Raw genomic sequence first — 53929 nt, 5'->3', positions numbered from 1 at the left:
GTCATGAACTTGCCGAACGCAAAAGCCCAAGTCTGGCGATAGGTCAGTAACTTGAACCAGGAGACTTTCTTGGCCACTTCGCCCGCTACCGGCGTAGCGATCACTTGCACCGGTTCATCGCTGCGGATGTAAGCCAGTTCCGCTGCCGACAGACGCTTCTGCTGCTCCGGCTTCTGGTACAGCGTGATCCACACGGCCACCCAGACGAAGCCCAACATGCCGATCACGATAAACGCCGCTTCCCAACCCCACAGGCCTGCAATCAACGGCACGCAGATCGGCGCCAGGATTGCGCCCACGTTGGCGCCAGAGTTGAAGATGCCGGTGGCGAACGAGCGTTCTTTCTTCGGAAAATATTCCGCAGTGGCTTTGATCGCAATCGGGAAGTTACCCGCCTCACCGATCGCCAGCACCGCGCGGGACAACATGAAACCGGCAATCGACACCGGAATCACCGCCAGGCCGAACGCGCTGCACACTGCGGCGATCCCCTCGCCCATCGGCACCGCAAACGCATGCATTATCGCGCCGGTCGACCAGATGCAGATCGCCACCACAAACGCGGTCTTGGTGCCGATCTTGTCGACCACACGACCCGCGAACAACATGGAAATGGCGTAGACAAACTGGAACACCGAAGCAATGTTGGCGTAATCGGTGTTACTCCAACCAAACTCCGTGGACAGCCCCGGCGCCAACAGACTGAGCACCTGGCGGTCGAGGTAGTTGACGGTGGTAGCAAAAAACAACAGCGCGCAGATCGTCCAACGGTATTTGCCTACGGCTTGGCCGACACGTTGCGCATTGATGGGCTCATTCAGATTCATAGCATCACTTTATTATTGGATTAGGGTGATGAACTCTCGACAACCGGACGAGAGCACAGGTGCACGTTCTCCATGCCCGGCGGCTGGAGTCAGACCTGTAGCAACTGCTATGGGGTGTTTGTTGAAACCGTTGCCTGCAACGGGCCGGACTGTGCATCAAGGCAAGCAGTCAGGAGCGAACCACGGGGAGCGGCATTCGGGGAGACGAGTACGCAGGTTGGATTCATGATGGGGCCGACACTCTTTTTTATTTTTAGGGTTCAACAGTCGATCTATCGTCTGTCGTCGTACAACTGTGCCTTTTATATCGAGGCTCATACCTGGCTGTCAATCTGAAAGATGGCCGTTCGTCATGACACGACCTCTCGATCCAGATCCAGCTCTGTAGGGAATACGACGGGTACAGGCAGGTTCAGTGCTGTGAGTTGCCACGCGAATAGCAGATAGGATGGAAAAAGCCGTTGTACGACAACGAAAGGTCTAACTGGCGCGGGATATCATTCATCAACGCTGCAATCGACATCGCCTGCGCCCATATGATCGAAGCCAGTCAGCATGACCGAAGTAACTCCTGAAGACGGATCGCTTGGGCGTTTGCCCCTCGAATCATCAGTCGATTCATATTGAACGCTGGTGTCCATGATATTTTCCGGCACTGTCCCCTGCTCTGCTTCTGACAACAAATAGGCTTCGGCACGCGGCAATTTAAAGGCGCTGCGGACCTCGGCCTCGTTGTATGTTCCCTTGAGCAAGAGCGTCACCTGCTGCAACTCCCCATGCTCCCAGCTCAGTTGCACCTGCGTCGCGAGCGGATGAATCCTGGCAGCCAGGTTTGCGGGCAATTCCGGGCCTTCGGTGTAGGCATCGCCATTGCTGCAGGGGTCGCCTTGATTTTCGTAGCCCTTCAAGCTGCAGTTGAAGCGCTTGTCGCGATGCCCCAGCGACTGCTCCATATAGCAACCAAACTCGCTCGAAGACATGCGCGGCCATGCCAGCACATCGACGGTGGGCGGCGGCAGCCCCGCCCCCAAGGTCGGCCCTGCACAAGCGAGCAACGCGATGAACATCGCCATTTCGGTATTGATCTTGAGCATCTTTCTTTGCACCAGAGGGCCAGGGTCGATCATTCCACCAACGATACCAGACGCGGCTCCATCGACGCCGTCAGCACCTCAACCAGCGCCAACGTCACCGGCAACCTGAAGCGCCGCCGCCCTGCACTGCCGGGGTTGAGAAAAAGCCGTTCACCGCGCCATTCAATCAGTGGCTTATGCGAATGGCCGGTGATCACCAGCCTCACGTCCGCATCGAGTGCAACGGGGACATCGGCAATGTCATGCACCAACAGCGTCCTCCATCCATTGAGGTCGAAATACAGAAGATCGGGAATCTGTTTTGCCCACGGCGCATCCAGGTCGTTGTTGCCACGCACGACGTATAGCGGAGCGATGGCCGCCAGTTGCTCAAGGATTTGCGCGCTGCCAATGTCGCCCGCATGAACGATCCGTTCACAGCCCTGCAACGCCGCAATTGCTTCGGCACGGAGCAAACCATGGGTGTCAGAAATCACACCAATTTTCATGTACCGCTCCAGATAAATGAGTGACCTCGCCACCGGTCATTGCCATTGAACTCTCGCCTCACAGCACCGTCCAGCAGCGCCTGCAAACCCGCAATCTTCCCTTCAGAAATCAATCAGTAACAACAACCGAAAACGCTTTGAATTTTTTTCTGACGCCACCACTCCTTTATCTATGAGCAAATGGAGGGGGCCTCATGAAGACCGATCTTTACATCATTGAATACCAGCTTCACGGGCAGACAAAATCATTCATCATCCGCGCGCAAAGCATGACCAATGCCCAGGCCTGGCACTGGGCGAGTTGTGATGCGGGGATAGCGCCGATACCAAAACCTGGCAGGCCACCACTCAAAGTCGTGTCCAAACCCCAGGCGGAAAAGTATGGGCTGACCGAAGTCAAATGGCGCGAGTCAGCGACGTTGAACTGGACGGAGGTTTCGACATCATGACCTGTGGCCGGCAGCATCCCCGCATAAGTTTGCTGTTGAATATGTCGGCGTTGGATTGAAGCAAAGCCTCCCCAATCATAAATCAACCAGTCGTGGGAAAAATTCTCGCATTCGGGGCATTTGTGAGTTGGTGGAGGACTGCTTGCGATGTAACCACAGCGGGTCAATACCCGAGACCAGTGAGCGGCCTCTATCCTGCTAGTACCAGAGACATGTCCGGATACTTCGCGCATATGAAATCGACGAATGCTCGAACTTTTGGAGTAATCAGGCGCCTGGAGGTATGCAAGACCCAAAGCTCGGGTTCTACACCCGATACCGTGCCCCACTGGACCAACTCGCCACGGGCGAGCTGGTTCCATGCGATGGACTGTGGAATCAGGGCAACACCACCACCGGCGACAGCCGCATCGCGGACCATCAGTAACGAGGAGAATCGCAGCTTTGGAATAGGCTCCAGCACCAAACGCCCTCCGTCGAGACTCCAGTGGGTCGGCTGGAAGCTCGACGTTACAATGCCAGGAATGGGTCTGACTTCCCCGGGATCGGGCTTGATCACTTCTGGCGCCGCCACTACTACCAGCCGGTCTTTGGCGAAGCATCGGCCGACCAAATTGCTGTCTGGGCTCGGGTTGATCCGGATAGCGACGTCGAATTGTTCCTCCACAAGGTCAACCAGGCGATCCTCCGCCACGACTTCGATTTCGACCTCCGGGTAGGCGGCGCAGAATTCTGCTCCGATGCGGCCCATTGCAAGCTGGGAGAACAGGACTGGGGAGGCGACACGCAAGCGTCCGCGAGGCGTCGACACGCCCTCACGAGCCGTTGTCATGGCATCGGCCACCTCGCTCAACGGTCCTTCTGTTCGAGCCATCAACAGTTCGCCAGCTTCGGTCAGCTTCAGGCCGCGAGCGCTGCGCTCGATGAGCCTCACCCCGAGTTGCTCCTCAAGGTCGGAGATCCGACGCGACAAGGTGGCTTTGGATATGCCGCTAGCACGGCTCGCCTTTCCAAGCCCCTCATTCGTTGCGACGAGTATGAAATCGATCAGAGCGTTCAGATTCATGGTGCTCCACTTTTGAAACGAAGTGTCTGCATTTTGGTGTCTGCGCATTATCCGTGCAACAGCCTATCTTCTCGTCATCGGAACTCGATACGAGGAACTGCAAATGAGCGCCCTGCAACGAGCTGTACTGATCCGGGCATACGGCGGCGCTGGCGCCGTGGAAGTGGCCAAAATCAAAAAACCGGAACCTGAACAAGACGAGGTCCTCGTCCGGGTTCGTGCCGCCGGCGTAAACGGCATTGACTGGAAAGTCCGCGAAGGTCATGTCCGAAACGCGTTTACGCTTCCATTACCAATAGTGCTGGGCGCCGAGATGGCGGGGGTTGTCGAGGCTGTCGGCCCCGGTGTCTCTCGCTTTCGCATCGGCGACCGTGTCATGGGCGCGATTGGGAAACTGGGCGCCTACGCCGAATTCGTGAGCGTCAGTGAATCGAGCCTCTCCCTTACGCCTGAGAATCTTGATGATGTGCATGCGGCTGCGGTTCCTGTCGCAGCCGTGGCAGCCTGGAAGAGCCTCCATCATGCGGGGCCGATCCATCCAGGCCAGCGAATCCTTATTCATGGTGCTGCCGGTGGGCTGGGCGCCTATGCCGTGCAGTTTGCCAAGCGGGCAGCTGCCGAGGTCTTCGCAACGGCGGCCACGGCTGACCTGGACTATGTGCGCAGCCTCGGCGCCGATCATGTCATCGACTATCAAGCCCAACGTTTCGAGGAAGTCGTCCGGGACATTGACCTGGTGCTCGACTACGTCGGGGGCGAAGTACTGGATCGCTCCTGGCAGGTGCTGGCTGAGAACGGCGCCATTGTCGGCACGTCATCACCCGACATTCTGGCGCGTACACCGGCGAATCGCCGCGGCCTGTGGTTCATGAACAAACCTGATCCCGAACTTCTGGCTTCGCTGGCAAACGAAATCGCCAGCGGCACGTTGCGGTCCAGGATCGGAGAGGTCATTGGCTTCGCAGACATACCCACGGCGATTGAACGCAATCGCACCGTTTCCGGAACTGGAAAAGTCGTTGCGGACTTCTCTCGCTGATCCACTCCCTCTAATCACTGCAGGAGATTCAAAATGAGCATTCTCGTTATTGGTGCCACGGGCACCATTGGTTCACTCGTCACTCAGGGCCTTGCCGACGCGGGCGCCGAAGTCAAAGCGCTCGTGCGCCAAGCGGGTAAGCGGGACTTCCCGGCAGGCGTCACTGAAGTTGTCGCAGACCTCACCGATGTACCTTCGATGCGCACTGCGCTGTCTTCGGTACGGACGCTGTTTTTGCTCAACGCCGTTACACCCGACGAGGTCACGCAAGCCCTTATTACGTTGAACCTCGCTCACGAGGCCGGCATTGAGCGCATCGTTTACCTCTCAGTGATTCATGCCGACAAGTTCACCAATGTTCCGCACTTCACTGGCAAGCATACCGTTGAGCGCATGCTCGAAAGCCTCGACATCCCCGCGACTATTCTGCGTCCGGCTTACTTTATGCAAAACGACCTGATGGTCCAACAGACGATCCAGAACTACTCGGTGTACCCGATGCCGATCGGCTCGGCGGGCGTCTCGATGATTGATGCGCGCGACATTGCCGATGTCGCCGTGGCAGAACTGCTGCGACGCGACAAGGCATCTTCGGCTCTCGATCGTGTAACGCTGGAGTTGGTTGGGCCACAAGCACTGACGGGTGCATCCGTGGCCAAGACCTGGAGTTCAGCCCTGGGTCACGAGATCGCTTACGGCGGTGACGATGTAGCGGCCTTCGAAGGGCAACTGGCTTCGTACGGCCCCGGCTGGTTGGCATACGACATGCGCCTGATGATGGCGGGTATCCAGACGTTCGGCATGCAAGCCGCTGAAGGAACCGTGGACCGACTGGAAGCCATCATTGGGCACCCGCTGCGTTCTTACGAAGACTTCGTCCGCGAAGCGACTGCCGGCGTTTAAAACAGGGCGGGGGGGCATTATTTTCAACCAATGCATTGTCCCCTGTTAACCCATCTTCGTTCGGCTCCGCGCCGTCTAAAGTGGACACTGACATGAGTAATAAAGCGTTCAATCAATCCGCCAGCACGAGCACGGCGTTCAAGTACACGTCCCTTGGATTACGTCTTATAGCGGCCTTGGCGTTTCTGGCAGCTGGCGGTGCCAAGCTCGCTGGCGTGCCAATGATGGTCGAGATCTTCGAACATATTGGCTTGGGTCAGTGGTTTCGTATCACGACGGGGCTGATCGAAATCAGCGCTGCAGTCGCTTTGTTCATACCCGTCACCATAGGACTTGGAGGGCTGCTGCTGGCGATCACTATGTGCGTTGCGATTTTCACCCACCTCTTCGTTATCGGGGGCAGCCCTGTACCGGCCGTCTTGTTGCTACTCATCACAGCCAGTATTGCCTGGCTCCATCGCGACAGCATTTTGAGTCTGATCCGTCCAGTGTAAGCCTCACCTTGCAGGAATCAACGCGATGACTACTTCCTCAACCGCTCCTGACACCCGAGTCTCCCGGCCTATTACTCATCGCACTCGAGGAGCGGCAGGCCATGGGCCTATAACCCGCCTGATGAGTCCTTCTGACCTGGGTCGGTTCCTCAAGCCCTTCGTGTTCCTTGATATCTTTGACGTCAGGGGCAATGTCATGCGCGAGTCTTGCCCATAAATTCGGCCTGGACTAGTCAGTCGTCAAGACTCCAAAAGTCAGTCTGCCCTTTACGCCCTTGTTGAATTCGCGATTGCTTGCCGTACCTCGCGCACGTCGCGTGCAGGCGATACGCCGAATTGCCTTAGGTACTCGCGGCTAAACTGTGATGCGCTCTCATAGCCGACAGCGAACGCCACGTCAGACGCACGATGCTCGCCAGCAAGCAAAAGCTGGCGAGCTTCCTGCAATCTGAGCTGTTTCTGATATCGGAGGGGACTGAGGCCGGTCATCGACAGAAAATGGCGATGCAGACTTGCCCGGCTCATGCCGCTTGCATCGCACAACGCATCGATGCGAAGTCGGACATTGTAATTGTCTCGGATCCACGCAACGGCCCGTCGGATGCTACCCAGTGCGCCTTCGGGTTGGGCAATTTGACGCAGTAGCCGCCCCTGAGGGCCTAGTAGAAGACGATAGAGCAACTCCCGTTCAACCATGGGGCCGAGAACCGGGATATCGGCAGGCGTGTCAAGCAATGACAATAAGCGCAGCAACGTGTCACGCAGCGAAGCGGTCATCGGGTTAATCGTGATGCCTATCCCCTTTTGTTCGCTCTCGCGAACCGGGGGCATAGTCGTCGCCAGTTCCGCCAGTATGGCCGGATCCAGAACGAGCGATACCGCAACGTAGGGCTGCCCTCCTTCAGCATCTAGAATCTGCCCGATCAACGGCAGGTCCAGGGCGCTGATGAGATATTGCTCACTGTCGTAGCTTAGAAGATTGTCGTTAATCGCAACGCGCTTCGAACCTTGAAGAATGAAGCAGATCATCGAGCGATAAAGGCATGGCGCCTTGTCTGTAGAGCCTTGTCCGACGCAGATGTCTACACGCGGAATCGGTGTAAAAGTCAAACCCGGTGGCGCATGGCGCAGGGCTATATCAAGATGCGGAGCAAGGTCATTGTTCATGAGCCGATTATTCCTACGCCCCGCGACCGCGCAATGTGATTGATACAATCAGGCAATAAACTGAGCTTATTGGGTGTGGGTTACAAACCTGTCATTGCCTATCTTGAGCGGGTCAAAAACGCGCAGAAACGCGCGTTTACCTAGCAGAGACAATCCATGACCAATCAGATCGCACTCATCACTGGCGCCAGCCGTGGCCTTGGCCGCAACATGGCGCTTCACCTTGCCAAGCGCGGCGTCCACATCATCGGCACCTATCGCAGCGGCGAGGCAGAAGCCGAATCGCTGATGCGAGAAATCGAGGCACAGGGCGGCAAGGCCGCGATGCTGCCGCTAGACATCACCGATACTGCCAGCTATCAAGATTTTTCTAACGCACTGACTGATACGCTGAAGACAGACTTCGGCCGCGAGCGCTTCGACTTCCTCATCAACAATGCCGGCAATGGCCTCTTTGCGAACTTTGTTGACGCGACCGAGGACCAGTTCGGCTCACTGGTCGCCACACACCTTCGCGGGCCGATTTTCCTGACACAGAAGCTGTTACCGCTCGTGGAAGACGGCGGTCGTATCCTGAACGTTTCCTCCGGCTTCGTGCGCTTTACTCTGCCGGGCTACAGCATTTATGCGGCGGTGAAAGCTGCAGTCGAGGTGCTGACCCGTTTCATGGCCGTAGAACTCGGTTCGCGCCGAATTCGAGTGAATGCAATTGCCCCAGGCGCCATCGCAACCGATTTTGGCGGTGGTGCGGTGCGCGACAACAAGGATGTGAACGCCTATGTGGCACAGGGCATCGCGCTGGGCCGTGTCGGTCTGCCGGATGATATAGGCGGTGCGGTTGCCGCCATCCTGTCCGATGACATGGCCTGGGCTAACGGGACGACTTTTGACATCTCGGGCGGGCAGTTGCTGTAGCCACCGCTGCCTTCACTCCATCCTGTCGCCGCCCTATCGAGAGACAACCCGATGGGAAAGGTGCCGTTGCCCAAGGTGGAACTGCCGGATAGGACGCAGGCAATACAATAGCGGTAGGCTCCCCAACCTCCCCTACCGCTGCTGAAAAGCCACCTTCACCCCAAGCCCGACAAACATCGTCCCGATGATTTTCCCTTCCCACCGACGAAGCCCCGACAGACCTTTGATCAACCGGCTCAAGGGACGAATGCTGAGTGCAAGAACGCTGGTATAGGTCGCGCTGAGCGCCGAGAAGATCAAGCCAAGCACCGCGAATTGAATCAGGGATGAGCCCGACTCCGGGTGAATGAATTGAGGCAGGAAGGCCAGGAAGAAAATCGCGGTTTTCGGGTTCAGCACTTCTGCGCCGACCGCTTGAAAAAAGGCCTGGGTCGAGGTCACGTCAGCCAACGGTGTTCGTGCAGTGGTGCCTGGCTTGGCCAGAAAGGCGCGCACGCCCAGGTAGATCAGATAGCACGCACCCACCGTCTTCACGACGTTGAACGCGAGCGCCGAGGTCATCAAAATCGCCGATAGCCCCAGCGCAGCACTCAGCGTATGAATTAGGTCACCGGATGCAACGCCCAGCCCCGTAGCAATCCCGACTTTGCGTCCACCCTGCAGGGTGCGTGTGATGACCAGCAGCACCGCAGGGCCGGGGATTAGAAACAGACCGATCACGACGGCTACGTACGTCACGATAGAGGGCAGATCAAACATCGCGAGTCACCTCGAGGCAGGACAGAGCCACAGTTATCCTGATACGAGGTTCGAAAGCAACAGGTGCTTACGGATCAACCTGCCCCATCATTTCGGCGACCGTTTCCGTGCGATTGGCGTAGCGCTGCGCCAACACCGCACACACCATCAATTGAATTTGATGGAACAACATCAAAGGCAGAATCAGCACGCCCAAGGTGCTGCCGGCAAACAGCACCTGGGCCATCGGCACGCCGGTGGCCAGGCTTTTCTTCGAGCCGCAGAAGAGGATGGTGATGCGGTCTTCCTGACTGAAACCGAAGGCTTTACCGAGTACCGTGGAAGCCAGCAACACCAGCCCGAGGACGATGCAGCACACCACCACCAGGCCGCCCAGTTCCCAGAGCGGAATCTGGTGCCAGATGCCTTCGTTCACCGCCTCGCTGAAAGCACCGTAGACCACCAACAGGATCGAGCCCTGATCGACGAATTTCAGCCAGCTCTTGTTGCGCGCCACCCAGTTGCCGACCCAGCGCCGTGCGATTTGCCCGGCCACGAATGGCAGCAGCAGTTGCACGCTGATCTTCAGGATTGCATCGATGGTCGAGCCGCCATCGCCGTGCACATCCAGCAGCAAGGTGACCAGCAACGGTGTGAGGAAAATCCCGAACAGACTGGACGCCGCCGCACTGCAAATCGCCGCCGGGACGTTGCCCCGCGCCAGCGAGGTGAAGGCAATCGCCGACTGAACGGTGGCGGGCAGCGCACAGAGGTAGAGCATGCCCATGTACAGATCGTTGCCGATCAGCGGCGACAGCAATGGTTTGAGCGCCAGCCCGATGATAGGGAACAGGATGAAGGTCAGGCTGAATACCAGCAGGTGCAGGCGCCAGTGGCCGGCCCCGGCAATGATCGATTCGCGGGAGAGTTTGGCGCCATGCAGGAAAAACAGCAGGGCAATCGCGATGTTGGTCAACCAGCCAAAACCGACCGCAACCTGACCGCTGGCGGGCAAGAGACTGGCGAGAATCACCACGCAGATCAGGGTAAGGGTGAAGTTGTCGGGCAAGAAACGGGGGCGGGTCATCAGTAGGGTCATCCGGGCGCCTGGAACATAGCGACCACTCTATCCCGATGTCCAGTGACCGACTAACGCCAACGGGCCAGCAGATAGCGCCAAAAGGACAGAAAACCTACCGACTGACCACTGTGTGGTAATCCCCTCCCGCCACCGCGCGCGAATAAGCCGCATCCGCCTCCAGCCGCAAATCTCGCCACTCCTCCCAATTCACAATGCCCTGGCGATCCATTTCATCCGCTTGCCGAAGCAACTCCTCATGATAGGCATCCGGGCAATCCATCCGCAGCGCGCAGTTCTCGAGCGCACAGTGCCAGGCATCCAGGGCACAGAGCCGCTGTTCTTGAGCAGGAGTCAGCTGGTTTTGGAATGATTTCATGACGGTATCCTGAAGAAGGAACTACACCGGTAGACGTCGCGTGACGATCAATTCCACGGCCGCGATGCGATCAACCTGTTCATAGCCGGCCTCCAGCAATTCCTCGCCGAAGACGTCCGGGTCAAGCTCACGGTAACGCCAGTCCAGCGCCGGTTGATCCAAAGCCTCTTTGACTGAGGCGAGAAACGGATCCTGGCCATCCACAATGGCAACGCCGGTATACAACAGCAATGACCCGCCCACGGCCAAGCGCTCAAGCGATTCGTGAACGATCCGCACCGACAGGTCCGCGCCCAGCGCATCACCGCCATGGCGATAGGCCCGTTGCCTGGAATCCTTCATGTACGGCGGATTGGCAACGATCAAGTCGAAGCGCCCTTCTACATCATTCAGCACATTGCTGGCGTGGCAGGCCACGTTGTTCAGGCCTGCGAGTTTGGCGTTGATCGCGGTGAATTCGAGCGCCTTGGGGTTGATGTCCACTGCGAAGACTTCAGCCTGGGGCTTCGCCTGGGCGATAAGCATCGCGCCGGCGCCTGTGCCGCAACCGATGTCGACGGCGCGCTTGATGTCGCAACCGGTGGTTTGCACATGGCGGTTTATGGTTTGAGCAAAACGGTAGGTATCCGGGCCGAAGAACACCGAGTCTTCCTGGGTGGTCGGGAAGGCAGAATGAACCAGCAACAGGTTATCCAGCGATGACCATCTGACCGTACTTTTGAGCTGTTCATGATCACGTTCCAAAACGCCGCTTTCGATCAGTTCGCTCTCTTCTTGGCGTGGCAGCAAGCCGTGCTCGAATGGCCGATTCCAGCCAAACGCATCGCGCAGTGTGCTGCCGATGGCATTGCCAGCCCTGTCGTTGACCCGTTGGTGAGTGATGGGCGTTGGCGTCACGAACGTATATCCGCCAGTTCGGAGCAGCTTGCCCAGTTGCAACAGCGCGGTTTGTCCGCTCATACCGCTTGCCCCTTTACGTTCTCGCTCATCACCTTGACGAACTCCCGTGTGGCGTAAAGCCCGGCCGGGGTCGCATGCATGGCCGGGCACATGAACGCGCCAAGCACAGCCATTTTTTCACTGGCCGCGCAGTGTTCGAGATCGCTGAGTAGCCCTTGCAGGTCCGGGTCGGTTGGAATAGCCGGCGACGCTACATCCGCATCTGCAGAGGTCTTGCTCCTGAACTGAAATCGAAAGGCGTTGGCAGCGCTTTCTTCCACGATCCGCTCACCTGCAATCCAGTCCCACAGCAGCTGTTTTTCGTAACCCGAGAAGACGCCAAACATCGGCGCGCCCGCCCCGTCGATCAACTTCCAGAACCGACTGTTGGCCGGGTCTTCGTCGCGCTTGATCCAGCCTTTGTTCAGCAAGACGTCGAGGAATGCCGGGATCTGATCGGGTTCCGCCAGCCACTCATTCACGGTCTTGCCTTCCAGACGGCAATAGTCGGAATGCATGTGCTGCCCGAACGAACGTTTGCGTTCGAGCATGGCGATAACTTGCTGCTCGAGGTCGAAGGACTTGATGATCGCCGTCGAGCCAATTCCGAGTTCATTGAGCTTGTAGCCTTGCACGACACGCCGATAAAACTCATCGCGCTCCGCCCCCATCGGCATCAGCGACAGCACACTCTGAGCTGCCTTGCGCGCATGGCCGGTGCTGGCGTTGTCGATGGTGACGTGCAGCGAAAAGTAGTACGGATCGATGCCGAGTTCATTCAATTCGAACGAGGTGATCAGCAAGTGCAACGGCAGCTGTTCATAGCCCAGGTTGTAGCCAATGACTTCGGGCAGAAACGCCGCGCCGTGCTGCCCCAGCGCCAGCTGGATCGCGCCCTGCTCGTAATAGATATCCGCCAGCGTATAGCCGGGGTCGCAGTCCAGATCGGCGATGAGTTTTTTATACAACGCCACATGATTGAGCGCCGGTTCGCCGTCGCCCAATTCCTCCAGATACGTACGAATCAGCCCATGAAACCGATAATCCGCCCACTGCGGCAGCAGGCCGTAGAGCCACGCGCCATCGACTAACTTGGTCGGCGCGACATGCTGCAAGAAGTACAGCGCATGACTGCGCCCCGTGAAAAATCGTCGAGGACCGCCGGCATGCCGCTCTTGCAGATACGCCGAGTATTGCTCGGCGACGTTCGCCACACCCTGGCCGATCCAGTCTTCAAGCACCTGCGGGTTGCTCGGCACTTCGCAATCCGCGTGCTCGGCGCGCGCCAGTTCGTGATGCAGAAAATCGACAACATCGACATCGCGCAATGCTTCGCTCGGCTGCATCAAGGCGTCATAAACAGTCTTGGCCTGATTGCTGTCGGTGGCTACCGGGCTACCTATTGGCGTGCCTGTAAGGGTCTGAAGGTGTGTCATGGGGGTGTACCTGGCAGTCATCTCAAAAGAATCCCGGCTTTGTACCTGATGCCGACCAGTTAACTACTGAACGCGGAAATCCATGTGGGAGCGAGCTTGCTCGCGATAGCGGTATCACGTTCAACATTGATGCTGACTGTTACGCCGCTATCGCGAGCAAGCTCGCTCCCACAGGTTCTACGCCTTACTTAACTGACCGGCATCAGGCTTTGCGCCGCTCTAATTCTTACGATTCACCCCTATTCAGAAGATTCATTGAATTTCACGACTGTCCGTTGGACGGCAATTTGCACAACCCCAGCTACCCTTCCATGGGCTCGCCCGCCCCTTTGGAGAACGCTGATGATCCGCCCCCTGCTGACCGCGTCCCTGCTGCTAGTCCTGAGCCTTCCGGCACTGGCTGATGTAACGCCATTCCCCTCTGCTTTCCTGACCAAGGACATTCCCGTGGAAGGCGTAACGATGCATGTGCGCGTCGGTGGCAAAGGCCCGGCGGTGGTGTTGTTGCATGGTTTCGGTGATACCGGCGACATGTGGGCGCCGCTCGCTGCGGACCTCGCCAAGGATCACACCGTGGTAGTGCCCGACCTGCGTGGCATGGGGTTGTCGTCGATCCCGGACAGCGGTTTCGACAAGAAGACCCAGGCCGGCGATATTCGTGGGGTGTTGGCGGCGTTGGGCATCGAACATTCGGTGGTCATCGGCCATGACATCGGCACCATGGTCGCCTTCGCCTACGCCGCGCGTTACCCGCAATTGACTGATCGCCTGGTGGTGATGGATGCGCCGGTGCCGGGCATTACGCCCTGGAACGAGATCGTCCGTTCACCGATGCTGTGGCACTTCGACTTTGGCGGCCCGGATGCCGAGCGTTTGGTTGCCGGTCGCGAGCGCATTTACCTGGACCGCTTCTGGAACGAGTTCGCCGGCGATCCCACCAAAGTCGACGAAGCCACCCGTCAGCATTACGCCAAGCTCTACGCCCGCCCCGGCGCCATGCACGCGGCTTTTGCGCAGTTTCGCAGCATTCGCCAGGACGCCGTGGACAACGAAACAACGATGAAGAACCGGCTGAAGATGCCGGTGCTGGCCATCGGCGGTGAAAAATCCTTCGGCAACAACGAAGCGATCGTGATGCGCAATGCCGCGGACAAAGTCACGGAAGTGGTAATCCCGGGGGCCGGCCACTGGCTGATGGAAGAAGCACCGACCGCGACCATTCGGGCGATTCGCGACTTTATTGCCCAGTGACCGGGCCGCTCATTTGGCAGCTTTTGAAGTGTTGAGCTTCACCGCCGCACGAATCAGCGCCTTCAACGCGGCCTCATCAATCTTCTCGTCCTGATGAATATCAATCGCCCGCCGGGTGTTGCCTTCGAGGCTTGAATTGAACAGGCCTGAAGGGTCCTCCAGCGAGGCGCCCTTGGCGAAGGTCATTTTTACCACGGCTTTGTAGGTCTCGCCGGTGCAGAGGATGCCGGCGTGGGACCACACCGGCACGCCGCGCCACTTCACTTCCTCGACCACGTCGGGGTCGGCCTTGTGGATCAGCGCGCGGATGTGCGCCAGGGTTTCGCCTCGCCAATCGTTCAGTTCGTGGATTTTTGCGTCGATCTGCGCAGAAGCGCTAGCGCCCTCTTCTGCTTCCATTGCCTTTTTCATGCTGATCGCCTCGCGGAGTGGTTGCCGACCCTTGAGTATTGCCGACGACGGATTTTTCTCCAGGCGCCGCGACCGCTGGGTAGGCTCGCCTCGCGCATCTCTGAACCTCGGTCGATACTGCAACGTTGTGGGCTGCACACGTTCATCGAGGACTGAAAGATGCCGCTGACTCTTTACTACCATCCGCTCTCGTCGTACTGCCACAAAGTGCTGATTGCGCTGTACGAAAATGGCCATGAATTCGAAAAGAGGATTGTCGATCTGGCGAGCGAGACCGACCGCGCCGAGCTTCAGGCACGCTGGCCGATCGGCAAGTTTCCGGTGGTCCACGATCAAGCGCGCGAGCGCGACGTGCCGGAGTCCACGATCATCATCGAATACCTGGATCGCTTTTATCCTGGCCCGCAGCCCTTGGTTCCCGAAGATTGGGAGGCTGCGCTGGAGGTGCGTTTGTGGGATCGTTTTTTCGATCTGTACGTTCAGGGACCGATGCAGCGGATTGTGGCGGATCGCCTGTTCTCCCTGCATGGCGACTTGACCAAGGAGGGTGCGCTGCTGACGACGGCGTATTACATGCTGGAGCGGCGGATGGCGTCGAGGATCTGGGTAGCCAGCGAGGCCTTCAGCCTGGCCGACTGCGCGGCGGTCCCGGCGTTGTTCTATGCCAGCACGCTGCTACCGTTTCCCAACGACTGCGGGCATCTGAGTGCCTACTTTGAACGGTTGATCCAGCGCCCGTCCGTGCAGCGGGTCATCGACGAAGCCAAGCCGTACTTTCAGTTTTATCCGTTTGCGGAGGCGATTCCGTTGCGGTTTCGCTGACGTACCCGTACCGCAAAACGATTGTAGGAGCGAGGCTTGCCCGCGAAGGCTTTCCGGCGTGATCTGGACCCGCGAAACCCTGGCCAAGTACATCGAAGACCCCAAAAGCGTGGTGGCCGGCACGCGCATGATCTTCTGGGGCATCAGCGATCCCGAAAAGATCGAAAACCTGCTGGCCTACCTGCAAACCTTTCCCTAGCCCCCCAAAATAACGGTAGGAGCGAGCGGTGCGGCGGTCCGACTTGCCCGCGAAAGCGCTATAACATTCAACCTCTGTGGTGGCTGAGATTTCATCGCCTCGGAGTACTGGTAACCGGTGGTGCTGCCGGCCGTGCGGCCGATCACGCCATTGAGTTCTGGACCAAAGCCCGGGCGCGCCGATTCGCCGACTTGATGACAACCGCCGCAGGTTCGGCTGAACAGCTTGCCGCCCGCCTCGGCATCGCCGGCCGCGAAAGCCTGGGTGCCGAGCAATCCGGTGGTGAGCATTAGGGCGAAGGTCAGGATGGCAGCGCGGTTCATGTAACGGCTCTCGAAAAAACGAGCGGCTATTTCATCACGACCCGCGTCGATACCGAAGCCTTCAATTTAATCGTGCAGCAAACCCGAGCTGTACTCGCTGAAGTTGCTACCGATAGCGCTCCCGCCGAAATTCAGCTTGTTCGAGGCGCGGCCATCAAACTGCTGGCACCCATCGGAAAAACAACTGCTGGTGGTCACGCCGGAACCGGAACATGCGCTCAGGAGCAAAGCACCGGCGATCAACACGACTTTAAAGAGATTCGATTTCATTGTTCTGTCCCCTTTGGCTGCAAGCATGGCCACGCACCACCCGAAGCCATCATCCTAAGCCGCTCGCACCTGAACAATCATGAAACTTCAAAGCTCGACAGCATCGGTTCAGCAATCCAGGCGACGGCTCATTTACGCGCCAATTTGTAGCGCACGCAGTCCTCATAAAAGCTCTTGCGGATCGCTTCGGGCTTGAACCGCGATTTGCTGTCGTAAGTTTGCTCGGTAATCCCCATGGCCATCATGCGCATCCATGATTTATCAAACTTGTAACCCTGGATCTTCTGGCGCGCGGCATACAGCGAAACGCCTTGCAGTTTCAGTTCCTGAGCCCTCGCCGCTGTCCCTGCGCCCCAGCTGCACATGTACCGATCATTGGGTTTCAGCTCCTTGGCTTCCACCGGGATGGCAACGCTCGCCAGAGCCAGCGAGATCACTAGATTGCGCAATTGAATTCACCTAACCATCTGAAAGTGCGGCGATTCTGGCGATTAGTCGAAGGTTTGGGGGCCAGCAAAATGCCTTACTTGAGGAAGCCAAATCCGCACATTCGCCTACACTTGCTTCCCGTGCATGGATTATTCAAATAACAGTCGGCAATTGAGGCCCTGATGATAAAAATAAAAAGACTGATCGGCTTGATGGCCTTATTGCCCGCGATCACCGTACAAGCGGACGACGGCGGCATCAGTTTCTGGCTGCCCGGCCAGTTCGGTGCGCTGGCAGCGGCGCCGACCGAGCCGGGCTGGAGCCTGCCGCTGGTTTATTACCATGTCAGTGCCAGTGAAGGTGGGAGCAAGCCGTTTCCACGGGGCGGCCGGACCACCGTCGGGCTGGATGCAAAGGCGGATTTACTGTTCGCCAGCCCCACCTACACCTTCGCCGAACCGCTGCTGGGGGCTCAAGCGGCGGTCTCGGTGGTTGCCGCCGTCGGCCGGTCCGAGGCCAGTGTCGATGCCACGTTGACCGGCCCGCGCGGCCGGAGCTTTTCCGGCGGGGTGGACGATAGCCTCAAGGGCGCGAGTGACGTTTATCTGCTCGGCACAATGAAGTGGAACCATGGCGTGCATAACTTCATGGCGTACACCATGGGCAACGTGCCCGTCGGCGCCTACGACCCGGATCGCCTGGTCAACACCGGGCTTGGCCATGCCTCGATGGACGCGGGCGGCGGCTACACCTACTTCGACAAGACCAACGAGTTTTCCGCCGTGGCGGGCATGACCTACAACTGGGAAAACACCGATATTGATTATAAAAACGGTATCGACGCCCACCTCGACTTGAGCGCCTCGCACTTCGTCACCAGCCAGACGCACCTGGGCGTGGTCGGCTACGTTTACCATCAAGTCACGGGGGACAGCGGCAGCGGCGCGACCCAAGGCGATTTCAAATCCAAAGTCAGTGCGGTCGGCCCTCAGGCCGGGCACTTCTTCAAAGTCGGCAAAGAACTCTGGTACGCCAACCTCAAGGGCTACTACGAGTTTGATGCCGAGAATCGCGCCGAGGGCTGGAACAGCTGGCTGACGCTGGTTGTGCCGCTATAAGCCTGCTCAAGGCGCAGCAAAATGCAGCAGTGCCGCATCGATAAATCGTCGGAGTTTGGCGGTTCTCTGACGATTGGCCGTGTAGAGCAAATGCATCTGCCGGCTCGGTGCTTCGTAGTCCGCTAACAGTCGCACCAACTCACCGCTGCGCAAGGCAGGCTCAAGAAAGTCCTTGGGCCCAAGGACAATCCCGAATCCGTCCAGCGCGGCCGACAGCAGTGCCTTGCTTTCATTGACGTGCAATCGACTGGCGACTTGCACGCGCTCAACCGTCGAGCCCTTGCAGAACACCCATTCGCGATCTGCCGGCCGGGCCCAATAGGCATAACCCAGACACTCGTGGTGCTTGAGATCATCCGGAGTTTGCGGCGTTCCGCGTTCAGCCAGATAACCCGGCGCGGCACAGGTGATCAATCGATAAGGCGCCAGCGGCCTGGCGGTCAAACTCGACGTGGCCAGCGGGCCGATCCTGAACGCGACCTCGTAGCCCTCCTCCACCAGATCGACGAAGCGATCGGTCAAATGCAGATCGATTTCCACCTCGGGATGCTGGCGCAAAAACTCCGTGACAAACGGCATCAGGCTATAGGAGCCGAAGGTCACCGGTGCGCTGACTTTCAGCTTGCCCCGGGGGGTGTCGTTCATGATCTGCGCCAGGGAGTCGGCAGCCCGGGTCTCGCTCAGGATGTGTTTGCAGCGTTCGTAATAAGCGCTGCCCAGTTCCGTCAGGCTTTGGCGTCGGGTCGTACGGTTCAGCAGTCGTGCGCCCAGCCGCTGCTCCAGCGCGGCGACATGCTTGGCGACCATCTGCGGCGACATGTCGAGGCGCTCGGCGGCGCTGGCATAGGAGCCGGATTCGGCCGCCATCACAAAGGCGCCCATGCTCGTCAGGCGATCCATCATTCGACACTCCTGGTAACGAGACTAAGTAGCCGATGATTATTTATCTGCGCCTGGTTGGCAATCATCATGGTTTCTCCTTACCAACCCATGGAGTACGGACATGCGAATCGGGATTATTGGAGCAGGCTTTATCGGACGCGCAGTGGCGCAATTGGTCATCGCGGCGGGACATGAAGCGATGCTCAGCAATTCACGCGGCCCGCAAACCCTGAGCAGCGTGCTCAGCGGCATTCGCGGCAGTCAGGTCGGCACTGTCGAAGAGGCTGCACAGTTTGGCGAGGTGGTGTTGGTGGCCATTCCACTGGAGCATTACCGCAGCTTGCCGGCCCGGTTACTGGAGGGCAAAACCGTGCTGGATGCCAACAACTATTACCCGGCACGCGACGGCCACATCGACGCGCTGGATCGCTTCGAAACCACCACCAGCCGCCTGCTCGCCGAGCACCTGCCCCACTCCAGTGTGGTCAAGGTGTTCAATGCCATCCTCGCCCAGGATTTGTTGCAAGACGGCCGCGCCAAAGCTGCACCGGACCGACGCGCACTCCCCGTTGCGGCGGATGATCCGGTGGCGAAAGCGTTGGTGATCCAGCTGCTGGACGAGATTGGCTTCGACGCGGTGGATGCCGGTGGCCTCGATGAGAGCTGGCGGTTTGAACGGGCGAAACCTGCTTACTGCATTGCGTTGGATAAAACAGGGCTGAAGGCTGCGTTGGCGGCTGCCGAGCGGCAGGTCGAAATGCCCGAGGGGTCGTGGCGCTATTGAGCGGATTAACGGGACCGGTCTGTTGAATTGCAGGGGATGCATTTATTGACCGAATTGCGCACACGGGGGATCGGTGGTGAACACAGAATTTGTGTTCGAGTGCGATCCCCTGTGGGAGCGAGCTTGCTCGCGATGGCGGCTGATCAGACAATAATGATGTTGCCTGACCCACCGCTTTCGCGAGCAAGCTTCGCTCCTACAGGGGGATCTGTGGTGTGCACGAAATGTGTATTCGGCGACGATCCAGTGTGGGAGCGAGCCTGCTCGCGAATGCGGTTTCAGGTGTTGGTCTTCAGCTTGTTCCACAGACGGGTGGTCAGACGGGCGATGGCAGGCGGCAGGTCTTCCACGGTGAACAGTTTTTCCAGCACGCTTTTCGGTGGGTAAATCGCCGGGTCTTGCTTCACCTCCGGCACAACATCGGCGTCCGCCGCCAGGTTGGCGTTGGCGTAGTGCACGCTGCTGCTGATGTTGGCAATCACCTTGGGCTCAAGCAGGTAGTTCATGTAGGTGTAGCCATTTTTCTCGTGGGGCGCGCTCTTGGGCATGACCACCATGTCCATCCAAAGAGTCGAGCCTTCGTCCGGGATCGAATAGGCGATGTCGATGCCATTCTTGGCTTCCTTGGCGCTGGCAGCGGCTTGCACGATATCGCCGTTGAAACCGATCACCGCGCAGATGTTGCCGTTAGCCAGATCGCTGACGTATTTGGAGGTGTGGAAGTACTGAACGTACGGCCGGATCTTCAGCAGCGCCTGCTCGGCCTTGGCGTAATCCGCCGGCTCGTGACTATGGTGCGGCAGCCCCAGATAGTTAAGGGTGATCGGCAGGATCTGCGTCGGGTTATCGATAATCGCCACGCCGCACTGGCTGAGTTTCTTGATGTTGTTCTCATCAAAAAACAGGCTCCAGGAATGGGTGACATCGGTGTTGCCTAAGATCGCCTTGATTTTCTCGACGTTATAGCCGATGCCCGCCGTGCCCCACATGTAGGGATAGCCGTACTGGTTGCCGGGGTCGTTGACCTCGAGCTTTTTCATCAGCGCCGGGTCGAGGTTTTTCCAGTTCGGTAGCTGGCTTTTGTCGAGCTTCTGGATCGCCCCGGCCTTGATCAACCGCGACATGAAATGGTTCGACGGACTGACCACGTCATACCCGGTATTGCCCGTCATCAACTTCGATTCCAGGACTTCGTTGCTGTCGTGGATGTCGTAGGTCGCCTTGATCCCGGTGGCCTTGGTGAAACTGGGCAGCGTGTCGTCGGCGATGTAGCCGCTCCAGTTGGAAATATTGACCTGTTCGTCGGCGTAAGTGACTGCCGAAAACGTCGTGAGTAAGACCGCCAGGGAAACAGGATGGACGCGCATGTTCGATCACCTAGTTTTGGAGAATTTTTGTTGTGTGATTGCCGATTTTCTAGATTTCTGTTCTGGCCCTGACCGCCTCCACACGCATGCGCAGCATGGCACCGATATCGAGCAAAGGTTTGGGCGGCAGCCAGCCGGGCTGGGCTCTTTGCATCACTGAGGCCAACAATGGCGAACTGGCGCCCGATGCCAGTTCGGCGAGCAAGCGTCCCCACAGGGTGCCGCGCGCGACGCCTGAACCGTTGCAGCCGGCCACGGCAAACACGCCCTCCTCGACCTTGGCGAAAAACGGTTGCCCGGAACGCGAGGCACTCAGATGACCGGTCCAGGTGTAGCGAATGTCCTGCTCGGTCAACCACGGGAAGCGGCGCTGCAAGCCCAGCGCGTGATGTTTTCGCCGCAGCAGCAGATCGCTGTTGGACAGGTCCCGGGAGCGGTATTCAGCGGTGTTGCGAATCATCACGCGACGGTCCGGGGTCAGCCGCACCGTGGCGCCAAGTGGCCGGGTGGACAGCACGCCCCAGGGCTCGACGCTGCCGATCGCTTGAAACTCATCGATGGTCAACGGCCGTGTCAGGCTGGCGCTGAGTTCCATCGGGAACGTGCCGCTGTCGGCGATTCCCGAGCGCGGAATAAAGGCGTTCAGGCACACCAGCACTTGTTTCGCCTCGATGCTGCCCTCAATGCCTTGTGCACGAACTCGTCCCTGAGTTGAACGTTCCAGCCCGGTGATATCGGTGTTTTCGTAGAGGGTGACATTCGGCGGCAACGCATCGAGTAAGCCCTTCACGTATTTGGCCGGTTGCAGCAAGGCGTTGCCGTTGCCGCACCAGATCCCGGCCTGGTAATGCCCGGTGCCGAGTTTTTGCTTGAGCTGTTCACCTTCCAGAAACTGCGCCGAGGCGCCCACGGCGTGCAGCGTTTGCAGCTTGGCTTCGACGTGGGTCAACTTGGCCGGATCGCTGACAGCGAAGAAGTAACCCGCGTCCCGGAAATCGCATTCGATGCCGTGGCGGGCAATCCGCTGGCGGACTTCCTCGCTGGCAGCGCGGGAGATTGCGGTATCAACTTCATAACCGGCGAAACCCTGATTTCCCGACAACTCATCCGTGGCTGGATGTTCATGGGCCACGACAAACCCGGAATTGCGCGCCGATGCACCTTGCGCCGCGCGCTGCCGGTCGACGATCACGATGCGACTCTGAGGGTGCATTTCGGCGAGGGAATGAGCGGCGCACAGCCCCGTAATCCCGGCGCCAATGATCAGCCAATCGGCTTTTTGCGAACCACTCAAGCGATCACGAACTGGGGCGTTTCCCGCCTGCGCAATCCAGCCACATACGTTTTCCATGTATCACCTCATTGACTGTCATTCGGCAAACCGTATCCGTCACCACATGCAGTAATCGCATGAGCTGATTGAGTTAACGGTCGCCAGAGCTAGAATCTATAAGGTCTGTAGTGATACAACCAACGTTATAAAATCATCGGACTATTCTGAAAACGCATGGATAAAATTCGCCACGTTCCTTCCCTCCAGGGCCTTCAGGCTCTGGTGGAGGTCGCTGATTCGGGTAGCTTCACCCAAGCGGCGCAAAAGCTCTGTTTGACCCAAAGCGCCGTCAGCCGCCAAATCCAGCAACTGGAGAGTCACTTCGGTGTGCCGCTATTCGTCCGCAGCAGCCGCAGCCTGCAATTGACCGTGGAAGGCGAACAGGTGCTGGCCAGTGCGCGGCAGATCCTTGAGCAACTGAAAACCCTGGAGGATCGGCTTTCGCCGCAGAAGCGTCCCTTCCGCATTCGCATGCACGTGTCCCTGGCGGTCCGCTGGTTGTTGCCGAAACTGAACGACTTCTACCTGCGCTACCCGGAGATTTCCCTGTCGATTGAAACCGTGGCAACTGAGATCGTCGAACCGGCCAGCGACAGCGACGCCTACATCCTTTACCTGCCCGAACCGTCGAACGATCCATCCAGCCTGACCCTATTCAACGAAGCGCTGGTGCCGGTGTGCGCGCCGGGCCTCGGCCCACTGGATTCGACGGATGACCTTGTGCGCTTCGCGCTGCTGCACCGTTCAGCGGACAAGCAAGCGTGGATCGATTGGCTGGCGGCCAATGGCGGCAAGTCGCTGGAGGATTACCGGCACATCCCTTTCAACCTCGACGAATTGGCGCTGGATGCGGCGGCACGCGGGTTGGGGGTGGCGATGACGGATCTGACCCTGGCCCAGGAATCGCTGGATCGCGGGGTGCTGGTGGTGCCGTTCGGTCAGCCATTAAAGACGCGGGGGATTTATTCGCTGTGCCCACAGCCGTCGGCGGCGAGCCATCCGGCGTGTGCGGTGATCATGCAATGGTTTGCGGAGCAGGCCAGTTAGTCAGACTCTGCTGACAACTGGCCGGGATGAGGACGGCATAAACCGCACATCACCACGAATCAGCGGCGACGGGCATCAAGGCTAAAACGACCGGCGCCGAAAGCAACCACCTGCAACAGTCCACCGGCCATGGCGATGTTTTTGAAGAAGTGAATGAACTGGTTTTGATCCGCCAGTGCGCTATGGAACGCCAGGGCGGTGACGACGCTGAACAGCGCCAACACAGAGGCTACGGCGCGAGCGCGGTAGCCGGCGATCAGCGCTAAACCGCCACCGATCTCGACAATGACCGCCAGTACCAAGGCCACGGTTGGAAACGGCAGCCCTACAGAGCCGATGTAACCGATCATCATGGCCGGAGCAGCCAGTTTCGACACACCCGACAGGATAAATATGGCGCTAAGCAATACACGGCCAATCAGCGATGCTGAAGCTTGGGTGACGTCAGAGCGGCTCTGTTCAGAGGTGGTTGAATGAGCGATGTTTGCAGATTGAGACATGGGATATTTCCTTCAATGTTGCGCGATTCGGAGTGCATCGCTGCAGTGAGGAAATCTTGCGCCAGGCCAGCTAACCTGAATAGCTGACTAATTTAGATCATTAGGTTCGAAAAAATAGGCAAGCTACCTCCCTTAATAAACAGAGGAGACAATCGTGCAGACCGCTCAGCGACGCGCCCAAGGAAACCCACATGATGTCTGAACCCGGCACACCGACACTCGACCAATTGCGCGTATTCCTGACGGTGGTAGAGGTCGGCAGTTTTGCCGGTGCTGCGAGGAAGCTGCACCGGGCCACGTCGGTCATCAGCTATTCAATCGCCAACCTTGAGCTGCAACTCGGCGTGTCGTTGTTTGACCGCCATACCACGCGCAAACCGCAGTTGACCGATGCAGGCCTGACGGTGCTGGCCGAGGCCAGAACCATCACCAACGGCATTCATGCCTTGCGCGCCAAAGTGAAAGGCTTGTTGCAAGGGCTCGAAGCTGAAGTTCACCTGGTGCTCGATGTCATGCTCCCCGCCGAGCGGGTGGTTGATGCGCTAAAATCATTTCGCGCAGAGTTTCCGACGGTTGCCCTGCACCTGCATATGGAAGCGCTCGGCGCCGTCACCCAACTGGTGCTGAACGGCGGCGCGGCGGTCGGCGTCAGCGGTCCGATGAATGAAGGTATCGAAGGCATTGAAAGAATCGGCGTGGGCAGCGTCGAGTTGATTCCGGTGGCGGCCCCCCATCACCCGCTGGCGTCAACGGATCAGAACGTGCCCGGCGCCGGACGTGAATCCATCCAGTTGGTGCTGTCCGACCGTTCGCAGTTGACCAAGGACAAGGATTTCGCCGTGCTCAGTACCCGAACCTGGCGCCTGGCCGATCTGGGGGCCAAGCACATGTTGCTGCGTGAGGGTATTGGCTGGGGCAACATGCCGATCACTATGGTGCGGGAAGATCTGGAGGCCGGTCGGCTCGTGCGCTTGAACCTGTCGGAATACTCCAGCGGGATCTATGCCTTCGACGCCATCTATCGCAGTGATCAACCTCCGGGCCCTGCGGCGAAGTGGTTGATTGATCGGTTCGTGCAACAAAGCGCCGAGCCCTGAACAGCAGCGGCTACACTTCTCTGGCTTCGCCAAAAAAACCTCGTTGTCTGATAAGGAGGTATCTCATGAGCGACCATCCCGAACTCACAAAATTTACTGGCTGGGCTGCAACGGCGGCCGGTGCGCCACTCGAGCGCTTCAGCTACGACCCCGGCCCGTTAGGGGAAGAAGAAGTGGAAGTGGCCGTGGAGTATTGTGGTGTCTGCCACTCCGACCAATCGCTGATCGATAACGATTGGGGCGTCAGCCGATACCCGTTTATTCCCGGTCATGAAGTGGTCGGCAAAATCGTGCGAGTGGGCACGCAGGTACGCGGTCTCGAAGTGGGACAGCGGGTGGGAATCGGCTGGTACAAGGGCAGCTGCATGCATTGCACCTCGTGTATCGGCGGCGACCATCACCTGTGCGGCACCGTCAAACCCACCATCATCGGCAGCAACGGTGGCTTCGCCGACCGCTTGCGTTCGCACTGGGCCTGGGCCCTGGCGATACCGGACAACCTCGACCCGGCCATGGCCGGACCGCTGTTCTGTGCTGGCTCGACCGTATTCAACCCGCTGGTGGAATTCAACATCAAGCCTATCGACCGGGTCGGTGTGGTGGGCATCGGCGGCCTCGGGCACCTGGCCCTGCGCTTCCTCAACGCCTGGGGCTGCGAAGTCACGGCATTTACCTCGTCGCTGAACAAGGCCGACGAAGCCAAGCGCCTGGGTGCGCACAATGTGATCGCCTCGACCGACAGTGGTGCACTGAAAGCCATTGCCGGCACCCTCGACTTCCTGCTGGTCACCGCCAACGCCAACCTCGACTGGACCGCCATGCTCGGCACCCTGCGTGGCAAGGGTCGCCTGCATTTCGTGGGCATTGTCCCCAGCGCCATTCCCGTCAGCGTGTTTGACCTGATTCCCCAGCAAAAGATTTTGTCCGGTTCGCCAGTCGGTTCGCCCAGCAACACGGCGACCATGCTGGAATTCTGCGCCCGGCATCAGATCCTGCCGCAGGTGGAGATGTTTGGAATGAGCCAGGTCAATGAAGCCGTCGATCACCTGCGCAGTGGCAAGGCGCGCTATCGCGTGGTGCTGGACGCCAGTAAATAACCAGGCGCACACGCTAATGCCAGTCAGTTAAGCGGTGGGGTTAGCGCAGAACCATTTGTGGCGAGGGCGCTTGCTCCCGCTGGGCTGCGAAGCGGCCCCTTCTCTACCTGAAAAGAAGGGGACTGCTGCGCAGTCCAACGGGAGCAAGCTCCCTCGCCACAGGTTCGGCTGATCACCTTCAGTTCCCGCTGTAGGCAGCCAGAAACTCATCAGACGCCACGTAGTCGGCGACCGCTCGCAAGGAGGCCGCCGCCTCGGCCCCCAACACCTTTTCGACACGCTGGTTAGCCGTGCCCCAGTGCACGATCGCCTCCTGCAAGAGTTTGGTGCCCGCCAGGGTCAGGACCGCGCGTTTGGTGCGCCGGTCGTGTTCGTCCGCTTGAAGCTCGACCAGGCCATCGCGTATCAGCGGTTTAAGCGCATGGGTCAGGGCCGAAATCTGGATCGCCAGTTTTGCTGCCAAGTCCTGCAAGGTCGGCGCCTTTCCCGCGTTGGCGGCCGCCATCCGATTGGTTTCCGCCAGAAGTGAAACCTGCGTCGCCTTCAACCCCACGGGGGCGAGGGCATCGTCGTACAGGTTTCCCAAGCGGCGCGCCGCGAGCCTGAGGGCGGTATTGGTACACACCAGGACCTCGAAGGCGCTTTTCTCTTCGATTTGGTCCTGAGGTGCGTCATTTGTTGCTGTGGAATTGCCGGGAATTTTGTTCATGGCGAGATGATGGTTGAGTACAACACTATTGACAAGCCCCAGTCATTCGATCTTACACTTGCGGCCTCAACTATTAGCTTGAGCACTAAACCTAAAGAGGCAAGATCATGACTACATCGAAGAAAACTGCTGTTGTGACGGGTGCATCCTCAGGCCTCGGCGCCGTGTACGCCGACCGCTTGGCGGCACGCGGTTATGACCTGGTGTTGGTGGCTCGGCGAGCTGATCGCCTGGCAGCGCTGGCCGACAAATTGACCAGCACCTACGGCGTCAGCGTCCAGAGCCTGGTGGCGGATCTTGAGAAAGAGGCGGACGTCGCCAAGGTGGAACAGGTCCTGAGCAGCGATACCAGCGTGCAACTGCTGGTCAACAACGCCGGGCTCGCCAAGTTGCGCCCGCTGGCAGACTCATCCATCGATGACTCCATGACCCAGGTGTCGCTGAACATCATTGCGTTGACCCGCCTGACTCAAGCCGCCCTGCCCGCCTTCGTTTCGCGCAACGCGGGCACCATCATCAACGTCGCATCGGTGCTGGCCGTCCAGTCTTGGGCGATCAGTTCCGTGTACAGCGGCAGCAAAGCTTACGTGCTGGCCTTCAGCCGGGGCATTCAGGACGAACTGGCCAAAGCCGATTCGAACGTGAAGGTTCAGGTGGTGCTGCCAGCCTCGACCGCCACCGAAATCTGGACCGAAGGCGTCTCCGGCGTGCCGCTCTCGGCCCTCGGAAAAGACACGGTGATGAGCGCTGAAAACTGCGTCGACGCCGCACTCGCCGGCCTGGACAACGGTGAAGCAATCACCTGGCCTTCGGTCGAGGATCAGCGCCTGTGGGAAGAATACGCCACCGCCAGCGCGGCACTCTTCGCCGCGACGCAAACCGGCACGCCGGCTTCGCGTTATCGGATTGCATGACCACCTCAAACGGCCCTGGGATTCAGGGCCGCTTTTTTACCGCTTAAATATTTGCATTCTACGAATATCCATCTTCGATGAACGCAACATTCACGCGCTACAACGCCCTAAAAATCGGTGATGGCCGTCCCGGCAATCGTCTCGGCGAAACCCATTCCGAATACGCGCGCAGGGGTTTCAAAACCGGCTCGCCGCTCACCGGCCAATACCCGGCGCGCCGCTTCCACGGCAGCCATAGGCGTATAGCTATAACCGTTGACGGTCTCGATCACCGAGCGCGCGACGCTACCGTCAGCGCCGGTGACTTCAGCCACTGCCCGGGCGCGATGAGCTTCACGCTGCTCGGTGCTTGGGCCGTCGGGAAGTAGTGACAAGTCGCCCTCGGGAAACGCATCGCCGCTGATGTGCACGAACATGCCGATATTGGCGATACCGGTGGAATGCCAGCCAGTGACCAGGTCACCGAAGGACAGCGGCGCGCAGAGTGCCGGGCCTTCACCGAAATCAAAGTGTCGGGGTTGCGCATCCGGTGTGGCCACCAGTTGTCCGTCAACCCGCGCGAGAAGGCCGGCGCCAATGATTTCGCTGACACTCATGGCTGACCCCCGAGACATGGAGCCCGCGACCTGCAGCGCCACCCGCAGCGATTGAGGGTTTTGCACACGGCGCGCGACGTGCATCGCCAGGCAATCAGTCGGCACCACGTCCCAGCCAACGCCGGGCAGCAACATGACACCCGCTTCGGCAGCCTGCGCACCCAGTCGTTGGGCCAGTCGATAGACATTGATCTCGGCCGTGATGTCGAGGTAATCGACCCCGGCCCGGATACAGGCCTGCATTAGCGCCTCTGCGGTCTTGGCGAAAGGCCCGGCGAAATTCAGCAGCACGCTGATGCCGTCCAGGGCTTGCGCAGCATGGGCATCGGCGGTGAAGACGCGGTAGGGAACGTCGAGCTGTGCGGCGAGGGATGCCAGTCTTTCGGCATTGCGCCCTGCGATGACAACATTCAATCCCTGTGCCTTGGCGTGCTCGGCAGCCATGCGACCGGTGTAGCCCGTCGCGCCGTAGATCATCAGTGTTTTCATTGGGTGTGCTGCCAGTTTTTGTAGACGAATTCGAGGCTGTAACCGTCCGGATCAAGGACATTGCCGGCGTAGTAGTTCGGGTCGTAATGCAGGCGCGCGCCAGGCGCACCCTTGTCGACAGCACCGTTTTCCATGGCGGCTGTGTAGGCGGCGTGGACCTCGGCCTGACTGTTCGCCACGAAGCCGACATGTACGGCGCGCCCTTCCACCACGCCCTCGCGCAACCAGAAGAAAACCCGTCCATTAGCGCCAAACCCCTTGAGGTCCGGGTGGCCGGGAGGTCCGTCCTTGCCGTCGTAATCGAGCCGCGCGGTAATCCCCAGCGGGGTCAGCGCCGCCGTGTAGAAGCGGATCGAACGTTGAATGTCGCTTACCGAGATAAAAATATGGTCAAGCATGGGGCAACCTCGCTAATCAGATGATGTAGCCGCCCGAGACTTCAATCGTCTGGGCATTGATCCAGCGTCCTTCTTCGGACAACAACATCGCGATAACGCGAGCGACGTCCTGCGGCTCGCCTACCCGGCCGAGGGCGGTTTGCGAGGCGAGCAGCTTCTCGAACTCATCATTCAAACCGCCGCCCAGTTCGGTGCGGATCGCGCCCGGCGACACGGCGTTGGCACGGATGCGCCGAGGGCCGAACTCCTTGGCCATGTAGCGAGTCAACACGTCGAGTCCGCCCTTGAACGCCGCATACGGCGCGACGCCGGCCGTGGCCACGCGGGTCGTGGCGCTGGTGAGATTGACGATGCTGGCGCCCTCTTCCATCAACGGCAGCAAGGCCTGGGTCAGGAAAAACGGGCCTTTGAGGTGCACATTCAACAAGCCGTCAAACTGCGCCTCGGTGACCGACTCAAGGGGATTGAACGAGCCATGCCCGGCGTTATTCACCAGACCGCCGAGCGTTGCCACGTCCCAAGTAACCTGCAAGGCTTGTTGCACGGCCTCTCGGAAACGCGAGAAACCGCTGACCTCCGCGACGTCCAGTTCCAGCGCCACAGCCTTGCCGCCTGCTGCCTGAATACGTCGAACGACGGCGTCGGCTGAATCAGCATGGCTGTTGTAGGTCAGGATCACGCCCATGCCGCGCTCGGCACACAGTTCGGCGGTGCTGGCGCCGATGCCCCTGCTGCCTCCGGTGATAACGATTACGCTCATTCGTTGCTCCATTGTCGCTGGGATGAGCCACCACAGTAATCATCGCCATCGCCACGAGCGCAGCCGTTCCTGCCCGAATCCTGCCTGTTTCTGCTTTTTGCTTGCCGGGGCGCATCACCTTGAGTTCAGATGGCCCCTATGACAAACCCACTGAATGAACTTCGCGCCCTGGCTTCCCGGGCCGAAAACCGCCGCACGGAGACGGGCATCCCGCGCGTCGCCATGGTCCAGGGCGCCATCCCGGAGCACATGCTGGCCGCGGTTTATGACCCGATGATCAACCTGATCCTGCAGGGCAGTAAATCCATGACCGTCGGCGATCGCACGCTGCGCTATGACCCGGCGACCTACTTTGTCATGTCCATCGAGTTGCCGGCGGTGGGCACCGTGCACCCGGCCGTCACGGGCGAACCCTACCTGGCAGTCAGCCTTACGTTGGACCCGACGGTGCTTTCAACGTTGCTGGCAGACGTGCCAATGCCGGCCAGACGCTACGAACACGACGCCGGATTTTCCGTAGCCGCTGTCACGCCGGAATTGATGGACGCCTGGCTGCGCATGCTGCGATTGATGGACCATCCTGAATCCATTGCGGCGCTGGCGCCCGCCTACGAGCGGGAAATCCTCTACCGCGTGTTGCAAGGCCCGCATGGCTGGATGCTGCGTGAAATTGCGGCGCCGGATACCGCTATGGCACGGGTCAGCCTGGCGATTCAGTGGATCCGCCGCGACTTCGCCGAACCGATCCGGGTTGAAGCCCTCGCCCAGAAAGCGGCAATGAGCGTGTCCGCGTTCCACCGACACTTCAAAGCCGTCACCACGTTGAGCCCGTTGCAATATCAGAAACGGGTTCGACTGCTGCAGGCCCGATCGCTGATGGTGTCCAGCGCCAAGAGCGTGACCAGCGCGGCGTTCGAGGTTGGCTATGAAAGCGCGACCCAGTTCAGCCGTGACTACGCGCGGATCTTTGGCCTGCCGCCAGCACGGGACGCCGCGAGGATCGTCGGCGAAACCAAAGGGCGGATTGATTCATCGGCCTTCAACTAAGCGAACTGGATACTGCGGCGTAAAAACCTGCACGCAAAAAAAGCCCCGCGACCCAATGGGGTGCGGGGCAAAAAATTGGTTGGTTGCGGCCAACCAAAGGAGCATCGGTAAAAACGTTGATCGGTTACAGGCATTCCTGCGCGGCGCGCTCGAAACTCGATGGCATGAAGCTCGACGCCAGCAATTGGCGCTCATACACAAACACCTTGCCGCCGCTCGATGTCTTGTAGGCTTCCAGCACATTGTTCGCCGTGACTTTGCTCGGCACCACGATCCGGTAGCTGCGCTGGGTTTGCGAGACGGTCGGGGCCAGTGCACTGCCTTGAAGTTTGGGCACGACGCAATCAGCGTATTCGGCAGGCGTTTTTTTCGTCTGCAGGGTCAGCGTCGGGTCATTCGGCGCCGAGGCGCAACCGGCTAGCAGCAGGGTCATGACAGCCAGTTGGCTCAGTGTCTTCATCGCACATGTTCCTTGAGCAACGTTTTCGATGGAGGCGATTTTCGACGTTTACCCGGCAAAGCAGAACTTGTGATTCTTGATTGTCACTATTGCTTGAACCAATAGTTGCGCCGCGTGCAGACTGCCAGCCAGCCCGACTACAACTAAAAGGATTTCCCCGTGCGTACTTTTGACCTGATTCGCGATGCCGTCCTGCCCGAGTTCCGTGACCGGGTGGCTGAATACCTGGTCGAGTACGAAACCGTGCTCGGTGAAAACGCCGCCGATTCGGATCGAGTGCGCGCCACGGCTCATCAGTTGCGCGGTTATTTGCGCGGTTTGAACACTACGCGGGTGTTGGGAATGGCGGATTGGGAGGAGCTGGATCGGCGCGTGGTGGGGATGTGGCTGACGCAGCCGGATCAGCTATAAGCTTTGACAATGCAGAACAAAAAAGGGGACAGATCAGTCGATCTGTCCCCTTTTCTATAAGGAATATGGCAGGGGCGGCTGGATTTGAACCAACGCATGGCAGGATCAAAACCTGCTGCCTTACCGCTTGGCGACGCCCCTGCAAGAGCGGGCGGAAATTTATCAACTTTCGCCGCGTATGAAAAGCCCCCTTACGCATATTTTTTGTTTTAAAACAGCCACTTGTCCCTAGACGAACGGTTGATGGCTAGTTACGCAGTGAATTCCACCACCTCCGGCAGACACGGCATCGATGTTGAGCTGCACTACTTCGCGGTCCGGGTAGAGCCCCGACAACAGCTCAAAAGCCTTGGCATCCGCCGCTTTGTCACCAAACTCGGGCGCAATGATCGCCCCGTTGATCACAAAGTAATTGATGTAGCCGGCCGCAAAGTCCGGGTTGTTGCGGTTGAATTTGCTCTGGCGCGGTTTGAGCGGTGGCGACACGGTGTGCACCTGGAGCTTGCGGCCATCGGCGTCCGTGGCGTTTTGCAGAATTTGCAGATGCACTCGGGTGACCTTGTAATCGTATGACGCGGGATCGTTGTCGAGGTTGGCGATCACCACGCCTGGCTTGATGAAGCGCGCATAGAAATCGACGTGGGCGTCGGTGATGTCCTTGCCCTTGATCCCCGGCAGCCAGATGATTTTGCGCAAACCCAGGCGCGTCTTCAGTTCTTGCTCGACCTCGGCCTTGCTCCAGTCGCGATTGCGGTTGCTGTTGATCCAGCTGCTTTCGGTCATGATCCCGGTGCCGTGACCGTCCACTTCGATCGCACCGCCCTCGCCCACCAGTTCGCTGCGCAGATACTCCGCCTCGGCGTTGCGCGCGACCAAAGCCGCCAACTTCGCATCCTTGCGATGCTGTTGTTTGTTGCCCCAACCGTTGAAGTTGAAGTCCACGGCGCCCAGTTCGCCTTGCCCATCGACCACAAAATTGGCGCCGATGTCGCGCATCCAGATGTCATCGAGTTCGGTGATGACGTAGGTGATGTTGGTGGTGCCGCAGTGTTCCTCGGCCAGATCCCGTTCACGCTGACGACAGAACACGGTCACCGGTTCATAACGAGCGATGGTGCGCGCGATCAGGCCGATGGCGGCTTGCACGTCGGCAGTGAAATCCTCCCAGATCGCGTCCTGGGCGCCAAACGCGATGAAAGCCCGCTTATGTTTATCGCCCTCGTCCGGCATGTGCCAAACACCCGAGGTGGCCGCGTGCAAGAGCGACGGCGTCAGCCCCATGGACACGACAGCGCCGAGGCTGGCAACCACCGAAACCTGTTTGATGAACTCACGACGCGTCGACATGTATTGCTCCCTTTGTGAAGTCATTTTGCGGTGGCCGTTTTGAACTTGGTCCAGGTGCGCATCCGCGCGCGCATATCGGATTGGGGAATGTCCTTGCCGGTAATCAGCCGCGCATAGGTGGCTTCGTCGAGGTAAATATCCGGGTTGTTGCGCATCGCGGCATCGACGCTCGGGCGCGCCTTGGCATTGGAAGTCGGGTAACCGGTGAAGTTACTGATGGCGGCCATGTTCTCCGGGCGCATGACGAAGTTGATGAACGCATAGGCGTACTCCGGATGTTTGGCATCCACCGGAATCGCCATGGTGTCCATCCAAACCGTGGTGCCTTCACGAGGAATGCGGTACTGGAACGAAGTGGTCTTGCCAGCGCTGTCGGACGTGCGTTGTGCCTGGGTCATGTCGCCGCTGTAGCCGAGGGACAGGCACAGGTTGCCGTTTACCAGATCGGTCACCGGTTGCGACTGGAACTTGCGAATGTACGGGCGCACTTTCATCAGCAGCTCACTCGCTGCGGCCAGGTCTTGCGGCTTGGCGCTGCGAGGATCGCGACCGAGGTAATTGAGTACCACTGCCAACACTTCGTCGGGCGAGTCGATCATCGAGATGCCGCAGTCGGCAAATTTGGCCGCCAGTTCCGGTTTGAACAGCATGTCGAGGCTGTTGACCGGCGCATCCGCCAGACGCTGTTTGATCTGCTCGGCGTTGTAGGTCAGGCCGATGGTGCCCCAGGTGTAGGGCACGGTGGCTTTGCCTGAGTACTCGTAATGGGTGCGCAGTTTCTGCAAGCCGGGTTCGATGTCGCCCACAGCGGTGAGCTTGGATTGATCCAGCGGCAGCAAACTGCCGGCACGCATCAGGCGCTCGGACACCGTATCTCCGGGGAAGATCAGGTCATAACCGCTGCCACCGGCGAGCATTTTCGCTTCCAGGGTTTCGCTGCCATCCATGACGTCGTAGATCACCTTGATCCCGGTATCGGTGGTGAATTTGCTCAGCGTGTCCTCGGCAAAATAATCGGCCCAGTTGTACAACCGCAGGGTTTTCTCTTCGGCATGCAGCGACGGCGTGGCACACGCCAGCGTCAGGGCCGCGAGCAACAGTTGGTTGGCAATGCGCATGATCAAACCCCTTGAGTGGCCCAGCGTGAATGAAGGTGACGACCGTCCTGGCTCAACAGCGCGCCGTACATGTCCGGACGACGATCGCGATAGATGCCCCAGCTCAGGCGTTCTTCGCGCATCAGCGACAAATCCAGGCTGTGCACCAGTACGCCGGTGCTGTCACGGTCGGCCTCGGCGAGCAACTTGCCCTTGTGGTTGCAGATAAACGACGAGCCATAGAAGCTCATCTGCAAGGCCGGATCGGTAGTCGCCGCTTCTCGGCCGACGCGATTCGACGCCACCACCGGCAGCAGATTGGCCGCCGCATGCCCGCGCATGGTCATCTGCCAGTGATCGCGGGAATCCAGCGCAGCACAGCCCGGCTCGGAGCCGATGGCCGTGGGAAACAGCAAGACTTCGGCGCCCATCAACGCCAGGCAACGTGCGGTTTCGGGGAACCACTGATCCCAGCAGATACCCACGCCGATGCGCCCGAACGCGGTGTCCCAGACGCGGAAACCGGTATCGCCGGGGCTGAAATATTCCTTCTCCTGATAACCGATGGCGTTGGGGATGTGGGTCTTGCGATACACCCCCAACAAGCGCCCATCGGCATCGGCCACGCTCAGGGAATTGAAGTAGGCATTGCCGGCCTTCTCGAACCAACTCAGCGGCAGCACAACGCCCAATTCCTTGGCCAACGCGGAAAACCGCTTGAGTACGTGGCTGTCCCGATATTCTTCGGCCAGCGCCAGGTGTTTATGGCTTTGCTCGATGCAGAAATACGGCGTGGCAAACAGCTCCTGCAACAGGATGACCTGGGCGCCTTTCGCTGCGGCCTCACGCACCAATTGCTCGGCATGATCGAGGTTGTGTTGCAGGTCCCAGGTGCACGGCATCTGGGTAGTCGCAATCGTCAACAGGGTCATGATCTCAACCCTCCACCGGCCAGGCAGGCTGCTGCTGGGTGATGCAATGCACCCCGCCGCCGCCATGGGCGAGATTATTGATCCGCACCGGCACCACTTCGCGGCCAGGGAACGCTTGAGCCAACACTTCGGCCGCCGCGTGGTCGGCGTCGATACCGTAAGCCGGCATGATGATCGCGCCGTTGGCGATGTAGAAGTTGGTGTAGGACGCACAGAACACTTCGGCTTCGGTGTCCACGGCATCGGTGGCTTCGTACAACTCGATCAGCTCGAATTTGCGCCCCTGGGCATCGGTGGCCAGCTCGAGTGCACGGCGGTTTTCGCGAGCGACTTCGGCGTACACCGACTGCTTGTCGTGGGTCGCGTCCACCAGCAACACACCGGGACGGGCGAAGGCGCAGACGCCATCGACGTGGCCGTCAGTCATGTCGCCGGTCACGTAATCCGGATCGCCTGGCAGCCAGATGGTTTTCTTCACGCCCAGCAAGCGGGTGAAGATTTCTTCCATCTCGGCTTTGCTGGTGTCCGGGTTGCGATTGGCGTTGAGCAACACCGATTCGGTGGTGATCAGCGTGCCTTCGCCGTCGACATGAATCGCCCCGCCTTCGTTGCTCAACGGTGTGCCGAAGCACGGCACGCCGAGGTGATTGAGTGCACGGCGCGCCAGACCTTCATCCAGGTCGTGGGCCGACTTGCCGCCCCAAGCATTGAAACGCCAACTCACCCCGGCCAGGCCTTGTTGCGGATGGCAGACGAAGCTCGGGCCGGAGTCGCGGCACCAACTGTCGTTCACCGCCAACGGGATCAATTCGATGTTGGGACCGCACAGCGCTTTGGCACTGGCGATAGCCGAAGGATCGACGACCATTTTCACCGGTTCGAAACGGGCAATCGCATTGGCCACGCGAGCGAAATCTTCTTGCACTGCCGGCAAGGTCACGCGCCAACCCGCTTCCCACAGCGCCTGGTTATGCGGCCAGACCATCCAGGTCGCGGCGTGCTTGACCCACTCTGCCGGCATCATCCAGCCATTGCTTTGATTTTTTTCTTGCTGCATGACAAACACCTTTTAGTTAAGTCATTGTGTTCAATGAAAACTGCCTCGATGGGCTTGGCATGCATGCTACGGCTGTAAAATCGGGCGAACAAACGATGGATTTAGTGGAAAACTGATTAGAGGAACTTATCGATATGCTCAAGCACTGGCCCCCGCTCAGCACCCTTCGCGGCTTTGAAGCCGCCGCGCGACTGGGCAGTTTTCACAAGGCCGCCACCGAGCTGAACCTGACCCAATCGGCGATCAGTCAGCAGATTCGCAGCCTTGAGGCCTACCTCGAACAACCGCTGTTTTTCCGCAGTGGGCGCAGCGTCAGCCTGACCGATGCCGGCCAGGATTTGCTCAGCACCACCCAGGCGCTGCTGCAACAATTGGCCGTCGGCATTCGCCGCCTCGGGCAATACCAGAAACCCAATCAACTGGTGCTCAACACCACGCCGGCGTTCGCCCGTCACTGGTTGCTGCCGCGCCTGGGGGATTTTCGTCGCCAGCATCCGGAGGTCGATCTGTGGATCTACAGCACCGACGAAGTCCCGGACATGACCACCCAGACCATCGACATCGCGCTGCGTGACGACATCAGCTCCCAAGCCGAATGCAGCTTCAAAGTGCTGCACACCGATCGCCTCTATCCAGCCTGCCATCCGAGCGTGTTGGCGTTGCCGCAGGAGCAGCGCACCACCCTGCACGGCGAGCGTGAAATGGATTGGAGTCATTGGGCGGTGGAGGCTGGCGTCGATGTCGGCCAGCAGGATCAGGGGCTGAATTTTTCTGATCCGGGCCTGCTGCTCGATGCGGCGTGTGCGGGGCTGGGTATCGCGCTGGTCAGCGAACTCTTGAGTTGTCAGGCGCGCACTAATGGGTTGTTGCAACCTTTGGTGGAGCAAACCATTCGCGGCCCGAACTGGGCGCTGCTGACTCATCGCGACAGTGAAAGCAATGCGCGAAGTTTCAATGAGTGGCTGCTGAATCAGTTGGAAGCGGCATAACGATTCAATTCATGCGGAATCCGGCAACAGTGTTTGTCCTGTGCCCCGCTGTTTGGGGCAAAGCCAAACACCTAGCATCGTCTCTACCCGGTGAGCAAACAGCTTCCCGAGGTAAACAACCAATCCTTGGACGAGACGGTGAACATCATGAAACTTTCAAGTGCAGCAATTTTTCTGGCCCTTATCGGTATCGGTGCACCTGCCTTTGCAGACGACGCGACCAGCACCACACCGGTCGAGAGTTACAGCTACGGCATGAAACTCGACATTCAAAAAGTCATTTCGATTTCGGATACCGCCGATACATGTGGCCCGGTGCCGACCCAGATGACTTATGAAGACTCGAAAGGTCAACGGCACATCCTGCAGTATTCCGTGATGGGCACTGGCTGTTCGAACGGTTGAGCCCGGTGCAGAAGATGGAGGGTCGACACTCCATACCTGCGGCGCCAGCTACTATTACTTGTTTGATGACCCGACGACTTTTGCATCTGCGGCCAACATGCCCGGAATGTAGTCTTTAAGAAACTCCACCCATGTCCTTATCTTCGCGTCCACGAACTTGCGCGACGGGTAGATCGCAAACAGATTCAACTCTTCCAGATGGTAGTCCGGCAGCACGCGCACCAACTTGCCGGCCCGCAAGCCATCGACCGCCGAGGCAATCGGCTGAATCCCGATTCCCATCCCGCTGAGTATGGCAACCGTCATGGCGTCCGCCGTGTTGACGTGAATGGGCGACTCGGGAATCGTCACCGTTACCCCGCCGTCCGGCCCCTCGAATGCCCAGTTTTCAACCGGCATTACCGTGTTCACAATCCGCAGACAATCATGTGCAGCCAACGCATCCGGCAACTCGGGGGTTCCGCGCTTCTTCAGGTACGCGGGCGACGCGCACAGGATGCTGAACGTGATGCCGAGCCGCTGGGCGACGAAGCCGGAGTCGGGCAGATCCCGCGCCAGCACAATCGACATGTCATAGCCCTCCTCCAGCAAATCCGGCAGGCGATTGGTCAGGGTCAGATCGAACATGACCGAGGGATGCGTCTCCCGGTATTTGGCGATGGCGTCGATCACGTAATGATTGCCGATGGCGGCCATCGCATGAATCTTCAGCCGGCCTACCGGCATGACCTGGGCGGTGCCCGCCTCTTCGTCGGCCTCACGCACCTCATCCACAATTTTCTCGCAGCGCTGTAGATAACGATGACCGGCTTCGGTCAGGGCCAGGCGTCGGGTGGTGCGGTTGATCAGGCGCGTTTGCAGCCGGGCTTCCAGGCTGGATACCGCTTTGGATACGTTGGTCGTGGTGGTGTCCAGCAGGTCGGCCGCCGCCGTGAAGCTGCCGCTTTGTGCGACGGCGATAAAGACCCGCATGGTTTGGAAAACGTCCATCAATGGCACCTCAATGGCCTGGAATAAAAATCAAGGCGGACACAATACCTGTGGCGAGGGGGCTTGCCCCCGCTGGGCTGCGCAGCGGCCCCAAAACTTGCAACCGAGGTGTGTCACGGACACCGAGTGCAGTGGATTACGACTGCTTCGCAGCCGAACGGGGGCAAGCCCCCTCGCCACAGGCAAGCTCGCTCCCACAGGTTCGGTGTCAGTCCAAGTGACCGGGTTTACTCGGGTTTCTTCCGCGGAATAAACCCGGGTACTCCAGTCTCCACCACCGAGTTGAAGCGCACTCGGGTGGTAATCTCTTCCTTGATCTCACGCATGGCCCTTTGCGGCAAGGTCTCGATATTGATGTTTTCCTGGATATGGCTCGGTGTCGCCGACGTGGTCAGGAACGCCACGCCACGCTGCACCGCCCAGGCCAGTGCCACTTGCGCCGGGGTCTTTTGCAGGCGTTTGGCGATGCCGGTGATCACCGTATCTTCCAGGACGTTCGGCTCCATGCCGTGGCCCAGTGGCGCAAACGCCAGGACGATGATGCCGTGTTGCTGACAAAACTCCAGCAGTTCCCATTCCGGCAGATAAGGATGGGATTCCACCTGCACCACCGCAGGCTTGATCCGGGCGGCTGCCACGATCTCTTTCAACGCCTCCAGCGTAATATCCGACAAGCCGATGGACCTGCATTGCCCTTCATCCACCAGACGTTCAAGCTCACGCCAGGTCTCAAGCAACGTCACGCCCGAATCGTAGATCACATGCCCGAACGCATCCCGCGGATCCTGGTTATCACCGGGCTGAAAAGCAAACGGCGTATGGATCAGGTAGCAATCAATGTAGTCAACTTGTAGACGCCGGCAACTGGCCTCGAATGCAGGTTCGACCCGCTCGGGACGGTGGTTGGTGTTCCACAGTTTCGTGGTGATGAACAAATCCTCGCGGCGAATCGTACCTGCCTCCAGCGCGTCCTTTATTGCAACGCCAACCTGGTCTTCATTGCGATACCGTTCCGCACAATCGAAATGGCGAAACCCGGCGTCCAGCGCATGCTTGACCGCTTGCGTGGTGACGCTCAGATCGCGAAACAGCGTGCCGAACCCTACGGCCGGCATTTCAACCGACCCGTGATTAAGCGCGAACCGGGTATCGCGAAGTCCATCGTGAAAAGCTTCGTATGACATGTCGTTACTCCACAACTTGGGGCCGCAGCCGTTATTGATACGTATGTTTCGGTGCTTCGCGAGACGCGACTTTCTGCTCGAACACGCCGATGGAGTTGCCGCCGAGTGCCACGTACAACCGCACCGTGTCGAGGTACTGCGTCGTCTTAACGCGGATTTGCCCCAACAGCGCTTGCTCATAGGCACGCTCTGCTTCCAGCACTTGCAGGATGCTGTTCTCACCTTGGGCGTAGGCTTGCTGGTTCAAGCGAAAACTCGTGTCGGCGGCACGCAACGCGTCTTCCTGGGCGAGGTTTTGCTCGGCGTCATGGTTGATCGCTTGCAGGGTGTCCGCGACCTGGCCAAACGACTGGATAACGGTTTGCTGGTAACCGGCGAGAGTTGCCTGGTAGCCATCGACGGCGGCCTGACGTTCAGCCTTGAGCGTTCCGCCATTGAAAATCGGTGCCGTCAGCCCCGCCGCAAAACCCCACAGCGCCGCGCCGCCATTGCCAGACGCGGCTTGCGCCAGTGAGGCCGAAAGCTCGACATGCGGATAGAGGTTGGCGGTGGCGACACCTACCGCCGCGCTGGCCATGTGCAGTTCGGCCTCGGCTTGCAGGACATCCGGCCGGTTGCGGGCCATCTCCGAAGGCAGACTGACCGGCACGTTCGACGGCAAGGCAAACTCGGCCAGTTCGAACTCAGGCGCGATCCAGTCAGCCGGGCCTTTGCCCGTCAGGATCGACAGCGCATGGCGAGCCGAATCGCGCTGCTGTGCGAGGGGCGGCAACAACGTGCGATCCTGGGCCAGACGGGTCTCGGCCAGCGACACGTCGATCTGCGTCGTCGCGCCATTGGCATGCGCCGCGCGGACCAGTTCGAGGTTTTTGGCGTCATTGGCCAGCAACTTTTCAACGGCCTTCATCTGCGCGTTGGCGGACGCCAGCAACAACGCCTGACTGGTGACATCGCCGGTCAAGGTCAGGTACGCCGCTTCGTAGCGATGCTTTTGCAACTGGGTAAACGCTTGCTGTTGTTCGACCAGACGCTTGTTGCCGCCGAACGCATCCAGGTCAAAGCCAACTCGCGGCCCGATTGCGTAGAAGTTCGAAACGCTTGGCTCAGGTCCGTTATGGGTGCGTTGACGACCCGTCTGAGCGCCGAAATCCACTTGCGGATAAAGCGCCCCTTCCGCCGCCGCGACCGAGGACGCTGCTTGCCGAATCGTTGCATCCGCCGCGACGAGATCAAGGTTGCCATCGATGGCGCGGCGCACCAGCGTGTCGAGCTTTGACGAGCGAAAAGCAGTCCACCAATCACCGTTGATGTTCTTGCCGTAGCTGATGTTTTGAGCGAGTTGCTGTTCGGCCTGCTGGTCATAGTGTTGCGACTCGCTGGCCGCAGGCGTTTGAAAGTCCGGGCCGACGGTGCAGGCGGACAGGAACACCATGAACGACATCGCACCGACCACTCTCGGGAGCTGATGTCTGTTGATGAAAAGCGCAGGGGATTTCATTGGGCACACTCCACGACAAATTAGTTGGTCGGAACGGGTTTACGAAGGAAGACAACCAGTGGGCTCACCACCAGCATCGCCACCATCAAAATCTTGAATTGGTCGACCACCGCGATAAAAGCCGCCTGCCCGGTGATCATTTCATTGAGTCCCGCCAGCGCTTGCAGGGACGGCATCTCGGCGCGATACGGCGTGATGTTGCTGACCAGCGCCAGGTGCATCGCCTGGGTGTTGTTGAAGAAAAACAGCTGCACAATCGCCACGCCCAACGTGCTGCCGTAGACCCGTGACAGGTTGAACAGCCCCGTGCCTTCCGGGCGCAGCGCCGGGTCGAGGGTGCTGAACGCAACCTTGGTCAGCGCCGGCATCAAGATGCCGATACCGATCCCCTGAACAGCGCCGGCAACCGCCACTGGCGTCCAGTCCATCAACGGCGAATAGCCGAGCATCATCCAGTTGGCATAAATCACCAGGGCCACACCCGCCGCGACTAACAGCCGACGGTCGAAACGCTCGGGAACCCGGCCCATCAGCAGAAACGCGCCAACCAGGCCGATGCCGCGCGGGATCGTCAGCGAACCGGTGGTGTCAGGCGGGTAGCCGAGAATCTCGTCGAGCATTGGCGAGGTCAGGGCCATGGTCGACAACAGCACGAAACCGACGGCGAAAAAGATCACGGTCGACAGCACGAAGTTGCGGTCGTCGAACAAACGCTTGTTGAGGAAATGCACCTTGGCGGTGAACACATGCACAAGGAACAAGTAGAAACCCAGCGCAGCTCCCAGCGCCTCCAGCCAGATTTCGGTCGAGGCAAACCAGTCCAGGCGCTCACCGCGATCGAGCAACATCTGCAGGCTGATCAACCCCAGCGTGAAGGTGCCGAAGCCGAAAAAGTCGAACGTCGGGCGCTTCTCGGCCTTCTTCTCGGTGAGCAACAACGCCATCGCCAGGAAGACAAACGCCGACACCGGCAGGCTGATGTAGAAGATCGGGCGCCAGCCGAAATGCTCGCCGATCCAGCCACCGATGCTCGGGCCGCTGACGATGCCAATGAGCACGATGGCCGTCCACGTTGCGCCAAATTTGGCGCGCTTGGGCAGTGGCAACGTCTCCATGGCAATCGCCATCGACAGCGGCGCCAGCACGCCACTTGCCAGTCCTTGAACAATCCGTGCGCCGATGAATTCCAGCGAGGTTGTCGCCTGCGTCACCAGCAGCAAGCCAAGGACGAAGCACGCCAGCGCGATCTGGTAAACCCGCTTCAAGCCATAACGCCCGGCGAGCCACTGCGCAATCGGCAAAGTGATCGCGCTCGCCGCGAGGTACGAAGTGAAGATCCAGCCTGCCTGATCATCGGTCATCGACAGGCTGCCCTGAATCAAGCGCAGTACAGCATTGGGTAATGGCAGGTTCGCCGACTGCATGTAGGTTGCGAGCAGTGCGGCGAACCTTAATGCCCCCGCACCTTGAGGCCCGGCAAGATGGGTGTTCATCAGAAGGCTCCTGCGGTCAGCAGCGTTTTGAACGGACGCCACCATGGCGAGCGAAAACCGGTATCGACCTTGACCGTGGCGCTGGTGCCCGAGAACAACGGCAGCGCCGGATTGGCCTCATCAAGTTCAAGACGAACCGGCACCCGCTGGACTACCTTGACCCAGTTGCCAGTGGCGTTTTCCGGCGGCAACAGGGCGAAATCCGCGCCAGCACCCGGGCTCATGCTGGTGACGTGAGCCTTGAAAACGTGATCAGGGTAGGTGTCGATGCTGATCGTGGCTTCCTGGCCTGGGCGCATATGAGTGACGTCGGTTTCACGGAAGTTGGCCTCGATCCAGACCTCACGATCAGACAGCAGCGCAAAGGCTGGCGCGCCGTTGTTGACGTAGTTGCCCACCTGCAAATCGTCGACCTTGGCGACGATGCCATCGTCCGGCGCATACACCGTCGCGTACGACAGGTAGAGCTGCGCCTCGTCGAGCTGGGCCTTGGCCTCATGCACCGTCGGGTGGTTGTCGGCGTCGATGTCGGGGTCGCCGTTCAAGGCAACCATGGTGCTGGCGATCTGTTGTTCGATCGACGCGATCCGCTGACGGGAAACCTTGAGGTCGGTGTCTGCGCGCTCATAAATAGCCCTGGAGACGAACTCGGTCGCCACCAGCGCTTTCTTGCGGGCAAATTCCTTTTGGTCGAAACCGGCCGACTCTTTGGCCGATTGCAATTCGGCCTGTTGCTGGCGGTAGCTGGCCTTGAGGCCATCGATGCGCAGCCGCGCGACGCTCAATTGTGCTTGCGCTCGATCAACCGCGATCTGCAACGGTTTCGGGTCGATGCGAAACAGCACCTGGCCCTTGTGAACCGGCTGGTTGTCCTCGACTGCGATTTCCACGACTTGCCCGGAAATGCGCGCGTTGATCGAGGCCTTGGCCACCCGGGCGTAGGCATTATCAGTGGTGACGAAGGGTTCGCCGGCCACGTAGTGCGCATACCCGACGGCTGCGAAAAGCACTGGAAAACCAATCATCAGAAACGGCCGCAGTTTCTCTCTGAGGTGCTTTTTGATGGGCAGGTCCGGGCCAGGATGCTCTATGGCCTGTGTTGCTGAGATGTCGAACTGTTTAGTCATGATCGAATGCACCTATAACCGGGGAATTGGGGATAGCACCCTTAAGAAACAGCCATTCCGTGTGCGGTCTGGAGGATCGCTCCACCGCACTTGTTTCGTCGCCGCAACACCCAGTTCGAGCTCCGCTACAACAAACCTGAAGCCAAGGAATTTTTGGTTCCTTAATTTTGTGCGATGATGTAAGAATATAGACGCACCCACCTTCCATCAAGAGTTTTATACGACATGGCACAAAAAAAGATCAGCGAAGGAAAAGGACGTGGTCGCCCTCGCGCGTATGACCCGCAAACAGCCTTGCAGCAAGCGCTTGGTGTGTTCTGGAACACCGGCTATTCCGGCGCCTCGCTGGACAGCATCGCCACCGCCGCCGGCATGAATCGCCCCAGCCTGTATGCCGCGTTCGGTGACAAGCACGCGCTGTACATCAAGGCGCTTGAGCAATATTGGGAGTTCGCCGCAGCGGCCATGCACGAGGCGCTGACGGATAACACGCTGACCTTGAGCGAGGCGCTGATGCGTTTTTACGAAGGGCAGTTGTCGATCTACTTCTCGGGCGAAGGCCAACCGCGTGGCTGCTTTGCGATTGGTACGGCGACCACCGAAGCCGTGGAGGATCAGGAAATTCGCGACGTGCTTTCCGATCGACTGAGCCGGCTGGATGCCGATCTCGAAGTCCGTCTGCAAACCGCCGTCAGCGCGGGCGAATTGAAAGAAGGCGCTGACCCGGCGGCCCTCGCCGTTCTCGCGTCCTCCTTGCTGCACAGCATTTCTATACGCGCACGAGCAGGCAAATCCCGGGATGAACTGACGGAACTGGCGCGCAACGCGGTCAGCGTCATCTGCGGATGAGGGGCTTTTAAGGTGGGGCTCGAAGACATTCTGGCCGAGCAGTTGGCGGTGGTGTTCTGCGGGATCAACCCGGGAATGCTGGCTGCAGCGCAGGGGCATCATTTTGCCGGCCGGGGCAATCGTTTCTGGCGCACGTTGCACCTCGCTGGCTTCACGCCGCAGGAAGTGCGTCCGGAACACGACCGGACGATCTTGCAATACCAGTGTGGATTAACCGCCGTGGTTGACCGGCCCACGGCGCGGGCGGATCAACTGTCGCAACATGAATTCGCCGCAGCGGCTGCGGCCTTCGAACAAAAGATCACTCGTTATGCGCCGCGCTTCGTCGCGTTTCTCGGCAAAGCGGCGTACTGCGCGCTATCCGGCCAACGAACGATTGCGTGGGGGCTTCAGCCAAGGACATTTGCAGGTGCAGCGGTGTGGATCCTGCCCAATCCCAGCGGACGAAACCTGGCATTTACGCAAGATCAACTGGTGGACGCGTACCACCAGCTCTATTTAGCCGCGATAAATGGAGCCTGACTCCGGTAGCATTACCCAACGGATCAATTCCCCCCTCAAGGAGCTTCAATGCTGTTCACCCAACGCTCGACCCACACCCCGTTTCTGCTGTGCGTGGTGATCTTTGGCACGTTCTTGCTGGTCCAGCTCAATGTGTTCAACATCATTGTCTGGAGCTACAACTTCTGCCACTTCCTGTATGGCTTCTGCGCGGCAATGTCGTTGGGCTACGTGACCGTCCCGTCGCGGTTTTTCAAGCGCTCGTTGCGGGAAAATTTTCACGTGCTGAAGGATGGAATCCCGTGGAGTCCATGGGGTGGCTTGATCATTGTGCTGTTCCTGTCGGCGTACAACGAGATGTATGTGGACCCGCGAGAAAACGGCATTCCGTTCAGCTCTGCCTACGCCAATTTTGTCGCCGATATGCTGGGCCTTGGCCTATGCCTTTTTCTCAGCCACTTCACCTTCCGCGACCGCCAGGGCAAGACCCGGACGGATTACGCAACAGCGCCAGCGATGGGTACTGCCGGCGATCAATGCTGACTCATCAACCCATGCATCACACCAAAGCGTAACCCCGGTTCGGAGGGTGTCATGTGCGAGATGCCAAACACCTTGAACGCCGCCAGCATCACCACTAGGCCGCCGGGCAGAATGCTCAGCCGATGAGTCTGCAACCCGGCCAGTTTGAGTTGTTTGACGTGCCCGACTTCGAGCAGGCGCAATGACAGGCGCAACAGCCCGCCGTAAGTGATGCCGCTCTGGCCATCGTCGTTCAGGCCGTTGGCCTTGAGCACTTTGGCCAGCATCCGCGCGGTGCCGGAAGAGCCGATGGTTTCCTGCCAGCCCAGCGCGCGATAACGCCGGGCGACTTTTTCAAACTGCAACGAGGCTACGCGCTCGGCCTCCAGCAGCGCCTGGGCGGTGATGCGACCGCCATGAAAGTAACGTGAACCGAAGGTGCCGCTGCCGATGGCAATGCTTTCGGTCATCAGTGGCTGAGTCCCGCGCCCCAGAATCAACTCGGTCGAGCCGCCGCCAATGTCCACCACCAGACGCTGACTCTCTGCACCCGGCAGCGTGTGCGCAACCCCGGCGTACACCAGGTGAGCCTCCTCCTGCCCGGAGATGACGTCGATCCGAAACCCCAAATGTCGCTCGGCACTGGCCAGGAACAGTTGCGCATTTTCGGCTTCGCGCACCGCGCTGGTGGCCACTGCCCGCACCCGGCACGACTCAAAGCCGCGCAACTTCTTGCCAAATCGCGCGAGCGCCTGCCAGCCACGGTCCAGCGCCAACTCATCCAGTGCCCCACCCTGTAACCCCTCGGCCAGACGCACCGGCTCGCGCAGGGTTTTCACTTCCTGGATGACGAACTGCTGATTCCGCCGGACCGATTGGCCAATCATCATGCGAAAGGCATTGGACCCCAGGTCAATGGCCGCAAACAGAGAAGCGTCTCCTTTCATGGTAGGGATTCCTGGCAGATTCATTCGCCCGCAATCGGGGCCTTCAAGACGGTTTGCGAAGATCTTGCCATGGCTTAGGTGACACGAAGATGACACCGCGTATCTCATGTCCTACAGCCTTTTCGTCACCACTTCGTCATATCTCCCGGAATACCATCGTCAGTGCCACCTTCCACGGGAGCCTCCCACCATGCTTGTAAATGACCACACCCTGATGCAGCGGATCCATCGCGAGCTGCTCGACCATAACGACGAAGAGTTGGAGCTGGAACTGCTGGAGGACGGCCACGATCTCGATGCGATGTTCGACGGGCACGTCAACGACGGCAGCGAGAAGGAAGAGAGACGACGTTATTTCAGCGAACTGTTCCGCCTGCAAGGCGAACTGGTGAAGCTGCAAAGCTGGGTGGTCAAGACCGGCGCCAAAGTGGTGATTCTTTTTGAAGGACGCGATGCCGCCGGCAAGGGTGGCGTGATCAAGCGCATTACCCAGCGGCTCAACCCTCGGGTTTGTCGGGTCGCCGCCCTGCCCGCGCCGAATGACCGCGAACGCACCCAATGGTATTTCCAGCGCTACGTTTCGCACCTGCCGGCAGCGGGTGAAATCGTGCTGTTCGACCGCAGCTGGTACAACCGCGCCGGGGTCGAGCAAGTCATGGGCTTTTGCAACGCCGATCAGTACGAAGAGTTCTTCCGTACCGTGCCGGAATTCGAACGGATGCTCGCCCGTTCCGGCATCCAGTTGATCAAATACTGGTTCTCGATTTCCGACCAGGAACAGCACCTGCGCTTTCTCAGTCGCATCCATGACCCGCTCAAGCAATGGAAACTCAGCCCCATGGACCTGGAGTCCCGTCGGCGCTGGGAAGCCTATACCAAGGCCAAGGAAATCATGCTCGAGCGCACCCACATCGCCGAAGCGCCATGGTGGGTGGTGCAAGCCGACGACAAGAAAAAGGCCCGCCTCAACTGCATCAACCACCTGCTCGGGCAAATGCCTTATGAAGAGGTGGAACATCCGACCATCGAACTGCCCCAGCGCGAGCGACAAGAGGATTATTCCCGCAGCCCGACGCCGCCGGAACTCATCGTGCCGCAAGTCTACTGATCGTCATCATTCTGTAACCTGACGCCGTCAATACTCAGGTCATACAACGCGTGCTTTTTTTATTGCTGCCTTAACCGGCAGCATTTTTTTTGCCTATGGTTTTTGCACCGGCAGACGCTTCAAGCCTGCCCGTCAAACCGCTTCAACGAAAACGCCGACAAATCCAGCTCACTGCTGCCCCGCACGCACCACTGCGCCAGTGCTTCACCCAACGCGGCGGAATGCTTGAAGCCGTGTCCGGAACAGGCGGACACCACCAGCGTGTTTTTCAGATGCGGATGCTCGTCGATGATGAAATCGCCATCCGGCGTGACGGTGTAGGCACAGATCGACGACTTGGCGACGCGTGAAGTGACGCCCGCGATCTTGCCGCGCACCTGGGTCTCGAACATCTCGTGTGCTTCGGCCTCGCTGACGGTCCGGTCGAGCGTGTCTGGCGAAGACGCTTCGCTGTATTGCTCGGTGGCGACTTTCAGGCTGCCTTCGCCGGGCAGCGGTGGAAATCCATAGTGCAGGTCCTCATCACCCGGCCCGTGATGCAGGATGAACGTCGGCGAAACCGGGGCAAACCGGGCGTGTTCTTCCAGTTCGAACCAGAACAGCTTCTGCCGACACACCCGCAGCAAGCGGTCGAAGGGTTGGCCCAACAATTCCCGGGACCACATGCCGGCGCTGATCACGACCTTGTCGGCCAGGATCGTTCGCTGGTCGGTAGTGACGGTGACGCCCTGCTCGTCCGAAGTTATCTGCGTGACGGTTTCACCTTTGAACAGGGTCGCGCCCAGCGCTTCGGCGAGCTGGAGTTGCACGGCAATGCAGCGCTCCGGACGGACGTAACCGCCCTGCGGTTCGAAGTAGCCGATGGCACTGTCCAGCACCGGAGAAAACTGCGGGAAGCGCTCGCGGATCTGCGCAGCCGACAGCCGCTCATGTTCGATGCCGTTGCTGTGGGCGAGTTGCAGGGTGCGATGAGTGAAGTCCGTGGCGTCCTGCGCGTCATAGTCAGGGCTGGAGGTCATGACCAGCACGCCGCACTGTTCGAACAGCGACTCGCCCGACAGCGCTTCGAGTTCACGCCAGATTCTGTGGGAGTTGCGAACGATGGGCAGATAGGCGGCACCCTCGCCGACCGAGAGCCGGGTGATGCGCGTATCGCCATGGCTTGAGCCTTGAGTGTGCGGGGGATGATAACGATCGACGCCGATCACATTGACCCCGGATTTCGCCAGTTGGTACGCCGTGGCTGCGCCCATCGCGCCCAAACCGAGAACCGCTACTTCACACCGTTCCATTCAATCGCCTTCCAGTCATCACCCGTTGAATGCTCAACCCTATGACATTCGCCGGCTGAAAAGCCAGACGTCTGCGCAGCACTGGCCGTAGACCCGCCATTACGCATACCATGCCGCCATTCCAAAAAAGGCAGACATGTCCATGTTCAAAGCAAGCCTGCGTAGCCACCTGACCCTCTGGTTTGCCGGTCTGTCGCTGCTCACCTTATTGAGTGTGGGCTTCTACGTCGGCCACATCGCCACCGGGCAGATGAAGCAGGCGAGCGGCAATGCGTTGTTGAGCACCGCCAAATCCGCCGCCGAGTTGTTGGGTGCGCAACTGCGTGAACGTCAGCTCGAAGTGTCGCTGCTCAGCCGGGCGCCGCTGTTGAAGCGTGGCAACCTGGATGACCCGGACATTTTGACTTCGATGGAATTGCGCTCTCAGTCCCGCGCCGAATACGCCTGGATGGGCGTGGCCGATGCGGATGGGCGAGTGCGGCAAGCGGTGAACGGGTTGCTGGTCAATCAGTCGGTGAAGGAGCGCCCGTGGTTTCAGGCCGGACTGCGCGGTGACTACACCGGCGATCCGCACGAGGCGGTGTTGCTCGCCAAACTGTTGCCAGGTAGCGCCAGCGGCGAACCGTTGCGGTTCATCGATTTTGCCGCGCCGATCCGCAATGCCCAGGGCCAGGTGGTCGGCGTGCTGGGCGCCCACGCGCATTGGAGCTGGGTGACGAAGATTGTCGATGCCGCCGTGTTGCAAAAAGGCACGGCGCCGGAAGTCGAGGCATTGATCGTCGATCACGACGGCAAAGTGCTGTACCCGGAACAACTCGCCGGGGAACAACTGCCGAATTTGCCAGGGACATTGAAAAACCCTGACACCACGCCAGGCTGGTCGGTGGGCAATGGCTACCTGACCAGTGCGGTCGCCGTGCCGACACCGTCGAGCGCGGGCCTGACGTGGTACATCGCGGTTCGGCAGCCACTGGATATCGCCCTGCATCCCGCGCGAGTGCTGTTCTACAAATTGCTGGCGCTGGGGTTCATCGCAGCGATCATTTTCGGTCTGGTGGCGTATTACCTGGCGCTGCACCTCAGCCGGCCGATCGAGCAACTGGCACGAGCGGCCAAACAGGTGCAGGACCACCAACCCGACGTGGCCTTTCCGCTGCAGCATTCGGTACGGGAAATCGCCCAACTGGTGCAGTCCATCCAGGGCATGACCCAGTCGTTACTCGGCAAGGAGCGCGAATTGCAGGAGGCCAATACCTCGCTGGAAGCCACAGTCGCGCAACGCACGGTCGCCCTCACCCAGGCCAATGCCGACTTGTTGAAACTGGCGACCCATGACGCGCTGACCGGTGTGTTCAACCGCCGACGTTTCGATGAGAAGCTGGCCGAGTGCAGCCTGTTGTTTCAGCGTACGGGGCGCACGTTCGCGCTGCTGTTCATCGACGTCGACTACTTCAAGCGCATCAACGATACCCACGGCCATGCGATCGGCGATGAAGTGCTGGAACAACTGGCGAAGCTGATCCAGCGCGACACCCGCGCCACCGACTTCGTTGCACGCTACGGCGGCGAAGAGTTTGCCGTGCTGTTGCCGGAAATCGAGGAGCCGGAAAGCCCCGAAGTTGTCGCCGAGAAGATTCGCGTGGCAATTGCCGAGGCGCACTTTGCCTCGGTCGGCCAGGTGACCGTGAGCATCGGCGTTGGTTTGGCGGAGCTATCGGACAGCAATGCCTCGGCGCTGATCAGACGCGCCGATCAGCAGTTGTACCAAGCCAAAGGCGCGGGACGGAACCGGGTTTGCTGTACAGCGTAAATATTCAAAATTGACTGAAACACTTGTGGGAGCGAGCTTGCTCGCGATGAGGCCCTGACAGTTGATATCCAAGTGACTGTCAGGCCGCCATCGCGAGCAAGCTCGCTCCCACAGGGGATCCGTTGTAGATACAAAAATATTACGGCGCCGGATAGCCTTCGACCTGATCCGGCCACGAGGTCAGCACTTCGAAGCCATCATCCGTGACCGCCACCATGTGCTCCCACTGCGCTGACCACGAAAGATCCTTGGTTACCACGGTCCAACCATCGGCCAGGGTTTTGACGTGGCGTTTGCCGGCATTCAGCATCGGTTCGATGGTGAAAATCATCCCGGTCTTCAACTTCAGGCCCTGGCCCGGATAGCCGTAATGCAACACCTGCGGCTCATCGTGATAGACCTTGCCGATGCCATGCCCGCAGTACTCGCGCACCACACTGAAACCGTCGCGCTCGGCCACGCTCTGGATCGCATGGCCGATGTCGCCCAGTGTCGCGCCGGGGCGTACAACGCGGATACCGGCGCACATCGCTTCATAGGTGGTCTGCACCAGGCGCCGCGCTTCCGGGCTCGGTTCACCGACGAAGTACATGCGACTGGTGTCGCCGAACCAACCGTCCTTGACCACGGCAATATCGATGTTGACGATATCGCCGTCCTTCAGCACCTGGGCCGAAGGGATGCCGTGACACACCACTTCGTTGACTGAAATGCACACGGTTTTCGGAAACCCGTGATAGCCGACATTGCCGGGAATGGCTTTCTGCACGTTGACGATGTAGTCGTTGCAACGGCGATCGAGTTCATCCAGCGTGACCCCGGCTTTAACGTAGGCCCCGATCATTGCCAGCACCTCGGCCGCCATCTGGCCCGCCACGCCGGACTGGGCGATGTGTGCCGGGCTGTTGATCACGACGCTGGTTCTCACGGCGCGGTTCATTGCACGGCTCCTGCGCTGGCTTGCGATTCATCCGCCAGTGCGCACACCTGTTGCAAATCGAGGCCACCGGCCTGTTCGGCGCGAATCAACAAACGGCAAATATCACTGTGATCCAGGTCGGGATGCAACTCTGCGAGCATGCCGATGCGCATCCAGTGCTCAGCCTGAGCGTTGATCGAGCGACTCAGCGCATTGCTGGCGACGCGCAGATTCTCGTGCATGTCTTCTGAAATTTTAACGATTCCCACAGGCCCATCCGATACGAAGTGTATATGATTCGTATACTATCTGAGCCGCTTGGGGGATCGCAACCGCCGATAGCGTTTTTCCGTCCTGCGGCGCTTTTGCTTGGGCACAATCGATCTAAAAAGACTGGCCCTGGCCTGGGAGTTTTTGGCTATTCTGAAGTGGTAGGTGAAGACGCAGACTGATGCGCAAGTGGATAGCGAGGAAGCGTGGGGCGCGCTCCGAAGGGTACACGGTTAGAAAGATCTCCGCGCTGAGATCCAGCCCTTATGCCGTGTGAGGCAGTGAAGCACAACGCTTTGCTGTGAGAGGCCTGATAAATCTCGTAAGCCGGAGACCAGCACCGGCCACCTACTCAAATTTCAAAGCCCGCCCTGTGCGGGCTTTTTCGTTTCTGCGAAATCATCAGGCAAGCCGAAAAAGACTCTTCTCCACCCTTCCCCCAATTTTGAAAAATCGCTTTGCGTTCTTGGCCATAACCTTAAGAGCGGCTGCGAATTAGACTGGCTGACGTCTGATCCGCGCCACGATTAAGGAAGAGAACGTGCATGACATTTTCACTATCAACTGGCTGCTTTGGCTGTCCACCATGGCACCGATGACCCTGAGTGCCGGCCCCGGCAACCTGATGGTGGCGACCTCTGGCGCACAGAGCGGTGTGCGCCGCTCGGTGCGGTTTATCGTCGGGCTCGATATCACCTACTTTCTGCTCGCGGTACTGGTGGGGTTGGGGCTTTATCACACGCTGATGAGCCATCCGACCCTGGTTTGGTGGCTGCAAGTGGTCGGCAGTTTCTACATCCTGTGGCTCGGTGTCCGGCTGCTGCGCCGTCCCTTGAAAGCCCCCGACAACAAGGCCCTGCACCTGCAGTTTCGCGACGGCATCGTGGTGCAACTGGGCAATGTGCAAGGCATCGTGATGCTGCTGGTGATGTTCACCACGTTTTTGCCCTCCGGTGACACCAGCAGCAGCGTCGTGCTGATCCTCAGCGCCGCGCTGATTTCGCTGAATTTTTTCTCCCACGTCATCTGGGTATCGATGGGCTCGACGGTGCAGAAACTGATCCGGGCACGGCCCACGCTGTTGGCATTTCAGAACACGGTCTTCGGACTGATGCTGATCGTTGTAGCGATCTGGATTTTCCTGCGTACCGGCCCGTTGTAAGGAGCTCCAATGACCCTCGCACACGGAATTGTGTTCGCCGCCCCCGGAACCCCGGACGTCCTCGAACTGCGCGAATATGAATTGCGCGCCCCCGGCCTCGGGGAGATCACCGTCGCCATCGAAGCGGCGGGCGTGAACTTCATCGATCTACACCGTCGCTCCGGCGTACAGGAGGACGGGTCGCCCTTCCCCCGGGGTGTCGGCATGGAAGGCGCGGGCCGGGTTGTCGAATGTGGACCGCAAGTGCATGGTTTTGCACCCGGTGACCGGGTAGCGTTCGTCGACAGCTCGACCGGAAGCTATGCCAGCCATGCGGTGCTGCCGGCAGCAAGGACGATCCGCCTGCCCGATGATGTGCCGAGCGAACTCGCCGCGTCATTGATGTTCAAGGGGCTGGCCGCCGAATACCTGACCCATCGCTGCGTACCGCTCAAACCGGATGACTGGGTGGTCTGGCACGCGGCGGCAGGCGGGGTCGGCAGCATCGCTACGGGATGGCTGATCGCACGCGGCGTACGCGTCATTGGTCTGGCTTCGACTGTAGCGAAAAGGCGCCAGGTGCTGGAGGCCGGTTGCAGCGCCGCCTTCGATGCCCAAGCCCCGAGGACACCGGTGTTTATTCGTGAAATGACCGAGGGCCAGGGCGCTCACATCGTTTTCGACTCCGTCGGGGCCGCGACAGTGGAACTGTCACTGGCAAGCCT

Annotated in this window: 60 protein-coding genes, 1 tRNA gene and 2 pseudogenes (2 of these 63 running past the window's edge); 26 read left to right on the top strand and 37 right to left on the bottom strand. The window is 59.4% G+C overall.

Annotated elements, in window-relative coordinates; genetic code table 11:
• The 3 genes from ACIOYV_RS15140 to ACIOYV_RS15130 form a co-directional block, all read right to left on the bottom strand.
• Window positions 1–827, bottom strand: the 5' portion of a protein-coding gene (locus tag ACIOYV_RS15140) for an MFS transporter (RefSeq protein WP_401324688.1). The gene continues 577 nt to the left of window position 1, outside the view; only the first 827 of its 1404 coding nucleotides appear in the window; it begins with the start codon at window positions 825–827; the stop codon falls past the left edge of the window.
• Window positions 828–1324: 497 nt separating this feature from the next.
• Entirely contained in the window at window positions 1325–1921 is a 597-nt protein-coding gene (locus ACIOYV_RS15135; RefSeq protein ID WP_401324686.1) for a hypothetical protein, read from the bottom strand.
• A gap of 29 nt (window positions 1922–1950) precedes the next feature.
• Window positions 1951–2409 carry a metallophosphoesterase family protein gene (locus tag ACIOYV_RS15130; protein ID WP_401324685.1) on the bottom strand — a complete coding sequence of 153 codons (459 nt, stop codon included), beginning with the start codon at window positions 2407–2409 and terminating at the stop codon, window positions 1951–1953.
• A 194-nt stretch (window positions 2410–2603) separates the two neighbouring features.
• Here ACIOYV_RS15130 and ACIOYV_RS15125 point away from each other — a divergent pair, with 194 nt between their 5' ends.
• Complete coding sequence (locus tag ACIOYV_RS15125) at window positions 2604–2858, top strand: DUF6555 family protein (RefSeq protein WP_163909496.1); 255 nt, start codon at window positions 2604–2606, stop codon at window positions 2856–2858.
• 190 nt (window positions 2859–3048) lie between these two features.
• On the opposite strand, the gene ACIOYV_RS15120 is transcribed toward ACIOYV_RS15125, so the two are convergent.
• Window positions 3049–3924: a LysR family transcriptional regulator gene (locus ACIOYV_RS15120; protein WP_401324682.1), complete on the bottom strand. Its 876-nt coding sequence runs from the start codon at window positions 3922–3924 to the stop codon at window positions 3049–3051.
• Between the two features lie 103 nt (window positions 3925–4027).
• Between ACIOYV_RS15120 and ACIOYV_RS15115 the strand changes: the two genes are divergently transcribed.
• The 4 genes and pseudogenes from ACIOYV_RS15115 to ACIOYV_RS15100 form a co-directional block, all read left to right on the top strand.
• A complete protein-coding gene (locus tag ACIOYV_RS15115; protein ID WP_401324681.1) occupies window positions 4028–4963 on the top strand; it encodes an NADP-dependent oxidoreductase in 936 nt (311 codons plus the stop codon).
• 33 nt (window positions 4964–4996) lie between these two features.
• The gene (locus tag ACIOYV_RS15110; protein WP_401324679.1) at window positions 4997–5866 is read left to right on the top strand and encodes an NmrA/HSCARG family protein; all 870 of its coding nucleotides are present in this window, start codon (window positions 4997–4999) and stop codon (window positions 5864–5866) included.
• A gap of 92 nt (window positions 5867–5958) precedes the next feature.
• Complete coding sequence (locus tag ACIOYV_RS15105; RefSeq protein ID WP_401324678.1) at window positions 5959–6360, top strand: DoxX family protein; 402 nt, start codon at window positions 5959–5961, stop codon at window positions 6358–6360.
• A 25-nt stretch (window positions 6361–6385) separates the two neighbouring features.
• Window positions 6386–6538: pseudogene (locus tag ACIOYV_RS15100) on the top strand (pirin family protein); the annotation flags it as partial.
• An 89-nt stretch (window positions 6539–6627) separates the two neighbouring features.
• On the opposite strand, the gene ACIOYV_RS15095 reads toward ACIOYV_RS15100, so the two are convergent.
• Window positions 6628–7527, bottom strand: a complete 900-nt coding sequence (locus tag ACIOYV_RS15095) for an AraC family transcriptional regulator (protein ID WP_163909491.1) — start codon at window positions 7525–7527, stop codon at window positions 6628–6630.
• 156 nt (window positions 7528–7683) lie between these two features.
• Between ACIOYV_RS15095 and ACIOYV_RS15090 the strand changes: the two genes are divergently transcribed.
• The gene (locus tag ACIOYV_RS15090) at window positions 7684–8442 is read left to right on the top strand and encodes an SDR family NAD(P)-dependent oxidoreductase (protein ID WP_054615316.1); all 759 of its coding nucleotides are present in this window, start codon (window positions 7684–7686) and stop codon (window positions 8440–8442) included.
• A gap of 132 nt (window positions 8443–8574) precedes the next feature.
• Here ACIOYV_RS15090 and ACIOYV_RS15085 read toward each other — a convergent pair whose 3' ends face one another.
• From ACIOYV_RS15085 to ACIOYV_RS15065, 5 genes are all read right to left on the bottom strand, one after another.
• The gene (locus ACIOYV_RS15085; RefSeq protein WP_401324675.1) at window positions 8575–9201 is read right to left on the bottom strand and encodes a LysE family translocator; all 627 of its coding nucleotides are present in this window, start codon (window positions 9199–9201) and stop codon (window positions 8575–8577) included.
• A gap of 67 nt (window positions 9202–9268) precedes the next feature.
• Window positions 9269–10267, bottom strand: coding sequence for a bile acid:sodium symporter family protein (locus ACIOYV_RS15080; RefSeq protein ID WP_401324777.1), 999 nt, complete (start codon window positions 10265–10267; stop codon window positions 9269–9271).
• 106 nt (window positions 10268–10373) lie between these two features.
• Window positions 10374–10637, bottom strand: a complete 264-nt coding sequence (locus ACIOYV_RS15075; RefSeq protein ID WP_401324673.1) for a hypothetical protein — start codon at window positions 10635–10637, stop codon at window positions 10374–10376.
• Between the two features lie 21 nt (window positions 10638–10658).
• Entirely contained in the window at window positions 10659–11597 is a 939-nt protein-coding gene (locus ACIOYV_RS15070; protein WP_401324671.1) for a methyltransferase, read from the bottom strand.
• Entirely contained in the window at window positions 11594–13012 is a 1419-nt protein-coding gene (locus ACIOYV_RS15065) for an iron-containing redox enzyme family protein (RefSeq protein WP_401324670.1), read from the bottom strand. The genes ACIOYV_RS15070 and ACIOYV_RS15065 overlap by 4 nt, the downstream gene beginning before the upstream one ends.
• Before the next feature lie 342 nt (window positions 13013–13354).
• Here ACIOYV_RS15065 and ACIOYV_RS15060 point away from each other — a divergent pair, with 342 nt between their 5' ends.
• Window positions 13355–14263, top strand: coding sequence for an alpha/beta fold hydrolase (locus ACIOYV_RS15060; RefSeq protein ID WP_401324668.1), 909 nt, complete (start codon window positions 13355–13357; stop codon window positions 14261–14263).
• Window positions 14264–14272: 9 nt separating this feature from the next.
• Here the strand turns inward: ACIOYV_RS15060 and ACIOYV_RS15055 are convergent, their stop codons facing one another.
• Window positions 14273–14674 carry a DUF1801 domain-containing protein gene (locus ACIOYV_RS15055; protein ID WP_401324666.1) on the bottom strand — a complete coding sequence of 134 codons (402 nt, stop codon included), beginning with the start codon at window positions 14672–14674 and terminating at the stop codon, window positions 14273–14275.
• Between the two features lie 159 nt (window positions 14675–14833).
• Here ACIOYV_RS15055 and ACIOYV_RS15050 point away from each other — a divergent pair, with 159 nt between their 5' ends.
• Window positions 14834–15496 carry a glutathione S-transferase family protein gene (locus ACIOYV_RS15050; RefSeq protein ID WP_401324664.1) on the top strand — a complete coding sequence of 221 codons (663 nt, stop codon included), beginning with the start codon at window positions 14834–14836 and terminating at the stop codon, window positions 15494–15496.
• A 52-nt stretch (window positions 15497–15548) separates the two neighbouring features.
• Window positions 15549–15695: pseudogene (locus ACIOYV_RS15045) on the top strand (c-type cytochrome); the annotation flags it as partial.
• Here ACIOYV_RS15045 and ACIOYV_RS15040 read toward each other — a convergent pair.
• From ACIOYV_RS15040 to ACIOYV_RS15030, 3 genes are all read right to left on the bottom strand, one after another.
• On the bottom strand, window positions 15692–16018 hold the full coding sequence (locus tag ACIOYV_RS15040; RefSeq protein WP_401324663.1) for a c-type cytochrome: 327 nt from the start codon (window positions 16016–16018) through the stop codon (window positions 15692–15694). The pseudogene ACIOYV_RS15045 and the gene ACIOYV_RS15040 sit on opposite strands and share 4 nt — an antisense overlap.
• Window positions 16019–16084: 66 nt before the next feature.
• Window positions 16085–16288: a hypothetical protein gene (locus ACIOYV_RS15035; RefSeq protein ID WP_401324775.1), complete on the bottom strand. Its 204-nt coding sequence runs from the start codon at window positions 16286–16288 to the stop codon at window positions 16085–16087.
• A 128-nt stretch (window positions 16289–16416) separates the two neighbouring features.
• Complete coding sequence (locus tag ACIOYV_RS15030; RefSeq protein WP_177331457.1) at window positions 16417–16743, bottom strand: hypothetical protein; 327 nt, start codon at window positions 16741–16743, stop codon at window positions 16417–16419.
• A 156-nt stretch (window positions 16744–16899) separates the two neighbouring features.
• On the opposite strand from ACIOYV_RS15030, the gene ACIOYV_RS15025 reads away from it, so the two are divergent.
• Window positions 16900–17835: a transporter gene (locus ACIOYV_RS15025; RefSeq protein WP_401324661.1), complete on the top strand. Its 936-nt coding sequence runs from the start codon at window positions 16900–16902 to the stop codon at window positions 17833–17835.
• Window positions 17836–17841: 6 nt separating this feature from the next.
• Here the strand turns inward: ACIOYV_RS15025 and ACIOYV_RS15020 are convergent, their stop codons facing one another.
• Window positions 17842–18738 (bottom strand): LysR family transcriptional regulator, encoded by an 897-nt coding sequence (locus ACIOYV_RS15020; protein WP_401324659.1) that lies wholly within the window; start codon window positions 18736–18738, stop codon window positions 17842–17844.
• A 100-nt stretch (window positions 18739–18838) separates the two neighbouring features.
• Between ACIOYV_RS15020 and ACIOYV_RS15015 the strand changes: the two genes are divergently transcribed.
• Window positions 18839–19501 (top strand): NADPH-dependent F420 reductase, encoded by a 663-nt coding sequence (locus ACIOYV_RS15015; RefSeq protein WP_401324657.1) that lies wholly within the window; start codon window positions 18839–18841, stop codon window positions 19499–19501.
• A 278-nt stretch (window positions 19502–19779) separates the two neighbouring features.
• Here the strand turns inward: ACIOYV_RS15015 and ACIOYV_RS15010 are convergent, their stop codons facing one another.
• Together ACIOYV_RS15010 and ACIOYV_RS15005 are read right to left on the bottom strand one after the other, a co-directional pair.
• Window positions 19780–20868, bottom strand: a complete 1089-nt coding sequence (locus ACIOYV_RS15010) for a polyamine ABC transporter substrate-binding protein (protein ID WP_401324656.1) — start codon at window positions 20866–20868, stop codon at window positions 19780–19782.
• A 49-nt stretch (window positions 20869–20917) separates the two neighbouring features.
• Window positions 20918–22219: an NAD(P)/FAD-dependent oxidoreductase gene (locus ACIOYV_RS15005; RefSeq protein ID WP_401324654.1), complete on the bottom strand. Its 1302-nt coding sequence runs from the start codon at window positions 22217–22219 to the stop codon at window positions 20918–20920.
• A 156-nt stretch (window positions 22220–22375) separates the two neighbouring features.
• Here ACIOYV_RS15005 and ACIOYV_RS15000 point away from each other — a divergent pair, with 156 nt between their 5' ends.
• Window positions 22376–23248, top strand: coding sequence for a LysR family transcriptional regulator (locus ACIOYV_RS15000; protein WP_401324653.1), 873 nt, complete (start codon window positions 22376–22378; stop codon window positions 23246–23248).
• A gap of 59 nt (window positions 23249–23307) precedes the next feature.
• Here the strand turns inward: ACIOYV_RS15000 and ACIOYV_RS14995 are convergent, their stop codons facing one another.
• Complete coding sequence (locus tag ACIOYV_RS14995) at window positions 23308–23748, bottom strand: DoxX family protein (protein WP_401324652.1); 441 nt, start codon at window positions 23746–23748, stop codon at window positions 23308–23310.
• 191 nt (window positions 23749–23939) lie between these two features.
• On the opposite strand from ACIOYV_RS14995, the gene ACIOYV_RS14990 reads away from it, so the two are divergent.
• Complete coding sequence (locus tag ACIOYV_RS14990) at window positions 23940–24845, top strand: LysR family transcriptional regulator (RefSeq protein WP_401324650.1); 906 nt, start codon at window positions 23940–23942, stop codon at window positions 24843–24845.
• 65 nt (window positions 24846–24910) lie between these two features.
• Entirely contained in the window at window positions 24911–25942 is a 1032-nt protein-coding gene (locus ACIOYV_RS14985) for an NAD(P)-dependent alcohol dehydrogenase (protein ID WP_401324649.1), read from the top strand.
• 178 nt (window positions 25943–26120) lie between these two features.
• Here the strand turns inward: ACIOYV_RS14985 and ACIOYV_RS14980 are convergent, their stop codons facing one another.
• Complete coding sequence (locus tag ACIOYV_RS14980) at window positions 26121–26651, bottom strand: MarR family winged helix-turn-helix transcriptional regulator (protein ID WP_401324647.1); 531 nt, start codon at window positions 26649–26651, stop codon at window positions 26121–26123.
• Between the two features lie 107 nt (window positions 26652–26758).
• Here ACIOYV_RS14980 and ACIOYV_RS14975 point away from each other — a divergent pair, with 107 nt between their 5' ends.
• On the top strand, window positions 26759–27565 hold the full coding sequence (locus ACIOYV_RS14975) for an SDR family NAD(P)-dependent oxidoreductase (protein ID WP_401324645.1): 807 nt from the start codon (window positions 26759–26761) through the stop codon (window positions 27563–27565).
• Between the two features lie 107 nt (window positions 27566–27672).
• On the opposite strand, the gene ACIOYV_RS14970 is transcribed toward ACIOYV_RS14975, so the two are convergent.
• The 3 genes from ACIOYV_RS14970 to ACIOYV_RS14960 are packed head-to-tail and all read right to left on the bottom strand — an operon-like array spanning window position 27673 to window position 29808.
• On the bottom strand, window positions 27673–28650 hold the full coding sequence (locus tag ACIOYV_RS14970; RefSeq protein WP_401324643.1) for a saccharopine dehydrogenase family protein: 978 nt from the start codon (window positions 28648–28650) through the stop codon (window positions 27673–27675).
• Window positions 28647–29048: a VOC family protein gene (locus ACIOYV_RS14965; RefSeq protein ID WP_401324641.1), complete on the bottom strand. Its 402-nt coding sequence runs from the start codon at window positions 29046–29048 to the stop codon at window positions 28647–28649. The genes ACIOYV_RS14970 and ACIOYV_RS14965 overlap by 4 nt, the downstream gene beginning before the upstream one ends.
• A 16-nt stretch (window positions 29049–29064) precedes the next feature.
• The gene (locus ACIOYV_RS14960) at window positions 29065–29808 is read right to left on the bottom strand and encodes an SDR family NAD(P)-dependent oxidoreductase (protein WP_401324639.1); all 744 of its coding nucleotides are present in this window, start codon (window positions 29806–29808) and stop codon (window positions 29065–29067) included.
• Window positions 29809–29946: 138 nt separating this feature from the next.
• Here ACIOYV_RS14960 and ACIOYV_RS14955 point away from each other — a divergent pair, with 138 nt between their 5' ends.
• Complete coding sequence (locus ACIOYV_RS14955; RefSeq protein ID WP_401324637.1) at window positions 29947–30855, top strand: AraC family transcriptional regulator N-terminal domain-containing protein; 909 nt, start codon at window positions 29947–29949, stop codon at window positions 30853–30855.
• A 124-nt stretch (window positions 30856–30979) separates the two neighbouring features.
• On the opposite strand, the gene ACIOYV_RS14950 is transcribed toward ACIOYV_RS14955, so the two are convergent.
• A complete protein-coding gene (locus tag ACIOYV_RS14950; protein WP_401324635.1) occupies window positions 30980–31315 on the bottom strand; it encodes a hypothetical protein in 336 nt (111 codons plus the stop codon).
• 159 nt (window positions 31316–31474) lie between these two features.
• Between ACIOYV_RS14950 and ACIOYV_RS14945 the strand changes: the two genes are divergently transcribed.
• Complete coding sequence (locus tag ACIOYV_RS14945; protein ID WP_401324633.1) at window positions 31475–31726, top strand: hypothetical protein; 252 nt, start codon at window positions 31475–31477, stop codon at window positions 31724–31726.
• Between the two features lie 66 nt (window positions 31727–31792).
• Here ACIOYV_RS14945 and ACIOYV_RS14940 read toward each other — a convergent pair.
• From ACIOYV_RS14940 to ACIOYV_RS14920, 5 genes are all read right to left on the bottom strand, one after another.
• Window positions 31793–31867 (bottom strand) — tRNA-Gln (locus ACIOYV_RS14940).
• An 87-nt stretch (window positions 31868–31954) separates the two neighbouring features.
• Window positions 31955–33073, bottom strand: a complete 1119-nt coding sequence (locus ACIOYV_RS14935) for an agmatine/peptidylarginine deiminase (RefSeq protein WP_401324631.1) — start codon at window positions 33071–33073, stop codon at window positions 31955–31957.
• A 20-nt stretch (window positions 33074–33093) separates the two neighbouring features.
• Complete coding sequence (locus ACIOYV_RS14930) at window positions 33094–34191, bottom strand: extracellular solute-binding protein (RefSeq protein ID WP_401324629.1); 1098 nt, start codon at window positions 34189–34191, stop codon at window positions 33094–33096.
• 2 nt (window positions 34192–34193) lie between these two features.
• Window positions 34194–35102 carry an N-carbamoylputrescine amidase gene (gene aguB / locus ACIOYV_RS14925; RefSeq protein WP_401324627.1) on the bottom strand — a complete coding sequence of 303 codons (909 nt, stop codon included), beginning with the start codon at window positions 35100–35102 and terminating at the stop codon, window positions 34194–34196.
• A 4-nt stretch (window positions 35103–35106) separates the two neighbouring features.
• Window positions 35107–36159 (bottom strand): agmatine/peptidylarginine deiminase, encoded by a 1053-nt coding sequence (locus tag ACIOYV_RS14920; RefSeq protein WP_401324625.1) that lies wholly within the window; start codon window positions 36157–36159, stop codon window positions 35107–35109.
• Between the two features lie 134 nt (window positions 36160–36293).
• Here ACIOYV_RS14920 and ACIOYV_RS14915 point away from each other — a divergent pair, with 134 nt between their 5' ends.
• Window positions 36294–37148, top strand: coding sequence for a LysR family transcriptional regulator (locus ACIOYV_RS14915; RefSeq protein WP_401324624.1), 855 nt, complete (start codon window positions 36294–36296; stop codon window positions 37146–37148).
• 147 nt (window positions 37149–37295) lie between these two features.
• Complete coding sequence (locus ACIOYV_RS14910) at window positions 37296–37553, top strand: DUF2790 domain-containing protein (RefSeq protein ID WP_054615344.1); 258 nt, start codon at window positions 37296–37298, stop codon at window positions 37551–37553.
• A 54-nt stretch (window positions 37554–37607) separates the two neighbouring features.
• Here ACIOYV_RS14910 and ACIOYV_RS14905 read toward each other — a convergent pair whose 3' ends face one another.
• The 5 genes from ACIOYV_RS14905 to ACIOYV_RS14885 all read right to left on the bottom strand — a co-directional run bounded on the left by ACIOYV_RS14905 (window position 37608) and on the right by ACIOYV_RS14885 (window position 43845).
• Window positions 37608–38543, bottom strand: a complete 936-nt coding sequence (locus tag ACIOYV_RS14905) for a LysR family transcriptional regulator (protein ID WP_290027011.1) — start codon at window positions 38541–38543, stop codon at window positions 37608–37610.
• Window positions 38544–38770: 227 nt separating this feature from the next.
• Entirely contained in the window at window positions 38771–39727 is a 957-nt protein-coding gene (locus tag ACIOYV_RS14900; RefSeq protein WP_401324621.1) for an aldo/keto reductase, read from the bottom strand.
• 31 nt (window positions 39728–39758) lie between these two features.
• Window positions 39759–41225, bottom strand: a complete 1467-nt coding sequence (locus ACIOYV_RS14895; RefSeq protein WP_401324619.1) for an efflux transporter outer membrane subunit — start codon at window positions 41223–41225, stop codon at window positions 39759–39761.
• A 20-nt stretch (window positions 41226–41245) separates the two neighbouring features.
• The gene (locus tag ACIOYV_RS14890) at window positions 41246–42718 is read right to left on the bottom strand and encodes a DHA2 family efflux MFS transporter permease subunit (protein WP_401324618.1); all 1473 of its coding nucleotides are present in this window, start codon (window positions 42716–42718) and stop codon (window positions 41246–41248) included.
• Window positions 42718–43845 carry an HlyD family secretion protein gene (locus ACIOYV_RS14885; RefSeq protein WP_401324616.1) on the bottom strand — a complete coding sequence of 376 codons (1128 nt, stop codon included), beginning with the start codon at window positions 43843–43845 and terminating at the stop codon, window positions 42718–42720. The genes ACIOYV_RS14890 and ACIOYV_RS14885 overlap by 1 nt, the downstream gene beginning before the upstream one ends.
• 225 nt (window positions 43846–44070) lie before the next feature.
• On the opposite strand from ACIOYV_RS14885, the gene ACIOYV_RS14880 reads away from it, so the two are divergent.
• The 3 genes from ACIOYV_RS14880 to ACIOYV_RS14870 are packed head-to-tail and all read left to right on the top strand — an operon-like array spanning window position 44071 to window position 45738.
• Window positions 44071–44694 carry a TetR/AcrR family transcriptional regulator gene (locus ACIOYV_RS14880; RefSeq protein ID WP_401324614.1) on the top strand — a complete coding sequence of 208 codons (624 nt, stop codon included), beginning with the start codon at window positions 44071–44073 and terminating at the stop codon, window positions 44692–44694.
• Between the two features lie 12 nt (window positions 44695–44706).
• Window positions 44707–45216, top strand: coding sequence for a G/U mismatch-specific DNA glycosylase (gene mug / locus ACIOYV_RS14875; protein ID WP_401324612.1), 510 nt, complete (start codon window positions 44707–44709; stop codon window positions 45214–45216).
• Window positions 45217–45264: 48 nt separating this feature from the next.
• A complete protein-coding gene (locus ACIOYV_RS14870; RefSeq protein WP_401324610.1) occupies window positions 45265–45738 on the top strand; it encodes a hypothetical protein in 474 nt (157 codons plus the stop codon).
• On the opposite strand, the gene ACIOYV_RS14865 is transcribed toward ACIOYV_RS14870, so the two are convergent.
• Window positions 45729–46664, bottom strand: a complete 936-nt coding sequence (locus ACIOYV_RS14865; protein WP_054048845.1) for a Ppx/GppA family phosphatase — start codon at window positions 46662–46664, stop codon at window positions 45729–45731. The genes ACIOYV_RS14870 and ACIOYV_RS14865 overlap by 10 nt on opposite strands.
• 214 nt (window positions 46665–46878) lie before the next feature.
• On the opposite strand from ACIOYV_RS14865, the gene ppk2 reads away from it, so the two are divergent.
• Window positions 46879–47772 carry a polyphosphate kinase 2 gene (gene ppk2, locus ACIOYV_RS14860; RefSeq protein WP_177331458.1) on the top strand — a complete coding sequence of 298 codons (894 nt, stop codon included), beginning with the start codon at window positions 46879–46881 and terminating at the stop codon, window positions 47770–47772.
• 119 nt (window positions 47773–47891) lie between these two features.
• Here the strand turns inward: ppk2 and solA are convergent, their stop codons facing one another.
• Window positions 47892–49064, bottom strand: coding sequence for an N-methyl-L-tryptophan oxidase (gene solA, locus ACIOYV_RS14855; protein ID WP_401324608.1), 1173 nt, complete (start codon window positions 49062–49064; stop codon window positions 47892–47894).
• A 142-nt stretch (window positions 49065–49206) separates the two neighbouring features.
• On the opposite strand from solA, the gene ACIOYV_RS14850 reads away from it, so the two are divergent.
• Window positions 49207–50874, top strand: coding sequence for a diguanylate cyclase (locus ACIOYV_RS14850; RefSeq protein WP_401324606.1), 1668 nt, complete (start codon window positions 49207–49209; stop codon window positions 50872–50874).
• 139 nt (window positions 50875–51013) lie between these two features.
• Here ACIOYV_RS14850 and map read toward each other — a convergent pair whose 3' ends face one another.
• Both map and ACIOYV_RS14840 read right to left on the bottom strand, forming a co-directional pair.
• Window positions 51014–51814, bottom strand: coding sequence for a type I methionyl aminopeptidase (gene map, locus ACIOYV_RS14845; RefSeq protein WP_283777353.1), 801 nt, complete (start codon window positions 51812–51814; stop codon window positions 51014–51016).
• Window positions 51811–52062: a ParD-like family protein gene (locus ACIOYV_RS14840; protein WP_054048853.1), complete on the bottom strand. Its 252-nt coding sequence runs from the start codon at window positions 52060–52062 to the stop codon at window positions 51811–51813. The genes map and ACIOYV_RS14840 overlap by 4 nt, the downstream gene beginning before the upstream one ends.
• Before the next feature lie 587 nt (window positions 52063–52649).
• Here ACIOYV_RS14840 and ACIOYV_RS14835 point away from each other — a divergent pair.
• Both ACIOYV_RS14835 and ACIOYV_RS14830 read left to right on the top strand, forming a co-directional pair.
• A complete protein-coding gene (locus ACIOYV_RS14835) occupies window positions 52650–53225 on the top strand; it encodes a LysE family translocator (protein WP_401324773.1) in 576 nt (191 codons plus the stop codon).
• A gap of 9 nt (window positions 53226–53234) precedes the next feature.
• Window positions 53235–53929 carry the 5' portion of a quinone oxidoreductase family protein gene (locus tag ACIOYV_RS14830; protein WP_401324604.1) on the top strand. It continues 292 nt past the right edge of the window, so only the first 695 of its 987 coding nucleotides appear in the window; the start codon lies at window positions 53235–53237; the stop codon falls past the right edge of the window.

This window comes from Pseudomonas sp. NPDC087342 (assembly GCF_044744265.1).
GTDB lineage: Bacteria > Pseudomonadota > Gammaproteobacteria > Pseudomonadales > Pseudomonadaceae > Aquipseudomonas > Aquipseudomonas nunensis.
The sequence above is the reverse complement of the archived record's forward strand: the minus strand, read 5'-3'. Positions and strand labels throughout refer to the sequence as shown.

Coding starts and splice junctions, on each gene's coding strand:
- ACIOYV_RS14980 (WP_401324647.1), bottom strand. CDS start 26,651: ATGAACAAAATTCCCGGCAATTCCACAGCAACAAATGACGCACCTCAG.
- ACIOYV_RS15000 (WP_401324653.1), top strand. CDS start 22,376: ATGGATAAAATTCGCCACGTTCCTTCCCTCCAGGGCCTTCAGGCTCTG.
- ACIOYV_RS15115 (WP_401324681.1), top strand. CDS start 4,028: ATGAGCGCCCTGCAACGAGCTGTACTGATCCGGGCATACGGCGGCGCT.
- ACIOYV_RS14870 (WP_401324610.1), top strand. CDS start 45,265: ATGCTGTTCACCCAACGCTCGACCCACACCCCGTTTCTGCTGTGCGTG.
- ACIOYV_RS15080 (WP_401324777.1), bottom strand. CDS start 10,267: ATGACCCGCCCCCGTTTCTTGCCCGACAACTTCACCCTTACCCTGATC.
- ACIOYV_RS14990 (WP_401324650.1), top strand. CDS start 23,940: ATGATGTCTGAACCCGGCACACCGACACTCGACCAATTGCGCGTATTC.
- ACIOYV_RS15055 (WP_401324666.1), bottom strand. CDS start 14,674: ATGAAAAAGGCAATGGAAGCAGAAGAGGGCGCTAGCGCTTCTGCGCAG.
- ACIOYV_RS14985 (WP_401324649.1), top strand. CDS start 24,911: ATGAGCGACCATCCCGAACTCACAAAATTTACTGGCTGGGCTGCAACG.
- ACIOYV_RS14885 (WP_401324616.1), bottom strand. CDS start 43,845: ATGACTAAACAGTTCGACATCTCAGCAACACAGGCCATAGAGCATCCT.
- ACIOYV_RS14905 (WP_290027011.1), bottom strand. CDS start 38,543: ATGGACGTTTTCCAAACCATGCGGGTCTTTATCGCCGTCGCACAAAGC.
- ACIOYV_RS15120 (WP_401324682.1), bottom strand. CDS start 3,924: ATGAATCTGAACGCTCTGATCGATTTCATACTCGTCGCAACGAATGAG.
- ACIOYV_RS15040 (WP_401324663.1), bottom strand. CDS start 16,018: ATGAACCGCGCTGCCATCCTGACCTTCGCCCTAATGCTCACCACCGGA.
- ACIOYV_RS14850 (WP_401324606.1), top strand. CDS start 49,207: ATGTTCAAAGCAAGCCTGCGTAGCCACCTGACCCTCTGGTTTGCCGGT.
- ACIOYV_RS15085 (WP_401324675.1), bottom strand. CDS start 9,201: ATGTTTGATCTGCCCTCTATCGTGACGTACGTAGCCGTCGTGATCGGT.
- ACIOYV_RS14895 (WP_401324619.1), bottom strand. CDS start 41,225: ATGAAATCCCCTGCGCTTTTCATCAACAGACATCAGCTCCCGAGAGTG.
- ACIOYV_RS14910 (WP_054615344.1), top strand. CDS start 37,296: ATGAAACTTTCAAGTGCAGCAATTTTTCTGGCCCTTATCGGTATCGGT.
- ACIOYV_RS15125 (WP_163909496.1), top strand. CDS start 2,604: ATGAAGACCGATCTTTACATCATTGAATACCAGCTTCACGGGCAGACA.
- ACIOYV_RS15070 (WP_401324671.1), bottom strand. CDS start 11,597: ATGAGCGGACAAACCGCGCTGTTGCAACTGGGCAAGCTGCTCCGAACT.
- ACIOYV_RS14880 (WP_401324614.1), top strand. CDS start 44,071: ATGGCACAAAAAAAGATCAGCGAAGGAAAAGGACGTGGTCGCCCTCGC.
- ACIOYV_RS14930 (WP_401324629.1), bottom strand. CDS start 34,191: ATGCGCATTGCCAACCAACTGTTGCTCGCGGCCCTGACGCTGGCGTGT.
- map (WP_283777353.1), bottom strand. CDS start 51,814: ATGAACCGCGCCGTGAGAACCAGCGTCGTGATCAACAGCCCGGCACAC.
- ACIOYV_RS15105 (WP_401324678.1), top strand. CDS start 5,959: ATGAGTAATAAAGCGTTCAATCAATCCGCCAGCACGAGCACGGCGTTC.
- ACIOYV_RS14915 (WP_401324624.1), top strand. CDS start 36,294: ATGCTCAAGCACTGGCCCCCGCTCAGCACCCTTCGCGGCTTTGAAGCC.
- ACIOYV_RS14865 (WP_054048845.1), bottom strand. CDS start 46,664: ATGAAAGGAGACGCTTCTCTGTTTGCGGCCATTGACCTGGGGTCCAAT.
- ACIOYV_RS14890 (WP_401324618.1), bottom strand. CDS start 42,718: ATGAACACCCATCTTGCCGGGCCTCAAGGTGCGGGGGCATTAAGGTTC.
- solA (WP_401324608.1), bottom strand. CDS start 49,064: ATGGAACGGTGTGAAGTAGCGGTTCTCGGTTTGGGCGCGATGGGCGCA.
- ACIOYV_RS15075 (WP_401324673.1), bottom strand. CDS start 10,637: ATGAAATCATTCCAAAACCAGCTGACTCCTGCTCAAGAACAGCGGCTC.
- ACIOYV_RS14975 (WP_401324645.1), top strand. CDS start 26,759: ATGACTACATCGAAGAAAACTGCTGTTGTGACGGGTGCATCCTCAGGC.
- ACIOYV_RS14995 (WP_401324652.1), bottom strand. CDS start 23,748: ATGTCTCAATCTGCAAACATCGCTCATTCAACCACCTCTGAACAGAGC.
- ACIOYV_RS15035 (WP_401324775.1), bottom strand. CDS start 16,288: ATGAAATCGAATCTCTTTAAAGTCGTGTTGATCGCCGGTGCTTTGCTC.
- ACIOYV_RS14955 (WP_401324637.1), top strand. CDS start 29,947: ATGACAAACCCACTGAATGAACTTCGCGCCCTGGCTTCCCGGGCCGAA.
- ACIOYV_RS15025 (WP_401324661.1), top strand. CDS start 16,900: ATGATAAAAATAAAAAGACTGATCGGCTTGATGGCCTTATTGCCCGCG.
- ACIOYV_RS14965 (WP_401324641.1), bottom strand. CDS start 29,048: ATGCTTGACCATATTTTTATCTCGGTAAGCGACATTCAACGTTCGATC.
- ACIOYV_RS15130 (WP_401324685.1), bottom strand. CDS start 2,409: ATGAAAATTGGTGTGATTTCTGACACCCATGGTTTGCTCCGTGCCGAA.
- ACIOYV_RS14960 (WP_401324639.1), bottom strand. CDS start 29,808: ATGAGCGTAATCGTTATCACCGGAGGCAGCAGGGGCATCGGCGCCAGC.
- ACIOYV_RS15010 (WP_401324656.1), bottom strand. CDS start 20,868: ATGCGCGTCCATCCTGTTTCCCTGGCGGTCTTACTCACGACGTTTTCG.
- ACIOYV_RS15020 (WP_401324659.1), bottom strand. CDS start 18,738: ATGATGGATCGCCTGACGAGCATGGGCGCCTTTGTGATGGCGGCCGAA.
- ACIOYV_RS14835 (WP_401324773.1), top strand. CDS start 52,650: ATGGCACCGATGACCCTGAGTGCCGGCCCCGGCAACCTGATGGTGGCG.
- ACIOYV_RS15050 (WP_401324664.1), top strand. CDS start 14,834: ATGCCGCTGACTCTTTACTACCATCCGCTCTCGTCGTACTGCCACAAA.
- ACIOYV_RS14970 (WP_401324643.1), bottom strand. CDS start 28,650: ATGAAAACACTGATGATCTACGGCGCGACGGGCTACACCGGTCGCATG.
- aguB (WP_401324627.1), bottom strand. CDS start 35,102: ATGACCCTGTTGACGATTGCGACTACCCAGATGCCGTGCACCTGGGAC.
- ACIOYV_RS14935 (WP_401324631.1), bottom strand. CDS start 33,073: ATGTCGACGCGTCGTGAGTTCATCAAACAGGTTTCGGTGGTTGCCAGC.
- ACIOYV_RS15090 (WP_054615316.1), top strand. CDS start 7,684: ATGACCAATCAGATCGCACTCATCACTGGCGCCAGCCGTGGCCTTGGC.
- ACIOYV_RS15060 (WP_401324668.1), top strand. CDS start 13,355: ATGATCCGCCCCCTGCTGACCGCGTCCCTGCTGCTAGTCCTGAGCCTT.
- ACIOYV_RS15065 (WP_401324670.1), bottom strand. CDS start 13,012: ATGACACACCTTCAGACCCTTACAGGCACGCCAATAGGTAGCCCGGTA.
- ACIOYV_RS15015 (WP_401324657.1), top strand. CDS start 18,839: ATGCGAATCGGGATTATTGGAGCAGGCTTTATCGGACGCGCAGTGGCG.
- ACIOYV_RS14900 (WP_401324621.1), bottom strand. CDS start 39,727: ATGTCATACGAAGCTTTTCACGATGGACTTCGCGATACCCGGTTCGCG.
- ACIOYV_RS15005 (WP_401324654.1), bottom strand. CDS start 22,219: ATGGAAAACGTATGTGGCTGGATTGCGCAGGCGGGAAACGCCCCAGTT.
- ppk2 (WP_177331458.1), top strand. CDS start 46,879: ATGCAGCGGATCCATCGCGAGCTGCTCGACCATAACGACGAAGAGTTG.
- ACIOYV_RS14950 (WP_401324635.1), bottom strand. CDS start 31,315: ATGAAGACACTGAGCCAACTGGCTGTCATGACCCTGCTGCTAGCCGGT.
- ACIOYV_RS15110 (WP_401324679.1), top strand. CDS start 4,997: ATGAGCATTCTCGTTATTGGTGCCACGGGCACCATTGGTTCACTCGTC.
- ACIOYV_RS15095 (WP_163909491.1), bottom strand. CDS start 7,527: ATGAACAATGACCTTGCTCCGCATCTTGATATAGCCCTGCGCCATGCG.
- ACIOYV_RS15135 (WP_401324686.1), bottom strand. CDS start 1,921: ATGCTCAAGATCAATACCGAAATGGCGATGTTCATCGCGTTGCTCGCT.
- ACIOYV_RS14920 (WP_401324625.1), bottom strand. CDS start 36,159: ATGCAGCAAGAAAAAAATCAAAGCAATGGCTGGATGATGCCGGCAGAG.